Source organism: Methylobacterium sp. E-041 (assembly GCF_022829665.1).
In the GTDB taxonomy this organism is placed as follows: Bacteria; Pseudomonadota; Alphaproteobacteria; order Rhizobiales; family Beijerinckiaceae; genus Methylobacterium.
In genome coordinates, this window is sequence record NZ_JAKSYQ010000303.1 from 1 (window position 1) to 55,701 (window position 55,701).

Sequence of the window (55,701 nt, forward strand, 5' to 3'; positions counted from 1 at the left end):
GACTTCAAAGCCGCCCGTCAGGGGCGGCTTTTTTTGTTCCGCATCGGAACTACGTCCCTCCCCCCTGGAGCGGGGGAGGGTGGGCCTCGCGTCAGCGAGGGTCGGGAAAGGGGAGCCACGGTTCCGAACGGCGCGCTGACCCTCGCCCGACCCGCTTCGCGGGCCACCCTCCCCCGCTTCAGGGGGAGGGAAGAGAGGCATCCCGCTCAGTACAGCCCGCCGGCCTGCACCGCGCGGTCGGCATCCGCCGGGACGGTGGCCGGCGCCGCGGCTTGGCCGGCCGGCGCGACGTAGGAATCCGGCGGCGCGGTGCCGGGCTTGAACGCCTCGAGGATGGTGCCGGCGCCCTCGCCCGATCCGGCGCGCATGCCGGAGCCGAGCGCCACGCGGATCAGCTTGATGCCCGGCGGCACCCGGAACGGGGTCGGCGGCTTGTCCTTGAGGGCGACCTTGAGGAAGTCGAGCGCGATCGGCGCGGCGAGGCCACCGCCGGTGGCGCGGTCGCCGAGCGAGCGCGGCTTGTCGAAGCCGATGTAGATGCCGACCGCGAGGTCCGGCGAGAAGCCGACGAACCACGCGTCCTTGGCGTCGTTGGTCGTGCCGGTCTTGCCGGCGAGCGGCTTGCCGATCTGCTTGAGGATCGTCGCCGTGCCGCGCTGCACGACGCCCTCCATGATCGAGACCATCTGGTAGGCGGTCAGCGGGTCGAGCACCTGCTCGGAATCGTCGACCAGCTTCGGCTCGTCCTGCCCGGACCACTTCTCGGCATCGCAGCCGACGCACTTGCGGTTGTCGTGCCGGTAGATCGTCTCGCCGATGCGGTCCTGGATCCGGTCGATCAGGGTCGGGCGGATGCGGCGGCCGCCATTGGCCAGCATCGAGTAGGCGGTGACCATCCGCATGACGGTGGTCTCGCCAGCGCCGAGCGACATCGGCAGCACCGGCAGCATGTCGTCGTAGACGCCGAAGCGGCGGGCGTACTCGGCGATCAGCGGCATGCCGACGTCCTTGGCGAGCCGAACCGTCATCAGGTTCTTCGAGTGCTCGATGCCGTAGCGCAGGGTGTGCGGCCCGCCGGACTTGCCGTCGTAGTTCGAGGGCGTCCACGCCTCCTGGCCGGGGCCGGCCTCGATGGTGATCGGCGAGTCCTGCACGATCGAGGACGGGGTGTAGCCGTTGTCGAGGGCCGCCGAGTAGACGATCGGCTTGAACGACGAGCCGGGCTGGCGCATCGCCTGGGTCGCGCGGTTGAACTCGGATTCGTCGTAGGAGAAGCCGCCGACCATCGCGTGCACGCGGCCGGTGTTCGGGTCCATCGCGACGATGGCGCCGGACACCTCGGGCTTCTGGCGCAGGCGGTACTGCCCGCGGCCGCCATCCATCGCCTCGACGTAGATCATGTCGCCCGCGGCGAGGTTCGGGCGGCCGGCCCAGCGCATGCCGTCCGGCGGGATCGTGCCGGTGTCGCGGTCCTTGGCGACCTGGCCCGAGGCCTCGCGCTTGGGCTGCAGGCCGATCTGCACGCCGCCGCCGCCTTGCCCGAGCACCACGGCGAGCCGCCACGGCGCGACGTCGCCGAGCGCGTTCACCTCGGCCGCCGCCATGCCCCAGTCGCGCCCGGTCAGGTCGACCTTGGTGACGGGGCCGCGCCAGCCATGGGACTGGTCGTAGCGCACGAGGCCGTCGACCAGCGCCTTGCGCGCGAGGGCCTGCATCTTCGGGTCGAGGGTGGTGCGCACCGACAGGCCGCCCTCGTAGAGCTTCTTCTCGCCGTAGCGCTCGGAGATCTCGCGGCGGACCTCCTCGGTGAAGTAGTTGGCGTTGGCGGCGTTCGGGAAGGCGACGCGCGGGTTGACGCCGAGCGGCATCTTCTTGGCGGCGTCCGCCTCCTCCTTGGTGATGTAGTTGTTCTCCGCCATCAGGCGGATGATCTCGTTGCGGCGGTCGAGCGCCGCCTGGGTCTTGCGGTAGGGGTGGTAGTTGTTCGGCCCCTTCGGCAGCGCGGCGAGGTAGGCCGCCTCGTTGATCGTCAGCTCGTGCACCGACTTGCCGAAATAATCCAGCGCCGCGGCGGCGACGCCGTGCAGGTTGCGGCCCGGTACGATCGTGCCGAGGAAGATTTCGTTGAGGTAGAGTTCGAGGATCTTGTCCTTGGAGTAGGTCGCCTCGATCCGCAGCGCGATCAGCGCTTCCTTGATCTTGCGGTCGAAGGTCTGCTCGTTCGAGAGCAGGAAGTTCTTCGCGACCTGCTGGGTGATGGTCGAGGCGCCCTGCCGCTTGCCGCTCTTGGCGTTGGTCAGCGCCGCGCGCACGATGCCCTCGGGGTCGATGCCGCCGTGCTTGTAGAAGTTCTTGTCCTCGGCCGAGAGGAAGGCGGCGACGATGATCTTCGGCATCGCCTGGATCGGCAGGTAGAGCCGGCGCTCCTTGGCGTACTCGGCCAGCAGCGAGCCGTCGGCGGCGTGGACGCGGGTCATCACCGGCGGCTCGTAGTTGGCGAGCACGGCGTGGTCCGGCAGGTCCTGGCTGTATTTCCAGTAGAAGAACGCGCCGCCCGCGGCCGCGATCACGAACAGCACCGCGAAGGCGCTGAACAGGAAGCCGAAGAAGCGAAGGATGAGGCGCATCCGGTTTCCCGTCCGTCGGTTTCTTCGGCCGCGCGCGGAGCGCATTCGGCTAGGGGGGTCGGGGCTGCCCGCGAGGCGCACGCCGATCCGGCATGCCCGCAGCCTGGAAGATCCCCGCCGACGATGACCGAAGAATGGACGGCGCGACGGGGTCTCGAGTGCCCCGTATCGACACCGGATCTATGGTGAAACTGGGGCGATTGCCGCCGAGCGGCGGTTCGGCACCACCGGGCGGACCAGGCTGGCCCGGTTGCCGAAGAACTGGTCGATCGCCTTGGCCATCGAGCCGGTGACGGAGGCGCGCCACTCGGCCGATTGCAGCAGGTCGAGGTCGCGCTGGCTCGACAGGTAGCCGAGCTCGACCAGCACGCTCGGCACGTCGGGCGAGCGCAGCACCTTGAAGCCGGCCTCGCGGTGCGGCTTCGTGCTCATCTCCATCACCGGCCCGAGCTGGCCCATCAGGGTCTTGGCGAAGCCGGACGAGAAGCCGCGGGTCTCGCGCAGCGTCAGCTCCTGCAGGATGTCGGCGATCTCGGGCGGCCCGTCGCCGGATTCGGCGCCGGCGGCGGCGTCGGCCTTGTTCTCGCGCTCGGCAAGCTTGGCAGATTCGCTGTCGGTCGCCTTCTCCGAGCCGGTGTAGATCGTCGCGCCGCGCACCTGCGGCGCCGACGAGATCGAATCCGCGTGGATCGAGACGAACAGGTCGGCCTTGGCGTCGCGGGCGATGCGCACGCGCTCGGACAGCGGCACGTAGACGTCGCGGTCGCGGGTCATCGCCACCCGGTAGCGGCCGCCGGCCTCGAGCCGGGCGACCAGCGCCTGGGCGAAGCCGAAGACGATGTCCTTCTCGAACACGCCCCCCACCGCGATCGCGCCGGGATCGATGCCGCCGTGGCCGGCATCGACCACGATCAGCGGGCGCCGGTCGGCGGGCTCGGCCGGCGCCACGGCCTTGCCGGCCGCGGGGGCGAGGTCGCCGGCGGTGGCCGCCTTGCGGAAGCTCTCGCGGTCGGCGCGCTGGAACGGCACGGTGAGGATCACGGCGCCGTCGCGCGGGCGCGTCGCGGTCTCGATCCGCCCCACGGTGGCGGGGCCGGCGAGATCGACGACGATGCGCGAGCGCCCCGGCGCGAACAGCCCGTAGCGGAACGACTGCACCAGGCCCTCGCGGCGGCGGCCGGTCTCGGGCGCGAGCTGGAAGTTGACCTCGGCGAGGTCGATCACCACCCGGTCCGGGCGCTCCATCACGAAGGCGCGGGCATCGACCGGCTTCGACAGGGTGAGGGTGAGCTTGGTGCCCGCGGGCGAGGCGGCGAGGTCGGCCGCGATCGCCACCGCGGGCGGGGCCCGGTCGCCGTTCTGCGCGCAGGCGGGCATCGCGGCGAGCGCGACGGCGGCCGTCAGGATCGCGGAACGGATCAGGCGCGCGGATCGCAGCATCGGTCGGCCTCCCGAGCCTCCGATACGGCATAGGAGCGACATGGTTAACCGGAGGTTTCCGGCCAAGCTCCATTCCGGCAGCGGCTGTGACCGGGAGGCGACAGGGACGTTCCGCCGCCGGCGGTCTCGTGCACGGATGCCGCGCGCCAACCGAACCGGCTCCTTTCCGTCATCCCGGGGCTGCGCAACAGAACCCGGGATCCGGCCCCCCCGACGAGACCGATCGGGGCGCGACCGGCGGTCCTGGCTCCTGGGCTCGCCTTCGGCGCGACGACGCGTCGGATTTGCCGGGATCCGCGCGTTGGCGAGCGGACGGCGGCGCGGCAGCCTCAGCGGTGGCCGACGATCCGCGTCGCGCGGCGGGCGAGCTCGCTCCAGCAGGTGAGCGAGGCGTCGGCGACGCGCTGCATCTCGTTGACCTGCAGGCGGATCGCGTCGGCCGGCGAGCGCGCGTCCTTCAGCGCGCTGAGATGGGTCAGCACCGCCGAGCTCTCGTCGCGCATGAAGGCGAACAGGGTCTCGCCGAGGCCTTCGAGGTCCTGACGCAGGGCCGGGACGGGTCGGCGCCCGGCGCGCCAGGAGGCCGGCGACGGCAGCGCACCGTCCGACAGCTGCACCGGCGCCTCGCCGGGCTGGGGCGCCGCCCGGGGCTCGGGCGGCCGCGCCGGCGCGGCGGATTTCAGCGGGACCACGTTGGTGTAGGCGGGCGGAGCCTCCGGCTCCGGCGCGGCGGCCGCGACCGGCGCGGGCTCGTCGGCAGGCACGGGCTCATCGACAGGTGCGGGCGCCGTGTCCGCAGCCGGGCCGGCAACTTCCGGTTCGGAGACCGGCGGCGCTTCGGGATTCGGGATCTCGGCGAAGGCGGCTTCGGCCAGGTTGGCGTCGGCGGGGACCGGTATCTCGGCCGGGGGCGCGTCCGGCTCGGGCGCCGACGTCGGGGTGCCGGTCGCGGTGCCGAGGGCCTCGGGCGAGACCGTGTCCATCAGGTGCGCGTGAAGCGGCTCGGGGGGCGCCTCGGAGGGCACCGGCGGGAGCGACTCCTCCGGCGGGTGCAGCGCCGCCTCGAGCGCGGCGGCGCGAGCGCTTTTGGCCTCACCCGCCTTGGCCTCACCCGTCTTGGCCTCACCCGTCTTGCCCTGCAGGGTGCCGGGCGGGATCGAGGAGGAGCGGCGGCCGGTCGATCGTCCCTGCGGCGTCCGTTGCTTGCCCATCGTCGAGATCCCTTGAGGCCGTCCGCGTGTCGTTCCGTTCGAGCCCGAATCGCACAGGCCGAACGTAGTCCAGTTGCCGGCCGGCGCAATGCATCGGGGGTGCGGCGGCGATCGGCGCCCGCGGATCGGCACGCCGACGCGACGGCCGCGAGACCTGACGATCCAGCCGCGGTGCCGACCGGAGGCCGGGGCCGCCGCGCCGGTGCGCGGCGGAAGATCCTCGGCCCCGCACGGGGCCGAGCGGCGGCTCAGCGCGCGGCGTTCTGCGCGAGGGCGCCGAGGTCCTTGGCCTGCGCCTGCATCGCGGCGATCTGGCTGCGAACGAACTCGGACTGCAGCTCGAAGGCCTCGCGCAGGTCCTTGGTGCGCACGAGCTTCTGCGCGAAGTCGAAGGTGGCGTTGGCGTTGGTCTGGGCGTGGTCGAAGCCCTTGGCGACGGCGGCCTGCATCGAGGACTGGAGGTTGAGCCCCGAGCTCTGGACCTGCTCGGCGGCCTTGAGCGCGTTGCCCATCAGGGTGCCGACGGCGGTGCGGGCCTGGTCGACGCTCTTCTCGGCGAAATCGCGCATCTCGGTCGGGATCTCGAAATTCGGGGTCTGCATGAATCGGCTCCTCGGGTGGCGTCGTCACCGGCGGTCTCGAAGCGATCGCCCGTGCGAGGCGGATTTATGTTGCATTGCAATAATAAGTCAAGACGCCGCTTTTCGAGGCGAAAGCCGCGCTTATTAAGCAGAGACTCTTGCCTCGGCATCGATCCGGGCCCCCACCAAGCGCCACACCTGACAGATTGCCCCCGATGTTGCTGCAATCATCCGTCGGGCACAGGGTCGCGATGGCGACGACGGCGCGATCGTGACGTCGCGGGGGATCGCGAAACCGCACGGAAACTTGATCTGATCGGCCGATCGCTTCGCATCGTCCTCCGGGCGGGCGCGGGTCGGGCGCCGCGCCGGCCTATGCGTGCTGCATCGCGTCACGCCGCGTGCGCAGCAAGCCGGCATACAGCGCGGCCGAGGCTTCGGCGTGCCGGGCGATGGTCATCGGCGCGGCCCAGAAGCGGCCGTGGGCGGCCCGGCCCATCGCGGCGACGCGAGCGTCGTCGGCGAGGCGCGCGAAGGCCGCCGACAGGGCGGCGAGCTCGGGCGGCACGACGAAGCCGCTCGTGCCGTCCAGCATCTTCTCGGCGGCGCCGGAGCGGTCGGAGGCGACGACGGGGATGCCGGCGGCGAGCGCCTCGTAGACGGTGAGCGGCCCGGTCTCGAACCAGCGCGACGGCGCGGCGAGCGCACGGGCGCGGCGGCGCAACACCGCCTGCACGGCCTCCGGCGCCTGCCAGCCCAGCATCTCGACGTGGGGCATGGCCCGCAGCTCCGCCTCCAGCGGCCCGGTGCCGACGAGCAACGCCGTCAGGCCGGCCTTGCGGGCGGCCGCCGCGACGAGGTCGGCGCCCTTCTCGCGGGTCAGGCGCCCGACATAGGCGACGGCGTCGCCCCGCTCCGGCGCGGCCGGGGCGCCGGGGGCGACCCGCACCGGGTTGTCGATGCGGTGATGCGTGAGCCCGTAGCCGCCGAGCATCGCGCCCATCCGCGCGCGGCTCGCGTCGCAGACGTGGACGACGTGGAGCCCGCGTCCCGACACCGCCCGCCGCGCCGCCGCGGTGCGGGCGACGCGGACCAGCTTGTGCAGGCGGCTCCTGGCATCGCACGGCGCCAGGATGCAGGCGGCGGACATCGGCGCGAGGGCACAGGGCTCGGCCGTGTCGAAGCGGTAGTAGACCCCGTTCGGGCAGGCCAGGAAGTAGTCGTGCAGCGTCAGCGCCACCGGGGCGCCGGTGGCGAGCAGCACCGGGAAGATCCCGGGCGACAGGCTGCGGGTCCACTGGTGGACGTGGACGACGTCCGGCGCGCGCGCCATCCGCCCGAGCGCGTCGCTGAGCGCCCGCGCGGCGCGGGCGTGCCAGATGCCGGCGACCGCCGCGGCGACGGGGTTGCGCGCCCACACGTCGGGCAGGTCGAGGCAGATCCGGGTGAGGTTGCGATGGTCGAGCAGCGGGTCGACCGGGCCGGCGACGCCCTGGACGTAGGTGACCCGGAGCCCGGCCTCGGCCAGCCCGCGGGCCGATTCGACGGCGACCTTCTCGGCGCCGCCGCTCGGGCTCGCGAACTCGGCCAGGATCACGACGTGCATGGCGACACCGGCGCAGGAGTTCGAGAGATCAGGCGGTCGAGCGGGGACGATCCGAGCGGGAACAACCGCAGATCGGCGGCGTGCCCGAGGTTTACGCGGGATCAACTGCGGTCCGGTAAACGTGGGGACATCCAGGGAGCGGGAGCCGCCTCGTGCACGTCGTCCTCGTCGCCGACCACGCCTACGTCAACGGCGGCCAGGCCAAGGTCGCGCTCGACTCGGCCCTCGGGCTCGCCGCCCGCGGCACCCGCGTGACGCTGTTCGCCGCCTGCGGCCCGGCCGACCCGCGCCTGGCCGCCGCCGGCATCCGCGTGGTCTGCCTGAACCAGGACGACATCTCGACCACGACGAACAAGCTCGCCTTCCTGGCGCAGGCGATCTGGAACCGCGACGCGGCCCGCGCGCTCGCCGCGGAACTGGCGGCGTGCGACCCCGACGACACCGTGGTCCACGTCCACGCCTTCGCCAAGGCGCTGTCGCCGTCGATCGGCGTGGCGTTGCGGCGCGCGCGGCTGCCGCTGCTCTACACCATGCACGAGTTCTTCCTGGTCTGCCCGACCGGGGGGTTCTACGAATATCCGGCCGCCGCGATCTGCCACCGCACGCCGATGTCGGGCGCGTGCCTGACGACGAACTGCGATGCGCAGAGCTTCCCGCGCAAGCTCGCGCGGGTGGTCCGCCACCTCGGCATGACGCAGGTCGCGGAGCTGCCGACGCTCTTCCGCCACGTGATCACGATCAGCGACCTGCAGGAGCGGGTGGTCGGACCGCTGTTGCCGCGCGGGACCCGCTTCCACCGGGTCGACAACCCGATCGCGGTGGCGCACCGGCCGATGACCGAGCGGGCGCCGGGCGACTTTCTGTTCGTCGGGCGGATCTCGACCGAGAAGGGCGCGCCGATCTTCGCGGAGGCGGCGCGGCGGGCCGGCATCCGCGCGGTCTTCGTCGGCGACGGCGAGCAGCGGGCGGCGCTGGCCGCGCGCTACCCCGAGGCCGCGATGCTCGGCTGGCGCGATGCCACCGGCGTTCAGGCGCTGATGGGCGCCGCCCGCGCGCTGGTCTTTCCCAGCGTCTGGTACGAGGGCCAGCCGCTCACGGTCTACGAGGCGCTGGCGCTGGGCACGCCGGTGGTGGTGAGCGACGCCTGCGCCGGCCGCGAGGCGGTGGTCGACGGCGAGACCGGCTTCCTGTTCCGCTCCGGCGACCCGGACGCGCTCGCCGCCCACCTGCGCCGGCTCGCCGACGACGCGCTCGCCGCCCGGATGGGCCGGGCCGCGCATGCCCGCTACTGGGCCGCGCCGCTCACCCTCGACGCCCATCTCGACCGCCTCGCCGGCGTCTACGAGGCGGTGCTGCGCGAGGCGGTGCCGGGCCGGGCGACCTCGCGCGCCGCCCTCCCCCGGCCGACGCGGCGTGAAACACCCGGGGCCGCCTCGCGTTGATCCGGCACCGGCGCCGCCCTCGGCGCCTCGTGACGGCAGGAGCAGCCCCGATGACCGACGACACCAAGACGCCGCAGGGCGCGGACAAGCCGGGGTTCCAGCAGGGCAGCGCCAAGCCCGGCGACGAGAAGAACCCCGCCAACCAGCAGGACAAGATGGGCGAGCGCCTCGACGACGCCCTCGAGGAGACCTTCCCGTCGAGCGACCCGGTCTCGGTGAAGATCACCAAGTAGCGCGATCCGCAGGCGTTCGGGGCCGGTGCGCGCGAGGCGCGCCGGCCCTTTTCGTTGCGGTGCTTCCGCTGCGGGCGCGGACGACGCAAGCACGCGCGGACGGAGAAGGCACGGGGACGCCGAGCGGTCCCGTGCGGAGCGCCCTCCGCCCTCAGCGGCCGCGCAGGAAGAAGAACCAGATCAGGAGGATGACGGGGATCGGGATCCCGATGAGCCACAGCAGGCCGCCGGTCAGCATGTCTTTCTCCTATGTTGCACGAGAGCAACGGGACCATCCCGGAAACCGTTCCGCCGCGCGGACGCCCGCGATCCCCGCCCGCCGCCAGGCTTCCGCTGGACGCCGGCCGCACGATCCTGTCTCATCGGAACGAAGACGCGTCCGGGAGGCACGCCATGGCCGACGATCCGCAATCGCAGGGGCGCCTGACCCGCGCGTCGAGCTTCGTCTTCCTTCACACCGAGCACGCGATCTACGCGGCCCTGGGCCTGCTGCTGGCCTTCACCGCGCTGATCGCGCTGGTCGACGCCGTCGGGCTCACCTTCGAGGCGCTGCGCTCGCTCGGGGGCGCCGCGCAGACCCTGGAGGTGGTCGACCGGCTGCTGTTCCTGCTGATGCTGGTGGAGATCCTGCACACGGTGCGGGTCTCGATGCGCTCCGGCAAGCTCACCTGCGAGCCGTTCCTGATCGTCGGGCTGATCGCCTCGATCCGGCGGGTGCTGGTGATCACCCTGCAATCCTCCGAGATCATGCACGGCAAGGACTGGTCGCAGGAGAAGGCGGCCCTGTTCCAGGCCTCGATGATCGAGCTCGGCGTGCTCGCCGGCCTGATCCTCACCATGGTGGCCTCGATCTTCCTGCTCCACCGCGCCCGCGACGACGACAAGCCGGCCGGCGAGGAGACCGAGGGGTAAGCCCGGGTAACCGGCCCAGCCGGGCCGCGAAGGGCACGGCATCGCACCCGTCCGGAGACCTGCCATGCGTCGCACGATCTCGCTCGCGCTCCTCGCCGCCCTGCTCGGCGCCCCGTTCTCCCCTTCCGCCGTCTCCCCGGCGGACGCGGCCGGGCGGCCGGTAGTGGTCGAGCTGTTCACCTCGCAGAGCTGCTCGTCCTGCCCGCCGGCCGAGGCGCTGCTCGGGCAGATCGCGCGCGAGGGCGGCGCCGTGCTACCGCTCGCCTTCCACGTCACCTACTGGGACCACCTCGACTGGCGCGACACCTTCGCCCTGCCGGCGGCGACCCGTCGGCAGGCGGCCTACGCCGAAAGGCTCGGCGGCGGCTCGTACACCCCCGAGGCGGTGATCGACGGGCAGGTCGGGCTCGTCGGCTCCGACGCCGGCGCGGTCCGCGCCGCGATCGCCCGCGCGCAGGCCGCCGCCGCCGCCGAGGCGCCGGTGGCGCTGGCACGGCGCGGCGACGCCCTCGTCGTCACGCTCGGCGCCGGGCGCGGGGCCGGCACCGTGACGCTGGTCGGGTTCGATCCGAGCCACGCCACCCGGGTCGCCCGCGGCGAGAATGCCGGCCGCACCCTCGCCCAGGCCAACATCGTCCGCGCCGTGTCCGAGATCGGCCGCTGGGCCGGGCAGGCGGCGACGCTGGAGGTGCCGCTGCCGGCCGGCGCCGACGCCGCGGTGATCGTGCAGGGCGCCGACGGGCGGATCCTCGGCGCGGCGCGGCTCGGGCCGGCCGCCCGAGCGTAACCGTCGCGCGTTCCTCGGCGAAGACGAACGCGGGCGATGGGCGCCCGACGTCTCCCGCGAGGCTTGCCGATGTACCTGCCCGCCATCGGCCCGGTTCCACCGCTGCCGGCGCGTTCCCCCGGGGGCCGCGTTGCGCTAGGGTCCGGAACACGACGCGGCGACAGGGCGGCGATGGCGCTCGAGGACAGTCTGGCGACGGCGATGGCCGCGGCGCAGGGGGGCGATGCGGCGGCCTATCGCCGGCTGCTCAATGCCTGCCTGCCGGTGATCGCGGGCATCGCCCGCGCGCAAGGGGTGCGCGGCGAGGCGGTCGACGACGTGGTGCAGGACACGCTGCTGACGATCCACAAGGCGCGGGCGAGCTACGACCCGGCGCGGCCCTTCCTGCCGTGGCTGCGCGCCATCACCCAGCGCCGGGCGATCGACCGGCTGCGCCGGGCCGGGCGCCGCCCGCAGGAGGTGCACGATCCCCTCGCCTACGAGGCCCACGCCGATGCCGGCCCCGCCCCGGGCATGCGCATCGAGGCCGACCAGCGCAACGCCGCGCTGGCGCGGGCCGTCGCGGCGCTGCCGGACGGGCAGCGGCAGGCGGTGGAGCAGCTCGCCTATGCCGAGCGCTCGCTCGAGGAGGCGGCGGCGCTCACCGGCCGCAGCAAGGGCGCGCTGAAGGTGAACCTGCACCGCGCCCTGAAGGCGCTGCGGGGGACGCTGGCCCGGGACAAGGAGGGCGGCGATGTCTGAATCCGTGCACGAGTCCCTGGTCGACGACCTCGTCGGCGGCCTCGCGCCGGTGCGCCGGCTCAGCCCGCCGGCCTGGCGCGCGGCGGCCTGGCTCGCGGCGGTGCTGGCGCTGGCCGCGATCCTGATGCCGATGGCCGACATGGACGGCCTGCGCATCCGCCTCGCCACGCCGGACCTGCGCGTGGCCGCCCTCGGCGCCGGTCTCACCGCGGTCGCGGCCGCGCTCGCCGCCTTCATGACGAGCGTGCCCGGCCGCTCCCTGCGCTGGGCGCTGCTGCCGCTGGCGCCGGCCGCGTTCTGGATCGGCGCGAGCGGCCTCGGGTGCCTGCGCGGCTGGCTCGCCCCCGGCACCACGCCGGCCGACGGGCACGCGATGGGCGGCTGCTTCGCCTTCCTCGTCGGCGTCTCGCTGCCGCTCTCCGTGCTGCTGGTGGCGATGCTGCGCCGCGCCTGCCCGCTGCACCCGAACCTCACCGCAGCGCTCGGCGGCCTCGCGGCGGCGGCGGCCGCGGCGACCCTCCTCGTGCCGTTCCACCCGCACGACGCCACCGCGACCGACCTCCTGATCCACGCCGTCACCGTGCTCGGCGTGATCGGGCTGAACGGGATTTTTGGCGGCCGGCTGCTCGGCGGCGGCCCGGACGCATCCCGGCGCGACCGTGGCGGTTGACCTTGCCACGCCGGCAAGCTCCACGGTGCGGCGCATCCCCGTGAGGAGACTCGACCCCATGCGCAACACCGTCCGGCCCGCCCTGATCGCCGTCGCCGTCCTCCTCGCTGGCAGGGTGCTGGCACAGGGCATGGACCACGAGCACATGGACCACGCCGGCCGTCATCCCGCGCCGGCCGCGGGCGAGGCGCCCTCCACCCGGGCGTTCCGCGCCGTCGACGCGCGGATGCACGCCGACATGGCGATCCGCTACAGCGGCGACGTCGACGCCGACTTCGTGCGCGGCATGATCCCCCACCACGAGGGCGCCGTCGGCATGGCGCGGGTCGCGCTGCAATACTCGAAGGACCCGGAGGTGCGGGCGCTCGCCGAGGAGATCGTCAAGGCGCAGGAGCGCGAGATCGCCCAGATGCGGGCGATCCTGGCGCGGACGGGCGGGAAGTAGGAGCCGCAGCCTCGGATGCCCCCGCGCCCGGCGCTCGAAGCGACGTCCCTCCCTCCGTCATGGCACCCTTGCGCCCGCGATTCGGAGCCATCGCCTTCCGAGCCTCGATCCCGATCGGGGCTGCAGCGGCCTTGACGTCTGCGCATCTTTTTATCTTATAGGCAATCTGCGCACAGGAAGAGCTCCTTGTCGGCCTGCAAGGTTCGGATCGTCGTCGATCATGCCAACAGCGACGACCCGATCTTCACGGTCGAGGTGCGGCCCCCCTGGGGTTCGCTCGCTGTGATGGCCGAGGTGACGCTCTCGGGGCGATCCCTCGAGCTGAACGGCATGCACGTCGGCGGCGACCCGATGACGAAGTGGTGCGCGTCCGTGCTCCGCGACATCGCGCAGGGGGTCATGGAGGAATTGGATGTCGACGCGATCCACATTGTTGGCGGCGTTCGGACCACGGGTGCAAATCCGGGACGGGACCCTCGTCCCCGACGGCTCCGTAGAGCGCCTCAGCCTCAAGCGGCTGCCGGACGCGCACCTCGACACGGTGGCGGCGGCCCGCGCCCTGGTCCGTAGGCATCTTCCGGTGAAGGCGGCTCACGCGGTCATGACGGACGTGTTCGACACCGGCGAGGCCTATGTCGAGGTGCCGAAGGTCGAGAGCCTGAGCCGGCTGACGTCGGAACTGACGGCGCTGGGCATCGCCGTCCGCAAGCATGCACCCGACCCGATCTCCGTCCGAAGCGTGCGCGAGGCCCTGCATCTCTCGCAAGCCCAGTTCGCGCTCCGGTTCGGGCTGGAGGAAGCGACCGTCAAGAACTGGGAACAGGGCAAGTCCAGGCCGAACGCCACGGCCATGACGTTGATCTGGACGATCCATCGCCACCCCGAAGCGGTCGTCGATGCCCTCGCCACCTGCGGAGCCGCGACCGAAGCGGATGCGGCGTCCGCCCTTCGCGCCGGGGAAGGCCACGCCCCGGTGGACCCGCTTCGACGCCCTGTCCAGAAGCCCGAATCGTGCTAGGCTCACGCACGATGCGACAGGCCCGGCACCTTCTGCGACGGCTCGCTGCGATCCTTCGGGTCGCGGCGCTTCTCGTCATGGTCCCGGCCTTCGCCCAGGCGCATGCCGGGCACGCCCACCACCCCGGCGCCGGGCATGCGCGCGTCGGGCACGCCTCGAAGGCCGCCCCGGGCGTCGCCGCCGTGATCGCCGCGCCGGAGGCCGCCGCCGACCGGGCGGATTGCCTCGCCTGCCCGGGCTGCTGCTGCGCCCACGTCTTCGTCGCGGCCTCGGACGGGGACGGCGTCCGCGCCGACCGCCCGAGCGGCGACCGCGTCGCGATGGGGCCGGATTCCGTGCGCCCGAGCGCCGTATCCGAGGCCCTTCCCGAGCCCCCCAGACCCTTCGCCTGAGGCTGCGCGCGCCGCCCCGGCGCGCGCCACGCGGCTCGTCCCGACGAGTCGCGCCCGTCCCGATGCGAAGGTTGCTCTCCCATGACGATCCGGCTCCCGGCTGCCCTCGCGGCGGCCGCGCTCACCCTCGGCCTGTGGGCCGGCGCGGCGCGCGCCCACGAAGGCCACGACCATTCCGACGGGCCGAAGGCGGCGCCCGCCGTCGAGGCCCCGCGCGGCGCGTCGAGCACCGACGCGCTCGAGCTCGTCGCGGTGGCGCGCGACGGCAGGCTGACGCTGTTCCTCGACCGTGCCGACACCAACGAGCCCGTGGCCGACGCGACGATCGAGGCGGAGACGCCGGCGGGCAAGGCCGCCGCGGTCGCGGGCCCCGACGGGAGCTACCGCCTCGACGCCCCCTGGAGCGCGGTGCCCGGCGACTACGACGTGCTGTTCACGGTGACCGTCGGCGGCAAGACCGACCTGTTCCCGGTCGACCTCGACGTGCCGGTGCCGCCGGCCCCGACGCCCGAGCCCGCGCCGTGGCATGCCGGCCTCGCCGTCGCCCACGATTTCGGCTTGCACCTGCGCAGCGCCGACCCGATGCCGTTCCTCGTCGGCGGCGCCGGCTTCGTGCTCGGCATCCTCGCGACGGTGCTGATGCGCGGGCGCCGGAGCGGCGCGGCACTCGCCCTCGTCGTGCTCGCGGCCGGGCTCGTGCTGGCGCCGGCGGCCTTCGCGCACGGCGACGACGACCACGAGGCCCCGACCCCGATGGCCGCCACCGGCGCCCAGGACCTCGCCCGCCGCCTGCCCGACGGGTCGGTGTTCGTGCCGAAACCCACCCAGCGCGTGCTGACCCTGCGCACCCTCGTCACCGCGTCGGGCGTGCTGGCGCGGACGACCGAGCTGCCCGGCCGGATCATCGCCGACCCGAACGGCAGCGGCGTGGTGCAATCCTCGGTCGGCGGCCGGCTGTCGCCGCCGGAATCCGGCCTGTTCCCGCGCCTCGGCACCCGCGTGCGCAAGGGCGAGGTGCTGGCCTTCGTCACGCCGCCGGTCCAGGCGGTGGACGTGTCCGACATGCGCCAGCGCCAGGGCGAGCTCGACCAGCAGATCGCCATCGTCGCGCGCCGGGTCGAGCGCTACCGCAAGCTGAGCCCCGGCGGCGCGGTCTCGCAGGTGCAGATCGACGACGCGGATGCCGAGCTGAAGGGCCTCGTCGACCGCCGCACGGCGCTCGACGGCGTCCGCTCGCAGCCGGAGGCGCTGTCCGCGCCGGTCTCGGGGGTGATCGCCGAGGCCAACGCGGTCGCCGGCCAGATGGCGAGCCCGGGCGCGATGGTGTTCAAGATCGTCGACCCGTCCCGGCTCTGGGTCGAGGCGCTGAGCTTCGACGCGCTCGCCAGCACCGCCGACGCCACCGCGCGGCTCGCCGACGGCCGACGGCTCGAGCTCGCCTATCGCGGCGCCGGCCTCGCCGACCGGGCCCAGGCGGTGCCGATCCAGTTCGCCGTGCGCGACGCGCCGCCCGAGCTGCGCACCGGCCAGTTCGTGACGGTGCTCGCCGCCACCGACACGCAGCAGACCGGCCTCGCCCTGCCGCGGCTCGGCGTGGTCCGCGGCGGCAACGGCCAGACCCTGGTCTACGAGCACGTCGCCCCCGAGCGCTTCGCGCCGCGCGAGGTCCAGGTCGAGCCCCTCGACGCCGCCCGCGTCCGGGTGGTCTCCGGGCTCGAGCCCGGCCGGCGGATCGTGACGCAGGGCGCCGAGCTCCTCAACCAGATCCGCTGACGGGGAGCCCGCGCATGTTCACGCTCCTCGTCACCCAGGCCCTGCGGAACCGGCTGGCGGTTCTCGCCGTCGCCGCGATCCTCGTCGTCTACGGCGCCTTCACCGTCACGCGGCTGCCCGTCGACGTCTTCCCCGACCTCAACCGGCCCACCGTCACCATCATGTCGGAGGCCGAAGGGCTTGCGCCGCAGGAGGTCGAGCAGCTCGTTACCTTCCCGCTCGAGACGCAGATGAACGGGCTGCCCGGCGTCACCCGGGTGCGCTCGGTCTCCGGCGTCGGGCTGTCGGTGGTCACTGTCGAGTTCGACTGGGGCACCGACATCTACCGCAACCGCCAGCAGGTGGCCGAGCGCCTTGCGATGGCGCGGCCGCAGCTGCCGGCGGAGGTGAGCCCGACGATGGGGCCGATCTCCTCGATCATGGGGCAGATCGTCATGGTCGCGCTCACCGCCGACACGGTCGATCCGATGCGCCTGCGCGAGATCGCCGACTTCACGATCCGGCCGCGCCTGCTCTCGATTCCCGGCGTCGCGCAGGTGATCCCGATGGGCGGCGAGGTCCGCCAGTTCCGCGTCGCGCCGCAGCCCGCCGCGTTGCGGGCGCTCGGCGTCAAGCAGGCCCAGCTCGAGGCGGCCCTGGCGCAGTTCGGCACCAACACCGGCGGCGGCTTCACCGACCAGTACGCCCGCGAATACCTGATCCGGAACCTCGGCCGGACGATGGACCTCGACGACCTGCGCAACATGGTCGTCGCCACGGTCGACGGCCGGCCGGTCTTCCTGCGGCAGGTGGCGGAGGCGTCGTTCTCGGCGCGCGTGAAGCGGGGCGATGCCGGCTACATGGGCGCGCCGGCGGTGGTGATCTCGGTGGAGAAGCAGCCCGGCACCGACACCGTCGCGCTCACCGCGCGGATCGAGGCGGCGCTCGCCGAGATCACCGCCACCCTGCCGAAGGGCGTGCGCGCCGACCGGCTGATCTTCCGGCAGGCGAACTTCATCGAGACCTCGATCGGCAATGTCGAGCACGTGCTGGCGGAAGCGATCGCGGTGGTGGCGATCGTCCTGTTCGCGTTCCTGCTGAACCTGCGCACCACGGCGATCTCGCTCACCGCGATCCCGGTCTCGATCCTGGCGACGGCCATCGCCTTCCACCTCGCCGGCCTGTCGATCAACACGATGACCCTCGGGGGGCTCGCCATCGCCATCGGCGAGCTGGTCGACGACGCCGTGGTCGACGTCGAGAACATCTTCCGGCGCCTTCGCGAGAACCGCGCGGCGGGCGACCCGCGCTCGACCTTCGACGTGGTGGTCTCCGCCTCGCAGGAGGTGCGCTCGGGCATCGTCTACGCGACGATGGTGATCGTGCTGGTGTTCGTGCCGCTGTTCGCGCTCTCCGGCATCGAGGGCCGGCTGTTCGCGCCGCTGGGGCAGGCCTACATCGTCGCGATCCTGGCGAGCCTCGTGGTCTCGATCACCCTGACGCCGGTGATGGCCTACTACCTCCTGCCCGGCCTCAAGCGCCTCGACCAGCACGAGAGCGGGCTGATCCGCGGGCTCAAGCGCGCGCTCGCCGCGACCCTGCGCGTCGCCCTGCCCCGCGGGCGCCCGATCCTGCTCGCGGCCGGGCTCGCGGTCGCGGCCGCCGCCGTCGCGGCGACGTGGCTGCCGCGCGCCTTCCTGCCGCCGTTCAACGAGGGCTCGTTCACCGTCAACATGGCGTTCAACCCCGGCATCTCGCTGCCCGAGAGCAACCGGATGGGGCTGGTGGCCGAGCGCCTGCTCCTCGAGATCCCGGACGTGCGCTCGGTCGGCCGCCGCACCGGCCGGGCCGAGCTCGACGAGCATGCCGAGGGCGTCCACTCCTCCGACCTCGAGGTCGACCTGAAGCCCGGCGCCCGGCCCAAGGACGCCCTCGTCGCCGACATCCGCGCCCGCCTCGCCCTGCTGCCGGTCTCCGTCAACGTCGGCCAGCCGATCTCGCACCGGCTCGACCACATGCTCTCGGGGGTGCGCGCCGAGATCGCGCTGAAGATCTTCGGCGACGACCTCGATACGTTGCGGCGCCTCGCCGACGACCTGCGCCAGCGCCTGTCCGCGATCCCCGGCATCGCCGACCTGCAGGTCGAGAAGCAGGTGCTGATCCCGCAGCTCGAGGTCCGCGTCGACTACGCGCGGGCCGCCCTCTATGGGGTGCAGCCGGCGGCGCTCGTGGACCAGCTGAGCCGGCTCTCGAACGGCCAAGTGGTCTCGCGCGTGGTCGACGGCATCCGCCGCTTCGACGTGGTGATGCGGCTCTCCGACACCCAGCGCACCACCCAGGCGCTCGGCGACCTCCTGGTCGAGACGCCCTCCGGCTGGGTGCCGGCCCGCCAGATCGCCGACATCCGCGAGACCGACGGCCCGAACCAGATCCTTCGCGAGAACGCGCGCCGGCGCATCGTCGTCCAGGCCAACACCGCGCCCGGCGCCGACATGGGCCGGGTCGTCGCCGCCATCCGCCAGCAGGTCGGGGGGACGCAGCTGCCGGCCGGGTACGCGACCAGCCTCGAAGGCGCGTTCCAGGCGCAGGGCGAGGCGGCGCGCACCATCGGCCTGCTCTCGCTCGTGTCGCTGGCGCTGGTCTTCACCCTGCTCTACGGGCGCTACCGCTCGGCCGTGCTGACGCTGATCATCCTCGGCAGCATCCCGCTGGCGCTGATCGGCTCGGTGGTCGCCCTGTGGCTCGCCGGGCAGCCGCTCTCGGTCGCCTCGATGATCGGCTTCATCACCCTGACCGGCATCGCGACGCGCAACGGCATCCTCAAGATCAGCCATTGGCTGAACCTCGCGATCCACGAGGACCTGCCGTTCGGGCCGGACCTCGTGATCCGCGGCAGCCTGGAGCGGCTGACGCCGGTGCTGATGACCGCGCTCGCCGCCGGCATCGCGCTGGCGCCGCTGCTCGTCGGCGCCGACGCGCCCGGCAAGGAGATCCTGCACCCGGTCGCCGTGACGATCTTCGGCGGCCTGATCAGCGCGACGCTGCTCGACACGGTGCTGACGCCGATCCTGTTCCTCGGCTTCGGCCGCCGGCCGGTGGAGCGCCTGCGCGCCGCCGCCCGGGCGGAGGCGCCGACCGGGGTTGCGACGGCCGATGCGTTTTGACGGTGCGTCACTTCCCTCCCCCGCAAAGGGGGGAGGGAAGACGCACCTAGTCCTGCTGAACCAATGTCGCCACCCCGTAAAACCCAGGAGCCGTCCATGCGCCCCGTCCTCGCCATCGCCCTCCTCCTTGCCCTCGCCGCCCCGGCCCGCGCCGCCGGCCCGAACGGCGGCGTCGTGGTGGTGGCGGACGGGCATCCGATCGAGCTCGTCGCGTCGGAGACCGCGCTGACGTTCTTCGTCACCGACGACGACGGCGGCCCGGCCGCGACCGCGGGGCTGACGGGCAAGGCCTTCGTCCAGACCGGGGCCGGGACCGAGACGGTGCCGCTCGCCGGCGCCGCGCCGAACCGCATGGTCGGCGCGCTCAAGGGGCCGCTGCCCGCCGGCGCAAAGGTGGTGTTCTCGGCGCGGATGCACGGGCACAGCCTGCAGGCCCGCTTCGCGCGATAGCCCGGCGCCCTTCCGGTCGCGGGCCCGATGCCGTAAGGCCCGCGGGACCATCCCGAGGGTCCCTGACCGCATGATACGCCTCGAAAAGATCGGCAAGCAGAACGGCCGGCAGATCGTCTTCATCGAGGCGTCCGCCGCCCTGCAGAAGGGCGAGAAGATCGGCCTCGTCGGCCCCAACGGCGCCGGCAAGACCACCCTGTTCCGGATGATCACCGGCGAGGAGGAGCCCGACGAGGGCCAGGTCGCCACCGATCGCGGCGTCACCATCGGCTACTTCAGCCAGGACGTCGGCGAGATGTCGGGCTGCAGCGTCGTCTCGGCGGTGATGGACGGCGCCGGCCCGGTCAGCGCCGTCGGCCTGGAGATGAAGGCGCTGGAGGCGGCGTTCTCCGATCCCGACCGGGCCGACGAGATGGACGCGCTGATCGCCCGCTACGGCGAGGTCCAGGCGCGCTTCGAGGAGCTCGACGGCTACGCGCTCGAAGGCCGGGCCTACGAGGTGCTGGCCGGCCTGAGCTTCTCCCAGGAGATGATGGACGGGGACGTCGGCAAGCTGTCCGGCGGCTGGAAGATGCGCGTGGCGCTTGCCCGCATCCTGCTGATGAACCCGGACGTGATGCTCCTCGACGAGCCCTCCAACCACCTCGACATCGAGAGCCTGATCTGGCTCGAATCCTTCCTCAAGGGGTTCGAGGGCGCGCTGCTGATGACCTCGCACGACCGCGAGTTCATGAACCGCATCGTCGGCAAGGTGATCGAGATCGACGGCGGCACGCTGACCACCTTCTCGGGCGACTACGCCTTCTACGAGCAGCAGCGCGCACTCAACGAGAGCCAGCAGCAGGCGCAGTTCGAGCGCCAGCAGGCGATGCTCGCCAAGGAGATCAAGTTCATCGAGCGCTTCAAGGCGCGGGCGAGCCACGCCGCCCAGGTGCAGAGCCGGGTGAAGAAGCTCGACAAGATCGAGCGCGTCGAGCCGCCGAAGCGGCGCCAATCGGTGGCGTTCGAGTTCCAGCCGGCGCCGCGCTCGGGCGACGACGTCGTGATGCTGAAGGGCGTGCACAAGCGCTACGGCAGCCGCACGATCTACCAAAACCTCGATTTCGGCATCCGCCGGCGCGAGCGCTGGTGCGTGATGGGGGTCAACGGCGCCGGCAAGTCGACGCTGCTGAAGCTCGTGACGGGCTCGGCCCAGCCCGACGACGGCACGGTGGCGGTCGGCGGCAGCGTCAAGCTCGGCTACTTCGCCCAGCACGCCATGGACCTGCTCGACGGCGACCTCACCGTGTTCCAGGACCTGGAGAGCACCTTCCCGCAGGCCGGCCAGGGCTCCCTGCGCGCGCTCGCCGGCTGCTTCGGGTTCTCGGGCGACGACGTCGAGAAGCGCTGCCGGGTGCTCTCGGGCGGCGAGAAGGCGCGGCTGGTGATGGCCAAGATGCTGTTCGACCCGCCGAACTTCCTGGTGCTCGACGAGCCGACCAACCACCTCGACATCGGCACCAAGGCGATGCTGATCGACGCGCTCTCCGCTTACGAGGGCACGATGCTGTTCGTGAGCCACGACCGCCACTTCCTGGCCGCGCTCTCGAACCGGGTGCTCGAGCTCACGCCCGACGGCATCCACCAGTACGGCGGCGGCTACACCGAGTACGTCGCCCGCACGGGCCAGGAGGCGCCCGGCCTGCGCAGCTGAGCACGGGACCGGAGCGCGGCACGAGCTGCGGCGCCTCGACCGCATCCGCGACGTCCCGCGCCGCCCTGGCGACGGCTGCAGGGTGGCGGCCATCGCCCCCGATCGCCGCATGCGCGAGTGCCGAACCGCGCCCCCGCCGGCCGGTCGAGCCGGCACGATTCCCGAGCGGGATCGCGCCGCTTCGGCATGCGAGGTCTGCGTGGGCGGCCGGGCCGAGCCCATCGGCCCGCCGGGTCGGCGAGCGGGACGGGCGCCCCCCGTGGCTGTGGCGCCGGTGCCACCGTCCCCCGAACCAACGCGACGACCGGCCATCACGCTTTGACGCGCGGCCGGGATCGGTTTACAGCGTTTCACTAGGGCTTAAGCAAGAACCGTGCCTATAGCGTAATAACGCGGGGCGCGGCCTGTTCACCGAAGAGGACCGAGGCCACGCGATGAGTTTGCTGCAACGGCTGGAAATGCGCCAGGGCCAGTCCCTGGTGATGACACCGCAGCTTCTGCAAGCGATCAAGCTTCTCCAACTCTCCCAGCTCGATCTCGCGGCCTACGTCGATGCCGAGCTGGAGCGCAACCCGCTCCTGGAGCGCGCCGAGGCCGAGCCGTCCGAGGGGCCGGCCGAGGGCGCGGAACCCGCCGCCGAGACCTTCGAGGGCGCCGCCGAGTGGACCGCCGCCGAGGTCGACCCGGGCCGCGGCGAGATCGACGGCGATTTCGACGCCCGCCTCGACAACGTCTACCCCGACGACGCGCCGAGCCCGATCCGCGAGGCGGCCACCGGCGACATGCTCTCGCTGACGCCCGCGCCCTACGGCAGCACCGGCGGCAGCTTCGATTCGGAGGCGCCGGACTTCGAGGCGACGCTCACCGTCGAGACCTCCCTGCGCGAGCATCTCGGCCGCCAGCTCGACCTCGCCACCCGCGACGCCACCGACCGGCTGATCGGCGGCTTCCTGATCGATGCGGTGGACGAGGCCGGATACCTGCGCGAATCGATCGACGCGGTGGCCGAGCGCCTCGGCGCCTCCCTCGACCGGGTGGCGGGCGTGCTCAAGCTCGTCCAGAGCTTCGATCCGGCCGGCATCGCCGCGCGCGACCTCGCCGAGTGCCTGGCTATCCAGCTGCGCGAGCAGAACCGGTTCGACCCGGCGATGCAGGCGCTGGTCTCCCGCCTCGACCTCGTGGCCAAGCGCGATTTCTCGGCGCTGCGGCGCCTGTGCGGTGTCGACGACGAGGACCTCGTCGAGATGCTGGCCGAGATCCGCCGGCTCGACCCCAAGCCCGGGCGGGCCTTCGGCTCCAGCGGCGTCGAGGTGCTGATCCCCGACGTGTTCGTGCGCGCGGCCCCCGACGGCTCCTGGCTGGTGGAGCTGAACGGCGAGGCGCTGCCGCGGGTGCTGGTCAACCAGAGCTACTACGCCCGCGTGGTCCGGGGTGCGAAGGCCGAGGGGGACAAGGCCTTCCTCTCCGAGGCCCTGCAGACCGCGAACTGGCTCACCCGGAGCCTGGAGCAGCGCGCGCGCACGATCCTCAAGGTCGCCACCGAGATCGTGCGCCAGCAGGACGGGTTCTTCGTCCACGGCGTCGCGCACCTGCGGCCGCTGAACCTGAAGACGGTCGCCGAGGCGATCGGGATGCACGAATCCACCGTCTCGCGCGTCACCTCCAACAAGGCGATCGGCACCAGCCGCGGCACCCTGGAGATGAAGTACTTCTTCACCGCCGCGATCCCGGGCGCGGCGGGCACCGCCGCGCATTCCTCGGAAGCCGTGCGCCACCGCATCAAGCAGCTCGTCGACGGCGAGACCTCGGACGACGTGCTCTCCGACGACGCCCTGGTGCAGAAGCTGCGCGGCGAGGGCGTCGACATCGCCCGCCGCACGGTGGCGAAGTACCGGGAATCGCTGCGGATCCCGTCCTCGATCGAGCGCCGGCGCGAGCGCTATGCGCAGGGCGGGATGCAGCCCGGGGCGATGATGGCGCGCTGAGAGCCCGCGAACCGGTCGCGTGCGCCGTCCGCGGCGGCCTATAGCCTGGATCCGAGGCTCGAACCGGGAACGGATCCGGACATGATTGGTTGTGCGCAAGCAAGTTCAGGAGACGTTGCATGCTCGCGAGCCCGGTTCACTACAATCCTGACGTCGAGACCGTGACCGTCGAGGAAGGGCGGACGATCGACAAGCTCAACGAGACCTTCGACACCATCCTCAAGACGGTGGCCGAGGATTCCGGGCACGCGGTGCGCTCCGTCCACGCCAAGGCGCACGGCATCCTCGAGGGCGTGCTCAGGATCGACGCGGACCTGCCGCCCGAGCTGGCGCAGGGTCTGTTCGCCACGCCCGGCGAGCACAAGGTCTACCTGCGGCTCTCGACGAACGCGGGCGACATCCTGCCCGACGCCGTCTCGCTGCCGCGCGGCCTCGCCCTGAAGGTGCTCGACGTCGCGGGCGAGCGGCTGCCCGACGCCGAGGGCACCACGCAGAACTTCATCTTCGTCAACGGCACGGTGTTCCAGGCGCCGAACGCCGACAAGTTCCTGGGCAGCCTGAAGCTGCTCGCCGGCACCACCGACCGGGCCGAGGGCCTGAAGGTCGCCGCCTCCACCGTGCTGCGCGGGGTCAACAAGGCGCTGCACGCGGTCGGCATCGACAGCCCGACCATCGGCGCGCTCGGCGGCGCACCGAACGTCGATCCGCTCGGCGAGACCTACTACAGCGTCACCCCGTTCCGGTACGGCGACCACATCGCGAAGTTCTCGGTCGCCCCCGTCGCCCCGGCGCTGACCGCGCTCACCGGCACCGAGATCGACGCCTCGGGGCGACCGAACGCGATCCGCGAGACGGTCCAGTCCGAGATGTGGGGCATCGAGGGCGTGTGGGAGTTCCGGGTCCAGCTCTGCCGCGACCTCGAACGCCAGCCGGTGGAGGATCCGACGGTGGAGTGGGACGAGGCGGAGGCGCCGTTCCAGCGGGTCGGCCTGATCACCGTCCGGCCGCAGGACAGCTGGGAGCCGGGCCGGGTGCAGGCGGTCGACGAGGGCATGCGCTTCAGCGTCTGGACCGGGCTCGCCGCGCACCGGCCGCTCGGCAACATCAACCGGGCGCGCAACGCGCCCTACAAGCACTCGGCCGCGTTCCGCGAGCGCTTCAACGGCTGCCCGATCCACGAGCCGGCCGGCGGCGACCGAGCGGGCGGGTGACGCGCCGGCAGTCGAGGCCGGTGCGCGCTCGGGCGCCGCGGCTTCGGGTTCGCCCCGGGGTCGCGGCCGTCGCCGGAGGGGCCGGTCCTCTCCGTTGACTTCCCCTGCGCCGGCTCCTTAACTCCGTCCCCCGCCGCGACGGCGGGTCGGCGTTCCGCCGAAGCCCGCGGGCCTCGATCCGCGGGCAAGAGACCAGGGTCAACCAAACCGGAGGATACATGGGGTCATTGCGCGTCACGGGCCACGGCCTGGACCTCGGCGAAGCCCTCAGGGGCCGGGTCGACGAGCGGATGGCGGCGACCCTGTCCAAGTATCTCGACGGGCACATGAACGACTCGAGCACCGGCCACGTCACGCTCCGGCGCGACGGCACCGCCTACCGCACCGACTGCGTGCTGCACCTCGTCTCCGGGCTCACCATCGAGGCGTCGTCCACCGCGCACGACGCCCGCGCCAGCTTCGAGCAGACCGCCGACCGGCTGGAGAAGCGCCTGCGCCGCTACAAGCACCGGCTCAAGGAGCACGCCCAAGGGCCGAACGGGGGCCCGAACGGCGCCGCGGTCGAGGCGGCCTATGCGGTCTTCGCCGCGCCGGAGGAGGACGAGGACGAGCCCGACGACGGCTCGAACCATCCGCCGATCGTGGCCGAGAGCACCAAGACCCTCAAGCGCCACTCGGTGAGCGAGGCGGTCACCGCGCTGGACCTCACCGGCGCCCCGGTGATCGTCTTCGTCCATGCTGGCACCGGCCGCATCAACGTCGTATACCGGCGCAGCGACGGCGCGATCGGCTGGGTCGACCCGCCGAGCGCCGCGGCCTGAGCCGAGGGAGCCGGAACCGGCCCGTCGGCGCGGGGATTGATGTTTTCGGGGCTGGGCCGCGCGGACAACGCGGCGCGCCCCCTCTTCATGGGGGCGGGGCCCCCATGGCTTTCGATCGGACGGGCGGTCCTTCAATGCCGATGCTGGAATTCCTCGATCCGGATTCCGTGGTGCCCTCGCTCCGCGCCCGGGCCAAGAAGCAGGTGCTGCAGGACCTCGCCGCCCAGGCCGTCCGCCGCCTGCCGGCGCTCGACGCCCGCGACGTCTACGAGACCCTGCTCCAGCGCGAGCGCCTCGGCTCCACCGGCATCGGCGACGGCGTCGCGATCCCGCACGGCAAGCTGCCGGGGCTCGACCGGCTGTTCGGGCTCGTCGCCCGCCTCGACCGCCCGGTCGACTTCGAGTCCCTTGACGGCCGCCCGGTCGACTTCGCCTTCCTGCTGCTCGCCCCCGAGGGCGCGGGCGCCGACCACCTGAAGGCGCTCGCCCAGGTCGCGCGCATCCTGCGCGAGCCGGGAATCCTCGACCGGATCCGCGCGGCCCGCGACGGGCACGCCCTCTACGCGCTGCTCACCCACACCTCGGCCTCGCAGGCCGCATGAGCGGGCCTCGCATCCTGCGCCGGGCCGCGCTCGCGGCGTTCCTCGCCATGCCCGCGGCGGCCGCGGCGCAGCAGGGCGCGGCCGACGGCACCTGCGCCCGCGACGTGCTCGTCGCCCAATCGATGCAGCGGCAGGCGCTCGACCAGCTCGAGCAGGCCGACGGCGACGACGCCAAGGCCTGCCGGATCTGGCGCCGCCACGTGGACACCATGCGCCGCGTCGCCGGCGTCTACGGTCGCTGCCTCTCGGGCTTCGAGCGCGGCGCCCGGCTGACCCAGGTCCAGGACTCCGAGAAGGAATTCTCCGCCGCGATCAAGGCCCGCTGCCGCGGGTGATCGTGAAGGGGGGTGGAGGCCGGTTCCTATCGGCCCGGCCCCGTGCCGTCGTTTCGCTCCCGGCTCTCATCCCTGCAACCGAAGCGGCGACGCCTCTTCCCTCCCCCGTCCCCAAGTCGGGCCTGCCCGACTTGGGCACACAGGGTGCGGATCTCGGGCAAGCCCGAGATCCGTCGGGGGGAGGGAAGAGCGCGATGTTTCGCGCGCGTCCTGGTCATCGCGCACGCTGTGGCAACTGCTGCGAAAGATTTCCCAAGCAAGCCGTGCGTGATCGCAAAGCTCGTCGCCGTCGTTAGCCGCCGACACGATGTTCTCGCAAAATATAAAGTGGAACGCTTCGCGCCACGAAGGAATTGAAGGGGACCAACAGTAGAGGAAACCGCCTTGCAACGCTATCTGACCGCCATCGCGCTCGTCACCCTTCTCGGTACGGGCACCGTGTCCGCACAGACCACGACGACGGGCAACCCCGCTCCGGACGCCAAGTCCAGCGAGAAGTCCGGTGGCCAGGAAGCCGTCACGCGTCCGAACACCGACCGGCCCGACGCCGGCAAGCCCGCCACCGCCAACGCGGCCGCGCATGCCAAGCTGGAGGAAGGCGCCAACAGCTTCACGGAAGCCCAGACGCACAAGCGTCTCGAGGATGCCGGCTACAAGGACGTCCGCGGCCTGATGAAGGACGACAAGGGCATCTGGCGCGGCGACGCGATGCTGAACGGCAAGCCGGTCAAGGTCGGCGTCGACTTCAAGGGCAACGTCGCCGCGCAGTGATCGCCGTCCCCGGACGGCTGAGGCGCAGGCACGCAATTCCCACGACATCCAGGATTTGACCATGGCTCAGCAAACCATCACGGCGCTCTACGACGATTACGACGCGGCCAGCACCGCGGTGTCCCGCCTCGAGGCGGCCGGCATCTCGCACGGCGACATCAGCGTCGTCAGCAACAACGAGGGCGACCGGCATGCCGGCCGGCTCGGCACGGGCGACCATGCCGAGACCGCCCACAAGGCCGAGACGGGAGCTGGGACCGGCGCCTCGCTCGGCACGGTGGTCGGCGGCGCGACCGGCCTCCTCACCGGCCTCGGCCTGCTCGCCATCCCCGGCGTCGGGCCGGTCGTGGCGGCCGGCTGGCTGGTCGCGACCCTGACGGGCGCCGGCATCGGCGCGGCCGCGGGCGGCCTCGTCGGCGCGCTCACCGGCGCCGGGATCAGCGAGAACGACGCCCACACCTACAACGAGGGCATCCGCCGCGGCGGCACCCTGGTGACGGTGCGTACGGACGACGCCCACGCCACGACGGCGATGGACATCCTCGAGCAGCACGGCTCGGTCAACGTCGACGAGCGGTCGCAGAGCTGGCGGTCCGAGGGCTGGAGCGGCCCGGCGCTGACCGCGACCGACCCGTCCGGCGCGACGGCGAGCCAGGGCGTTCCTTCGGGCGCGGCCGCCCGCCCCGGCGTGCGCACCTACCCCGCCAAGCCGCTCTGAGCGACGCTCAGCCTTCGATCGGCCCGTCGCCTCGGCGACGGTGCCCCCGATCAGCCCTGCGATGCCCCGGCACGCAGGGCTTTTTCATGAGGTGGGGCCGGCGAGCGGCGCGGGCGGCCTACTGCAGATCGCGCAGCAGCGGCTCGGCGACCATCCGCACCGGCGCCTTCACCGGCTTGCCGCGGCCGATCAGGATCGCGACGCGCGAGCTTTCCGGGTCGGTCTCGAAGCGGGTGCGGACCCAGGCGACCAGGAACTTCAGGTATTCGGACGCCAGCAGCTTGGTCGCCGAGGGGCTGTGCCACCAATCGGCGGCGTCGAAGCCTTCGGCGATCACCGGATGGGGCACGATCCGGTCGGCGCCCTGGAGCGCGTGGTCGAGCTCGATCAGGGTCCGCGGCATGTGGTAGTTCGAGGTCACCACCGCGACGGTGCTGAAGCGGTTGTGGCGCATCCAGCGCCGGGTCTCGATGGCGTTGCCGATGGTGTTGCGCGCGCGGTAGTCGAGGTCGACGCAGCAATCGATCCAGTGGCGCTGCGTCGGGTTGAGCCGGGCGATCTCGTCGCGGCTGGTGCGTTCGTTGACGCCGGTGATCAGCAGGCGCCGGCCGTAGCCGCCGGCCAGCAGGTCGATCGCGTCGCCGATGCGCTGGGCGCCGCCGGTCAGCGCGACGATCCCGTCGGCACGGCCCTGCGGCACCCGCTCGCTGCGGTCGAGCGCGGCGACGAAGGCGAGGAAGCCGGAGAGCAGCGCGACCGCGCCGAGGCCGGCGAGGCCGAGGATCGTCAGCGCCACCGGGCCGACGGGCCGCGCGGCGGGCGCGGCCGCCGGCATCGCCCTCGGGCGGGCGTCCCAGGCCCAGCCCGTGAGCTCGGCGCCGGGGCCGGCCTGTCTCGGATCGAAGGCGCGCGCCATACGCGTGGTCATGCTCCGGGAGAATAGCGCCGATTGCGGCGGGGCGGAGGCGGCATTTGCGGACGCAAAGCCTTTCCGGAGGGTTAACGCACGGCCAAGCACTTCCGATCACGGGGATTTTCGGAACCGTTCGTCCCCGATGCCCGACGGGGCGCGGTGCCGGACCGGCCGGACGCGCGACTCAGGCCAGGAACCGCCGCACGGTCAGCCGGGAGATCACGGCGGTGACGAGCGAGGCGATGACGCCGATCGCCATCACGCTGGCATAGCCGCGCCAGCCGATGTGGAAGGCGCCGAACAAAGCCTCGACCTCGTCGCCCGCCGGCCCCGAGCGCCAGGTGCGGGCGAGCAGCCCGGCCAGCGCGAAGGCGGCGAGCGCCGCGGCCGAGCCGATGATCCCGCCGCGCAGCCCCAGCCCGAAGAAGCGGCGCTGGAAGGCGCGGGCGATGAAGTCGTCGTCGGCGCCGACGAAGTGGAGCACCTCCACCACCTCGCGGTTTCCGGCCATGGCGCCGCGGGTGGCGAACGCCACCGCGAGGCCCGTGGCGACCAGCACCAGCGCGACGATGCCGACGCCGATGCCGACGAAGGTGTTGGCCGCGGTCGAGAGCCGCTGCAGCCAGAGCGCGTGGTCGTCGAGGCTGGCGACCCCCGGCATCGCCTCGGCGAGGCCGGCGCGCAGGTGCTTGAGGTCGGGGGACTGGTCGCCGAGCTTCAGGGTGATCAGGCGCGGCACCGGCAGGTCGGAGAGGTCGAGGCCGCTGCCGAGCCAGGGCTCGAGCAGGCGCTCGGCCTCCGCCTTGGAGAACACCCGCGTCGCGGCGATGCCGGGCTCGGCCTTGGCGATGGCGTCGGCCCGGGCGATGTCGGCGTCGAGGTCGCGGCCGGGGGCCGGGCGTACCTGGATCGTCACCTCCTGCGCCACGGTGCCCTGCCACTGGCCGGCGCTCGACGCGACGATCTCGGCCGCGCCCGCGCACAGGCCCGCGAGGAAGGTGAGGATGGCGATGACGGCGGCGAGCGAGCGGCTCGCGGCCGAATCGGTCGGGACCAGGGGCGCGTTGCGCCGCAGGGTCGGGGGCAGCGCCGGATCGACCGCGGCCCTGTCCGGGGCCGTCCTGGCGGCCTGGCTGCGTTCGCGGGTCGTGTCCATCAGCCTTCGATCCGCAGGCGGCCGTCGCCGATCACCATCCGGCGGGCATCGACCGAGTCCATGATCCCGAAATCGTGGGTGGCGATGATCACCGAGGTGCCGAGCTTGTTCAGCTCGAGGAAGAGCCGCAGCAGGCGGCGCCCGAGGCTCGGGTCGACGTTGCCGGTCGGCTCGTCGGCGAGCAGCAGGTCGGGCCGGGCGATGAGCGCCCGGGCGATGGCCGCGCGCTGCTTCTCGCCGCCCGAGAGCAGCGGCGGCAGCACGTGCATGCGCTCGCCGAGGCCGACCCAGCGCAGCAGCTCAACGACCTCGGCCCGGTAGCTGGTCTCGGCCCGGCCCTGGACGCGCAGCGGCAGCGCCACGTTCTCGTAGGTCGTGAGGTGGTCGAGCAGGCGGAAATCCTGGAACACCACGCCCATGCGGCGGCGCAGGCCGGTGAGCGACGCGCTGGAGATGCCGCTGACCTCGTTGCCGAACACCGAGACCAGCCCGCGGGTCGGACGCACCGAGAGCAGGATCAGCCGCAGCAGCGTCGTCTTGCCGGCCCCCGACGGCCCGGTGAGGAACTGGAACGAGTGCGGCTGGATGCGGAAGCTCACGTCGGACAGCACCTCCGGCCCGAGGCCGTAGCGCATGCCGACGTTCTCGAACTGGACCACAGGCCCTTCCGCCCCGGAGAGCAGGCTTTTCGTCGTCGCCGTTTCGCGCAAGGGCCCGTTCGCTCCCGTTCCGTCCCGGTCCATGCCGTCCGCACCGGGATGACCGCCGCGCATGGCCATTTCAAGCCGGCTCCGGGCGGTTTCACCGGAGCTTAACCCTAACCGAAGACGATCGCCCAAGGGTTTTCGCCGCAGGTCCCGCCCGGCTGCCCCCGCCAACGAGCGTGCCGCGTATGCTGATCGTCTGCCCGACCTGCGCCAGCGAATATCGCATCGAGACCGCCCGCGTCGGCACCGAGGGGCGTTCGGTGCGCTGCGCCGCCTGCCGCGAGACCTGGTTCGTGTCGCCGGCCGAGGTGATCGCCGCCCACGAGGCCGAGCTGCAGGCCGCCAGCCCCGGCGCCGACGAGACGGTCTCCGAGGATGCCTGGGCCGAGGCCTCCGCCGCGGTGCGCAGCGCCGCGACGGCCGACACCATCGACAACGTCCCCGCACCGCCGCGCGGCACGCGGGCGAAGAAGGCCAAGCTCGGCTACAAGCCGCTCGGCCGGAACCAGGGCAAGGGCGGGATCGCCGGGCTGTCGCCGGCCCTGGCCGCCTGCCTCGTGGTTTTGGCCGCGATCCCGCTCGCCTGCCTCGCCCGCGTGCCGGTGGTGCAGGCGCTGCCGCAGGCGGCCGGGCTGTTCGCCCGCATCGGCCTGCCGGTGAACCTGCGCGGCCTCGAGATCCGGGACGTCGCCGCGGTCCGCACCCCGGCCGACGGCGAGAAGCCGGCCGAGCTCGCGGTCGAGGGCGACCTCGTCGGCATCGCCCGCGGCGGGGTGCTGGTGCCGCCGATCAGCGTCGTGATGCGCGACGCCGCCGCGGGCGTCGTGAGGACCTACACCATCGCCCCGCCGCGCAGCCGGCTGGCGCAGGGCGAGACCGCGCGATTCGCCGGCCGGTTTTCCGATCCGCCCGAGCAGGGCCGCGGCATCGAGGTCCGGTTCTCGGATGCGGGCAAGCCGGAGTCGGGCAGGCCGGAGACGGCCAGACCCGAGACGGCGAAAGCGGAGTAGGTCGCGGGCGACCGCGCCGCCGTCGATTTTCCGCCGGCGGGCCGTGGCCGGACGGCGCCGGAATAGGGTATGGAGGCGCATGACCACGCCCTCCCGACGCGTCCGCGTCCTCTTCGACGAAGCCACCATCGCCACGCGCAACGAGGCGTTGGCCCGCGAGATCAAGGCGGCCGCCCCGCAGAACCTGCTCGTGGTGGCGGTGCTGAAGGGCAGCTTCATGTTCGCCGCCGACCTGCTGCGGGCCCTGCACCGGGTCGGGCTGTCGCCGCAGGTCGAGTTCGTGCACCTGTCGAGCTACCGCACCGGCACGATCTCCTCCGGCCAGGTCGAGATCCTGCGCGACGTCCAGAGCGAGGTGCGCGGCCGCGACGTGCTGCTCGTCGACGACATCCTCGAATCCGGCCGCACGGTGGTCTTCGCCAAGGACCTGCTGATGGCCCGCGGCGCCTCGCGCGTCCTCACCGCGGTGCTGCTCGAGAAGCCGGGCAAGCGCGCGGTGCAGATCGACGCCGACTTCGTCGGCTTCACCTGCCCCGACGCCTTCGTCGTCGGCTACGGCATGGATGCGGCCCACGCCTTCCGCCAGCTCCCCTTCGTCGGCGTCGTCGACTACGACAGCCAAGATCCGGACCTGTTCGGCGGGGCCTGAACCGCGTTTCGGGACGCGGCATTTTCGCAACCCTCCGGCACTTCCAGGCTTTTCGTCCTCAAATGTCTTGACAGGACGGCCGATGTTTAGACGATCTCTAGACGTGTCCGGGCCGGACGGCCTTCCCTCGGTGGATCGAATACAGGCGACATGGCGCGCATCCTTCTGGTGGATGACGAAGAGACGGTCCGCGGCTTCCTCAAGCGAGGCCTCGAGATCGACGGCCATGCCGTGGTCACGGCGATCGACGGCAGCGACGGCCTCGACCGGCTGAACGAATCCGACGGCGCCTTCGACCTGATGCTCACCGACATCCGCATGCCGCTGATGGACGGCATCGCGCTGGCGCTCGCGGCCAAGCGCGACTTCCCCGACCTGACCATCCTGCTGATGACCGGCTTCGCCGACCAGCGCGAGCGCGCGCGCGGCCTCGACGCCATCGTCACCGACGTGCTGACGAAGCCGTTCTCGCTGGCGGACCTGCGCGCCACGGTGAGCCGGGCGCTCGCGGCCTGAGACGACGTTCGGTCGATCCACGAGCGATCGCACGCCTCTTCCCTCCCCCTTAAGCGGGGGAGGGTGGGCCTCGCGTCAGCGAGGGTCGGGAGAGGGGAGCGCCGTATCCGGAAATGCCGCTCCCCTCTCCCGACCCGCTGCGCGGGCCACCCTCCCCCGCTTAAGGGGGGAGGGGGCAGCCCCTCCTCACACCACCAGGTTCACGATCCGCCCGGGCACGACGATGACCTTGCGGGGCGTCCGGCCTTCGAGGGCGCGCCGGACCGCCTCGTCGGCGAGCACCAGGGCCTCGACGGCCGCCGCGTCGGCGTCGCGCGGGACGGTGACGTCGGCGCGCTTCTTGCCGTTGACCTGCACCGGGAGCGCGACCGTATCCTCGACCAGCAAAGCGGGGTCGAAGCCGGGCCACGGCGCCTGCGCGACCAGCCCGTCGCGGCCGAGCACCGCCCAGCAGCTCTCGGCCAGGTGCGGCATCATCGGCGCGATCAGCTGGACCAGGATGCCGGCGGCCTCGCGGCCGGCCGCCGCCGAGGCGCCGCCGCGGAACGCGTCCTCAAGGGCGTTGGCGAGGGTGTAGACGTGGGCGACGCAGCGGTTGAAGCGCAGGCGCTCGACATCCTCGCCGAAGGCGGCGAGCGCCTTGTGCGCGGCCTTGCGCAAGGCCGCGTCGCCGCCGCCCGATCCGGTGGCCGAGACGGCGGCGTTCACCAGCCGCCACACCCGCTGCACGAAGCGGGCGGCGCCCTGCACGCCCTCCTCCGTCCAGATCACGTCGCGCTCCGGCGGCGAATCCGAGAGCATGAACCAGCGCGCGGTGTCGGCGCCGAAGGAGGCGATGATGTCGTCGGGGTCGACGACGTTCTTCTTCGACTTCGACATCTTCTCGATCGGGCCGATCGCGATGGGCGCCGAGGTTTTCACGTGGAACCCGCGGCGCTCGCCGTCTTCGGTCGAGAACCGCACCTCCGCCGGCGGCACCCAGGCGCCGGCCGCGTCCTTGTAGGTCTCGTGGACGACCATGCCCTGGGTGAACAGGCCGGCGAACGGCTCCGAGACGCCGGACCAGCCGGTCGCCTGCATCGCCCGCATGAAGAAGCGCGCGTAGAGCAGGTGCAGGATCGCGTGCTCGATGCCGCCGATATACTGGTCGACGGCGAGCCAGCGATTCACCGCCGCCGGGTCGGTCGGCCGGTCCGCGAGCCACGGCGCGGTGAACCGGGCGTAGTACCAGGACGAGTCGACGAAGGTGTCCATCGTGTCGGTCTCGCGCCGCGCCGCCGCGCCGCAGGACGGGCACGGCACGGTGCGCCAGGCGTGGTCGCGCTCCAGCGGGTTGCCGGGCTGGTCGAACGAGACCTCCTCGGGCAGCCTCACCGGCAGGTCGGCGACCGGCACCGGCACGGGGCCGCAGGCCTCGCAGTGGATGATCGGGATCGGGCAGCCCCAGTAGCGCTGGCGCGACACGCCCCAGTCGCGCAGGCGGAACTGTACCTTGCGGGCCGCGACCGGCCGGCCGGAGAGGACCTCCGCCTCCAGGCGGTTCGCCACCGCCTCGAAGGCCTCGCCCGTCGTCATGCCGTCGAGATAGCGCGAGTTGATCATCCGCCCGTCGCCGTCGAAGGCGGTGTCGGTGATGACGAAGCTGTCCTGATCCTGGTCCTCGGGGCAGACCACGGGAGTGTTGCCGAGGCCGTACTTGTTGGCGAAGTCGAGATCGCGCTGGTCGTGCGCCGGGCAGCCGAAGACGGCGCCGGTGCCGTACTCCATCAGCACGAAGTTCGCGACGTAGACCGGCAGCGTCCAGGACGGGTCGAGCGGATGGCGCACGGTGAGCCCGGTGTCGAAGCCGAGCTTCTCCGCCGTGTCGATCGCCGCCTGCGCCGTGCCCATGCGCCGGCATTCGTCGACGAAGGCCTGCAGCGCCGGGTTCGCGCCGGACAGGGCCGCCGCCACGGGATGGTCGGCGGCGATCGCCAGGAAGCGCGCGCCGAACAGGGTGTCGGGCCGGGTGGTGTAGACCTCGATCGCCTCGCCGACCCCCTCGACCGCCGTCGCGAGGGCGAACCGGACCTGCAGCCCCTGCGAGCGCCCGATCCAGTTCCGCTGCATCAGCCGGACCTTCTCCGGCCAGCGCTCGAGACCGTCGAGCGCGTCGTAGAGATCCTGCGCGAAGTCGGTGATCTTGAAGAACCACTGCGTCAGCTCGCGCTGCTCGACCGGCGCGCCCGAGCGCCAGCCGCGCCCGTCGATCACCTGCTCGTTGGCGAGCACGGTGTGGTCGACCGGGTCCCAGTTCACCTTGGCGGTGCGGCGCGTGACCAGCCCCTTGCCGAGGAAGTCGAGGAACATGCGCTGCTGGTGCTTGTAGTAGTCCGGATCGCAGGTCGCGATCTCGCGGCTCCAATCGAGCGACAGGCCCATGGATTGCAGCTGCCCGCGCATCGTCGCGATGTTGGCGTAGGTCCAGTCCCGCGGGTTGGTCTTCCGCTCGATCGCGGCGTTCTCGGCCGGCAGCCCGAAGGCGTCCCAGCCCATCGGGTGCAGCACCGCGAACCCCTTTGCCCGCTTGTAGCGCGCCACCACGTCGCCCATCGCGTAGTTCCGCACGTGGCCCATGTGGATGCGCCCCGACGGATAGGGGAACATCTCCAGCACGTAGTATTTCGGGCGGGCGTCGGCGTTGTCGGTCTCGAACAGCCGCGCCTGCGCCCAGGCCTCCTGCCAGCGCGGCTCGGAATCCTTGGCGTTGTAGCGCTCGAGGGTCTGGTGGCTGGGAGGATGGGTCATGGCGTCGTCGAAAACCGGGATCGGGCGGGGCGGACCGGGGAAGCGGCGGCGTTAGCACATTCGCGGCGGGCTCGGCCAACGGATCTGCCGGCGTGGCAATCGAGGCCGATCCATCGGCGCGTGATCCCTGTGGCGGATGCAAGCACAGATGGCTTTGCGCCGGGCGCGCGATCCCGGCATTGAGGTGCAGAATCGCCCTCACCCGCGCGGCGGCGTTGGACAGCGCCGCGGGCCCGCCCACCTTTCCCCGGCGATGGCCGGACGACCCGCCCAAAGGACTTCAATGACCGACACGCCGATCGATACGCCCCCGACCTCGGAGCCGCCGATCTCCGGCAAGCCGCCCGTCGGCGAGGCCGACGTCGCCGCGGGCCTCGCCGAGGTGCTGGCCGGGATCGCCCGGGCGAGCGAGGATTGCGCGCGGGATCCCGCCGGCATCCGCCTCATCGCCGTCTCGAAGACCGTGCCGGCCGAGGGCATCCTGCCGGCCCTCGAAGCCGGCCAGCGCCTGTTCGGCGAGAACTACGTGCAGGAATCGCGCGCCAAGTGGCCCGCGCTCAAGGACCGCTACCCGGACGTGGAGCTCCACCTCGTCGGGCCGCTGCAATCGAACAAGGCGCGCGAGGCGGTCGAGCTGTTCGACGTGATCCATTCGCTGGACCGGCTGTCCCTGGCCGCGGCGCTGGCCAAGGAGATCGCCCGCACGGGGCGCACGCCGAAGCTGCTGATCCAGGTCAACACCGGGGACGAGCCGCAGAAGGGCGGCGTCTCGCCCGACGCCCTCGACGTCCTGCTCGCCGAATGCGTCGGCACCCACGGGCTGGCGATCCAGGGGCTGATGTGCGTGCCGCCGGTGGAGGACCCGCCCTCGGCCCACTTCGCCCTGCTCGCCGCGCTCGCCCGGCGGCACAACTTGCCGATCCTCTCGATGGGCATGAGCGCCGATTACCCGGCCGCGATCCAGATGGGCGCGACCCATGTCCGGGTCGGCACGTCGATCTTCGGGGCGCGGACGCGGAAGGCCTGATCCGCGCCGGGCCGTGTCGTGGCCGGTAACGACGACGGAAGGTTGCCCGGGCGAGCCGGCGGACCCTGCGGTCGCAGGGCGAAATCCGCCGCCGTCACGGACCGCCCGGAGGCTCGCCCGGCGCGGCAAGGCCCGTGCGAAGCAGGACGATGCCGGTGATGATCGCAAGGAAGGACGTGGTGGGGGAAGTAGGACTCGAACCTACGAAGCTTACGCAGCGGATTTACAGTCCGCCCCCTTTGCCGCTCGGGACATTCCCCCAAAGGACAGCCCATCGGGCCGCGCGGGCCCTTATGGTGAGGGGGGGGCGGCGTGTCAACCGTGCCGCGCGGCCGGCGGCTCAGTGCCCGGCGGTGCTCGAGAAGCCGTTGATCACCACCACGCCGGCGACGATCAGGCCGAGGCCGATCAGGGCCGGGGCGTCGAGGCCCTGGCGGAACACCAGCCAGCCGACGAGCGAGATCAGGACGATGCCGACGCCCGACCAGACCGCGTAGGCGACCCCCATTGGGATCGTCCGCAGGGTGAGCGCGAGGAAGAAGAACGCGACGCCGTAGCCCGCGACCGTGATCAGCAGCGGCACCGGCCGCGAGAACCCGGCGGAGGCCTTCAGCGCGCTGGTGCCGATCACCTCGGCGACGATCGCGATCGCCAGATAGATCCAGTTCACGGCCGCTGCACTCCCGGTTCGTCGGATCGGCGGCCCATTCAGGCGTCGTCGGCCCCGAGGACGAGGCGGAGCGACCGGGCGAGCTCGTCGCGGCGATAGGGCTTGTTGAGCACCGGGAGCTCGCCGCGGCCGATGACCTGGCCCTCGTCGAGGTCGGCGACGTAGCCCGAGGTGAGCAGGACCTTGAGGCCGGGCCGCAGGCGCTGCGCCTCGGCGGCGAGCTGCGAGCCGTTCATGCCGCCGGGCATCATCACGTCCGAGAACAGGATGTCGATGCGCTGGACGTCCTTGAGATGGGCCAGCGCCTCGGCCGCGTTGCGCGCGACGACGACCTTGTAGCGCAGCTCCTCCAGGCTCTCGACGGCCATGGTGAGGACCTGCTCGTCGTCCTCGACGAGCAGCACGGTCTCGCCCTCGCCGGCGCGGCGCAGCGGCAGCACGCCGCGCTCGCCCATGCCCGTCTCCTCGCCGGCGGGGTCGGCCGAGCGCGGGAAGCGCAGGCGGAAGGTGGTGCCGCGCCCGACCTCGGACTCGATCGCGACGAAGCCCTTGGCGCTGCGGGTGAAGCCGTAGACCTGGCTCAGGCCGAGGCCGGTGCCCTTGCCGACCTCCTTGGTGGTGAAGAACGGCTCGAACACCCGCGCCATCAGGTCCGGCGCGATGCCGCTGCCGGTGTCGGACACCGCGATCTCGACATAGGCGCCCGGCGGCACCCCCTTGTCGGCGACGGCCGCGGTGTCGAGCCGGACGTTGCGGCTGCGGACCTCGATCCGGGCGCTGCCGGTTCCCGCCTCCATCGCGTCGCGGGCGTTGACGACGAGGTTGAGGATCGCCGCCTCGAACTGGGCGGGGTCGACGCGGATCGGGTCGAGGGCGGGGTCGAGGTCGAAGGCGAGCTCGATCGCGGCGCCGGCGGCGCGCTCGGCCAGCGGCCGGAAGTCGATGAGCAGGCGGTTCGGGTTCAGCGTCTGCGGCCGCAGCATCTGCCGGCGCGAGAAGGCGAGGAGCTGCTGCGTCAGCTGCTCGCCGCGCCGGGCCGCCGTCATCGCGGCGTCGGCGAGGCGCTTGACCCGCTCGACGTTGTCGGGCTTGCGCAGGACCATGTCGAGGCCGCCGACGATGACCGTCAAGAGGTTGTTGAAGTCGTGCGCGACGCCGCCGGTGAGCTGGCCAATCGCCTCCATCTTCTGCGCCTGGCGCAGCGCCTCCTCGGTGTTGCGCTGGTCGGAGCGGTCGAGGACGATGCCGGCCATGCGGACCGGCGTGCCGTCGGCGCGGTATTCCGCCCGGCCCTTGGCCGCGATCCAGCGCACGGCCCCGTCGGGGCGCACGATCCGGTATTCGATGTCGAGCGTCCCCGCCCGCGCCGCCTGCGCGAAGGCCGCCGTCACCGCCTCCCGATCCTCCGGGTGGACGTGGGCGAGGAAGGTCTGCCGGCCCCAATGCGGGAGCGGCGCGTCGTAGCCGAAGATCGCGTCGTGGCGGGCCGACCGGCGGGCGGTATCGGTGAGGAGGTCGAGGTCCCAGGTTCCCATGCCGGCGGAATCGAGGGCGAAGGCCAGGGTCTCGCGGGCGGCCTCGACCTCGCGGGTGCGCTCGGCGACCCGCCGCTCCAGGGTCTCGTTGGCGACGCGCAAGCGCTCCTGGTCCTGTTCCCGCTCGCGGATGTGCCCGCGCGCCTGATACTGGCGCCGCCGCACCCGCAGCGCCGAGGCGACGGCGCTGATCAGGGTCTCGGCGTTGATCGGGCGCTCCAGCAGCACGACGTTGCCGAGGCGCTCCACCATGGCCGCGCCCCGCGCCGGGCGGCGCCCCGCCTGGCGCGTCGCCAGCATGATGAACGGGAAGTCCGACCAGGGCGGCTGGCGCTCGATCCAGGCCGCGAGGGCGTCCGGGTCGACCTCGGCCAGCGCCTCCTCGGTGACGATCGCCGAGCCGGCCGAGGCCTCGAGGCCGGCGAGCCACGCGGCCCCGTCGGCGCAGACCGTGGCGGCGGTGCCGGACTTGGCCAGCAGCTGCTCCATCACCACCGCGTCGCGTCCGCGCGGCGCCAGGATGAGGACGCGGGTCTCGTCGGGGCCGGGCCGGCTCATTCCGCCGTGTCGCTGCGCAGCATCGCGACCTTGCCGCCGTAGGCGGGCAGGCCCGAGAGCACGCCCTCGAAGTCGGTCAGCGTCTCCCCGACCTGGATCCCGTTGCGGGAGAGCCTCAGCTCGCGGATCGTGCGCTCGTGCGCGTTGACCCGGCTCTTGACCGCCGAGAGCGCGGTGCGGACCTCGCCCTTGGCCTCGAAGTAGCGGAACAGGAGGATGCCGTCGCTGAGATAGCTCAGGTCGATGTCGGAGCGGACCTCGCCGATGACGCCGTGCTGCCCGAGAACCAGCAGGGTCGTGACGCCCTTCTGGTTCAGGTAGGTCAGCAGCTCGTGCATCTGCAGGATCAGGAACTGCTCGCCCGGCATCGCGTGGATGTAGGCGTTGAGGCTATCGACGACGACGCAGGACGCGCCGTCACGCTCCACCGCCTCGCGGACGCGGCAGGCGAACTCGCCCGGCGCCAGCTCGGCCGGATCGATCTGCGCGATGCTGAGGTCGCCGTCGGCGATGTGCGGCTGCAGGTCCATCCCGAGGATGGCCGCGCGCGCCAGCAGGGTCGCCCGGCCCTCGTCGAACAGGAAGTAGGTGGCCTTCTCGCCCCGCTCCAGGGCCGCCAGCATGCAGCGCACCGCGGTCGTGGTCTTGCCGGCCCCGGACGGCCCGAGCAGCAGCGTGTTGGTGCCGCGCACCAGCCCGCCGCCGAGCAGGAGGTCGAGGCCCGGCGCGCCGGTCGTGACCGTCACCGGCGCGAAGTCGGCGTGGTGCTCGGCGGCGATCAGGCTCGGGAACACCTCGATCCCGCCGGTCTCGAGGACGAAGTCGTGGTACCCGCCCCGCGCCTTCACGCCGCGCATCTTCAGGACGCGGAGGCGGCGCCGTCCCGCGCCGAACTCGCGCGGGGTGTGCTCCAGGAGCAGGACGCCGTGCGCGATGCTGTGGAGCTGCACGTCGGTGGTGCCGTCGTCGAGCAGGAACACCGTGCAGCCCCGCGCCGCGAAGAGCTGCTTCAGCGCCAGGATCTGGCGGCGGTAGCGCAGCGGATTCTGGGCGAGCAGCCGCAATTCGGACAGGCTGTCGAACACCACGCGGTTCGGCTGCAGCGCGTCCACCCGCTCGATGACCTCGCGGACGGTCTCGCCGAGCTCCACCTCGGAGGGGTGCAGGATCGACTGCTCGCTCTCGGGGTCGAGGCCGAGCTCGTTGACGAGCTCGTAGAGCTCGACGCCGTCGAGCGACCAGCCATGCGACGCCGCCGAGGCCCGCAGCTCCTCGGCACTCTCCGACAGGGTGACGTAGAGGCTCTTCTCGCCGTGCGCGACGCCGTCGAGCAGGAACTGTAGGGCGAGCGTGGTCTTGCCGGCGCCGGGCGTGCCCTCGAGCAGGTAGAGCCGCCCCTTCGTCAGGCCGCCGGACAGGACGTCGTCGAGCCCGGCGATCCCGGTCGACAGGGTGTCCCGGACGTAGGGTGCGACGCGCGGTGTCTGATCAGTCGTCATCGTCATCACGCAGGGTGGATCGGGCGCTCGGCCGGCGGCCCCTGAGGGAGTGCTTTGCCTCAGGAACGGCCCTGCCTCAACGCGGTAGCCGTCGATAGGTCCCGAGACCCTCGGATGGCGGGCACCGCGGCGATCGTCCGGACCGGCGCCGGATCACGCCCGGCGTCGCGGCTGCACCTATGCCGCAGCACCATCGGGCGGCGCCGGACGTTGCCCGTGACCGGATCCCGACGATCTCCCGCAAGGCCCCCATGCTTCGACTGCTCATCGCGGACGGCAACACGCGCGACGACCGCGCCCAGCACGTCGCGGTCACCGGCCGCACCTCGGCCGAATCCTACGCCGACGTCGTCCACGCCTATCGCCCGGAGGCGCAATGCCGGCTGCTCAGCCCGGCCGACGCCGACGCCGCCCTGCCCGACGGCGCGGCGCTTACCGCCTACGACGGCGTGATCTTCACCGGCTCGCCCCTGAAGGTCGGCGAGCGCAGCCCGGCGGTGACGCGCCAGTGCGACCTGATGCGCGCGGCTCTGGAGGCCGGGCTGCCGGTGTTCGGCTCGTGCTGGGGGACGCAACTGGCCGCGGTCGTCGCCGGCGGCGACGTCGGCCCCAATCCGCGCGGGCCGGAATACGGCTTCGCCCGCCGCATCACGGCGACGGCGGAAGGCCGCGGCCACCCGCTGCTGTCGGGCCGGGGCGCGGCCTGGGACGCGCCGGCGATCCATTCGGACGCGGTGATCGCGCCGCCGCCGGGCGCGCGAGTGCTGGCCGGGAACGCGCTGCTCGAGGTGCAGGCGATCGAGATCCCGCACGGCGGCGGCCTGTTCTGGGGCACGCAGTACCACCCCGAGCTCGACTTCGACGAGCTCGCGGCGATGCTGCGGGTCAGCGCCGCGGACGTGGTCGAGGCCGGCCTCGCGCCCGATGCCGCCGCGGTCTCGGCCTATGCCGCGGAGATCGCCGCGCTCCACGCGGGCGGCGCGGCGGCCGGCCCGCTCGCCTGGCGGCACGGGCTCGGCGCCGACGTCCTGGAGCCGGACCAGAGACGCCGCGAGATCGGCAATTTCCTCGACCGGCTGGTCGAGACGGGTGCCGGCGCGCCTTAGGCCGCCTCGGCCATGGCGCCCGCGTCCGGCGACACCTCGTCGGTGTGCACGTCGAACTGCATCAGGTAGGCGGTGCCGAAGCTGGTGGTGAGCGCGCAGTCCGTCGCATCGCGCCCGCGCGCCATGACGATGCGGGCGATGCGCGGCGTGTTGTGGCGAGCGTCGAACGTGTACCAGCGATCGCCGAGATAGACCTCGAACCAGGCCGAGAAATCCATCGGCGCCGGGTCCTTCGGCACGCCGATGTCGCCGAGATAGCCGGTGGCGTAGCGGGCCGGGATGTTCATGCAGCGGCACAGCGCGATCGCCAGGTGGGCGAAGTCGCGGCAGACGCCGACGCGCTGGACGTAGCCGTCATGGGCGGTGCGGGTGTTGTCGGCCAGCTGGTAGTCGAACCGCAGGTGGTTGTGGACGAAGTCGACGATCGCCTGCACGCGGGCCCAGCCCTCCGGCGTCGCGCCGAACAGCGACCAGGCGGTGGCAGAGAGCTTGTCGGTGTCGCAGTAGCGCGAGCCGAGGAGGAACGGCAGCACGTCGTCGGGCAGGTCCTGCACCGGGTGCTGGCGGGCCTGCGGCGCGAACGCGTCGGGCTCGCCGGAATCGCCGATGGTGAAGTCGGCCGACATGGTGATCCGGCCGCCCGGCGCGACGATGCGGGTGCAGACGTTGCCGAAGGCGTCGACGTGCTGCGTCGCCGGCACCGGCGGATCGAAGGCGATGACCTCGGGCGTGACGAGGTCGGCCCGGCGCTCCGGCCGCACGTTCAGCAGCAGGTTCATCGGGGTCGGGCCGAAGGTGTTGAAGGCGATGGTGAAACCGGTCTGGACGAGCATCGTAGATCCGTGGAAGCCGCGCGTGGTGTCGCAGGTAGGGTCGCAGGTAGCCGTTGAACACCGAGCCGATACGCGAGGTTCCGCAGATCAGGCGTGCTTCCGGCGCAGGTTCTGCCCAGATTAAAGGCAGTCTTCATCGCTCGAGCCGCCGACGTTGCTGCCGGTCGACAGACCTCGTCATCCGCAGACGAAGGTGTCGGCCCGGGCTCGAGCCTCGGCACGGGTCCGATCCGGCCGGCCCGCGCGCCGAAGCTCCGGACGCCCGGGACGCGCAGTCGGCCCGATTTCCGTGCCGGCCCGCCGACTGGCTCTGATGATGCATCCGGGGCGGGGCATCGACCCATCGGCCCCTCGGGATGTCATGACCGTTCCTCCGCATTCCCCCAGGCCCGTCGGGGCGATCCTTCGCGGCGCCGGGGCCGACGCCCGCCCCGCGCCGGGCCGCAGGTCCCGCGCATGAGCGAGGCGATCGCCTGGGCGGAGCGCCGCCGCATCGCCGAGCAGGCGCGCGGCGAGCGGGCATGGTCGCTGTGGGGGCCGTATCTCAGCGAGCGGCAATGGGGCACCGTGCGCGAGGATTACAGCCGCGACGGCAACGCGTGGCGCTCGCTCACCCACGAGGAGGCCCGCTCGCGCGCCTACCGCTGGGGCGAGGACGGGCTCGCGGGGATCTGCGACGAGCGCGGGCAGCTCTGCCTTGGGCTCGCCCTGTGGAACGGGCGCGACCGCATCCTGAAGGAACGCCTGTTCGGCCTGACCAACGAGGAGGGCAACCACGGCGAGGACGTCAAGGAGATCTACCACTACCTCGACGCGGTCCCGAGCCACGCCTACCTGAAGTTCCTCTACCGCTATCCGCAGGGGGCCTACCCCTACGAGGACCTCGTGCGCGAGGGGCTGCAGCGCAGCCGCGAGGTGCCGGAATACGAGATCGAGGAGACCGGCCTGTTCGAGGGGTCGCGCTTCTTCGACGTGACGGTGGAATACGCCAAGTCGGACGTCGACGACGTCCACGCCACGATCACCGCGACGAACCGCGGCGCGGACGCCGCCGACCTCCACCTCGTGCCGCAGCTCTGGTTCCGCAACACCTGGTCGTGGCGGAACGACGGTGCGCTGCCGCGGCCCCGGATCGCGCGCCATCCGGAGGGCGGCATCGCCTGCGAGCACCCGCGGCTCGGGCGCTACCGGCTGGCCTTCGAGGGCGAGCCCGAGGTGCTGTTCTGCGAGAACGACACCAACTTACGCCGGCACGCCGGCCAGCCGGAGGCCGAGGGCCCGTTCAAGGACGGGCTCCACGCCGCGATCGTCGAGGGCGACGCCGCGGCGGTCCGCCGCGACGCCGGGACCAAGCTCGGCCTGCACTACGCGCTTCGCCTCGCGCCCGGCGAGACCCGGCGGGTGCGCCTGCGGCTCTCCGCCGGGACGCGGACGCGCCCGATCGACGCCGACGACGCCGTGCGCGACCGCCGCATCGCCGAGGCGGACGCGTTCTACGACGACCTGCAGGACGGGATCGCGGATGCGGACGCGCGCGCGATCTTCCGGCAGGCCTCCGCCGGGTTGATCTGGTCGAAGCAGCTCTACGCCTACGACGTGCGGCGCTGGCTGCAGGGCGACCCGCTCCAGCCGGTGCCGCCGCGGGAGCGCGACGGCGGCCGCAACACGCAGTGGCGCCACTTCGCCGCCTCCGACGTGCTCTCGATGCCCGACAAGTGGGAATATCCGTGGTTCGCCGCCTGGGACCTCGCCTTCCACTGCCTGCCGCTGGCGCTGCTCGACCCGGACTTCGCCAAGAAGCAGCTCCTGCTGCTGACCCGCGAATGGTACATGCACCCCAACGGCCAGCTCCCGGCCTACGAGTGGGAGTTCTCCGACACCAACCCGCCGGTCCACGCCTGGGCGACCTACCGGGTGTTCGAGATCGACCGCGACCGGCGCGGCGGCCGCGGCGACCTCGCCTTCCTCGAAGGCGTCTTCCACAAGCTGCTGATCAACTTCACCTGGTGGGTGAACCGCAAGGATGCCGGCGGCCGCAACGTCTTCCAGGGCGGCTTCCTCGGGCTCGACAACGTCGGCGTGTTCGACCGCTCGCGCCCGCCGCCGGGCTTCGGCATGGTGCACCAGGCCGACGGCACCGCCTGGATGGCGATGTACGCGCTCAACATGATGCGCATCGCCCTCGAGCTCGCGCTCCACAACGACGTCTACGAGAGCACCGCCTCGAAGTTCTTCGAGCACTTCCTCCTCATCGCCGAGGCGATGACCGACATGGGCGGCGAGGGCTTCGGCCTGTGGGACGAGGAGGACGCGTTCTACTACGACGAGGTCGACATGCCCGGCGGCGGGATGCTGCCGCTGCGCGTGCGCTCGATGGTCGGGCTCGTGCCGCTGTTCGCGGTGGAGGTGATCGAGCCCTTCGTGCTCCAGCGCCTGCCGGACTTCGCCCGGCGCCTCAACTGGCTCCTGGAGAACCGCCCGCACCTCGCCTGCCTGGTCTCGCGCTGGGACGAGGGCGGCGTCGGCGACCGAAAGCTGCTGTCGCTGCTGCGCGGCCACCGGATGAAGGCGCTGCTGCGGCGCATGCTCGACGAGGCCGAGTTCCTCTCGCCCTTCGGCGTGCGCTCGCTCTCCAAGGCGCACCGCGACCAGCCCTACGTGCTCAACGAGTTCGGCGCCTCCTTCACGGTGCGCTACGACCCGGCCGATTCGACCTCGAACATGTTCGGCGGCAACTCGAACTGGCGCGGGCCGGTGTGGATGCCGACGAACTACCTGATCATCGAGGCGCTGCGCCGCTTCCACTCCTATTACGGCACCGACTTCCTGGTGGAGTTCCCGACCGGCTCGGGCGCGATGTGCACGCTGGCCGCCATCGCCGACGCCCTGCAGGAGCGCCTGATCGGCCTGTTCGCCAAGGACGCGGAGGGCCGCCGCCCGGTCCACGGCGCGCGCGCGCCGATCCCGTCGGCCGAGGGCGCCGAGGAGGCGCTGCTGTTTCACGAATTCTTCGACGGCGACACCGGCCGCGGGCTCGGCGCCTCGCACCAGACCGGCTGGACCGCGCTGATCGTCAACCTGCTGCACCACCGGGCGCAGCGCGGGGGTGCCTAGGGCATCGTCCAGCGGGGCGGGTCCCGGCGGGGCTTTCGCACGATGCGCTCCGCCCGGGATCCCTGCGTGGACGCCCGCGATTGGCGGACGCGGTCGCGGGATGTCATCATGGGCGACGCGATCGGGACAGGTTCGCAGGCACGGGCTTCACGTTGACGGGATGACGGGTCAGGCTTCGAACCACCGCGCCGCGTGGCTTCCGCAGAACGGATTCGCCGCCCGCATCGCTTCCGCGCGCCAGCTTCAGAGCTTCAGCGACCTGAGCAGCTTCGCGATCAACTTCGACGTGCTCCGCTCGGTCAAGCCCGACATCCAGATGATCGGCAGCAAGGGCAGCACCCTGTGCTTGTGGGAAACCCGCTCGTCCAGCGGCTTCATCAGCAAGCCCAGGGTCGATTCCGACATGATGACGGTCCGGTTCATCGCGAACGGGCACATCACCTACCGCAATCGTGCGGGCAGGACGCGCGGCACGCCGAAACATGCGACCCTCGTCGGCTTCGAGGAGGTCGGCGAGATCCAGGCCTCGCAGGCCTTCAACGCGATCAACGGCACGATCACGTTCGAAGCGCTCGCGGCCGCCAACGCCGCGCTGACGGGCGGACAGCACGGCGTGCCGTCCTTCGAGCCGATCGCCGATGTCTCGACGCCGGGCATGATCGCCCTGTTCCACATGATGCGGCAGGTGCAGCGCCGCGGGCAGGCGTCGGATCGCGGCGGCGACATCGCGTTTCCGCTGATCCAGGAGATCCTTAGCTATCAGCTGCTGTCCGTCTGGCCGAAGCGCGCGCGCATGGCACCGGCCCCGGCGACGGACGCCTCCGCGTCGCGCTTCGGCATCGCTCTCGAGTTCATCGAGGCGAACCTCTCGCGGCCCATGACCCTGTCGCTCATCGCGACGGCGGCCGGGCTCAGCGTCCGCTCCCTCCAGAGCCAGTTCCGTCAACGGATGGGGCAGACGGCGATCGCGTTCATCACCGAGCGGCGGCTCGCGCGCACCCACGAGGACCTGACCTCCGCCTTCGATCCCGAGATCACGATCGCGGAGATCGCCCGGCGGTGGGGCTTCGTGCACATGAGCGACTTCGGGCAACGCTACAGGCGTGCCTATGGGCGCACGCCCTCCGAGGCACGGCGCGATGCCGGCCCGTGGGACTGACCCCGCGCCCGCCTCACGGCGCCCACTGCCAGAACACCGAGCTTTTGAACGAGAATACGGTCTCGCCGCGCTGGTTGACGCCGACGTTGTCGGCGAAGGCGAGGCCCCAGCCGGGGCGGGAGGCGGAGGCGCGCTTGTCGGTGAGCGTCGTGGCGTAGCGCACGGTGTCGCCGGCATAGACGGGCTTCAGCCAGCGCATGTCGCGAAAACCCGGCGACGGGCCGGTGGTCGGCGCCTGCCCGTGGGCGGCGGTGTGGGCGTGGTCGCGGGCGCGGGTCGCGAGCAGCCGCTTCATGTAGGCCGCGGCCGTGTGCCAGCCCGAGGCGCACAGGCCGCCGAAATGCGTCGCCTTGGCGGCCTCGGGATCGGTGTGGAACACCTGCGGGTCGTAGGCGCGGCCGAAGGCCAGGATCGCCTCGGCCGGGAAGGCGTAGGCGCCGAGATCGCGGGTCGCGCCGATCGCCGCGTCCTTCAGGAACGGCAGGATCTCGGCGTCGTCCGGCTCGACCACCGCGGGCGGGACGCCGGTCTCGACGATCCGCGGCGGCGCCGGCTCGGCCCCGCGCCGGGCGAGCATCACGGTGAAGGCCTGGGTCATCACCGCCTCGCCGCGGCCGTTCTCCAGGGTGAGCAGGCAGGCGGCGAAGCCCCGGTCGGGCTTCGAGGCCGAGGCGCGGGTCTCGTCGACGCGCAGGGTGGCGGAGAGCGTATCGCCCGGCAGCACCGGCTTCAGCCAGCGCAGCTCGGCGATGCCGGGCGATCCGAGCGAGGAGTGCCCGCCCATCGGCCCGGCCTGCAGCAGCCGCATGCCGAGGGAGGCCGTGTGCCAGCCCGACGCGATCAGCCGCCCGGCGAAGGTCGTCTCCGCGAGCCGCTCGTCGAGATGGAACGGCTGCGCATCGAACGCGCGGGCGAAGGCGACGATGTCGTCGCGGCTCACCGTCAGCGGCACGCCGGTGCGGACCTGGCCGGCGGCGAAATCCTCGAAGTGGAGGCCGGACGTGTCGGGGCCGGGCATGGGCGCGCGCCTCAGTTGGCGAAGCGGAAATGCAGCACGTCGCCGTCCTGCACGAGGTACTCCTTGCCCTCGAGGCGGAGCTTGCCGGCGTCCCGCGCGCCGGACTCGCCCTTCAGCGCGGTGTAGTCGGAGAACGCGATGGTCTCGGCGCGGATGAAGCCCTTCTCGAAGTCGGTGTGGATCACGCCGGCCGCCGCGGGCGCGCGGGTGCCCTTGGTGATCGTCCAGGCGCGGGCCTCCTTCGGGCCGACGGTGAAGTAGGTGATCAGCCCGAGCAGGTCGTAGCCGGCGCGGATCACCCGGTTCAGGCCGGGCTCGGCCAGCCCCACCGCCTCGAGGTAGTCGCCCTGGTCGGCGGCCGGCATCACCGCGATCTCGCTCTCGATCTTGGCCGAGACCACCACCGCCTGGGCGCCCTCCGCCGCCGCGCGCTCCTGCACCGCCTTCGAGTAGGCGTTGCCCTTGTCGGCGTCGCCCTCGTCGACGTTGCAGACGTAGAGCACGGGCTTGGCCGTCATCAGGCCGAGCTGCTGGAACAGGCGCTCCTCCTCGGGCTTGCGCGCGACCATGCGGGCGGGCTTGCCCTCGCGCAGGTACGGCAGGGCGCGGTTGACGAGGTCCAGGAATTCCTTGGCCTCCTTGTCGGCGCCGCGGGCCCGCTTCTCCAGGGCGAAGACGCGCTTCTCCAGGCTGTCGAGGTCGGCCAGCATCAGCTCGGTCTCGATCGTCTCGATGTCGGCGCCCGGGTCGACCTTGCCCTCGACATGGGTGACGTCGCCGTCGTCGAAGCAGCGCACCACGTGGGCGATCGCGTCGCATTCGCGGATGTTGGCGAGGAACTGGTTGCCGAGCCCTTCGCCCTTCGAGGCGCCGCGCACGAGGCCGGCGATGTCGACGAAGGTCAGCCGCGTCGGGATGATCTCCTTCGAGGCGGCGATCTTCGCCAGGTCGTCGAGCCGCGGGTCGGGCACCGCCACGTCGCCGACGTTGGGCTCGATGGTGCAGAACGGATAGTTGGCGGCCTGCGCCGCCGCCGTCTGCGTCAGCGCGTTGAAGAGGGTCGACTTGCCGACGTTCGGCAGGCCGACGATGCCGCATTTGAAGCCCATGATATTCCTCAAGAGTCCATCAGGATCGTCTCGGGTGAAACCCGGAACGGATTGATGATCGTCGTTCCCTCGACCTCGCGGCCGTGTTGATAATCCTCGGAGAGCAGGAACCGGCAACCCGATCGGATCGCCGCCCCGAGGATCACGCAGTCCCACCATTGAAAACCGGTCCGCTCGCGCAACGACCATGCATCGGCGATCAGATCGAGATCCGTCGCACCGGAGGACCAGCCTTCCAGCGCGAGCGTCGTACGGCGCGCCTCCTCCGGCGCGATTCGAAGCTTTCCCCGCAGGAGGACGGCGTGAATCTCACCGAGAACCTGCGGACCGACGACGATCGAACCTCGTTTCGCCAACGCCGCGAGCCAGCGCAAGGCTTCGGCCTGCTTCTCCGGAAATCGGTCGTCCCGGGCATACAGGAACACGTTCGTGTCGACGAACACGCGCGGGTCGACGATCGCGGATCCGGCAGAGAAGGCCGGATCACTCGTCACGATAGCGCTCGTTCCTCGGCGGCGCCTTCCCGTTCTCGTCCAGAACGTGGAGCGGCGGCCCGGCGAGGAACCGCTCCAAAGCCTCCGTCTGGGTCGTCGGATGCCCGATCCGACGTTCGACGGTCTCGCTGATGAACTTCGACAGGCTCTTGCCCTCCGTCGCGGCGGCGATTCGCGCGCGACGGAGCACCGCCTCGTCCATCGTCACGGTCACGTTCTTCATCGGACGGCCTCCAACGGCCTTCGATATCGTGTCCTCGTGTTTTCGTGTCAATTCTTGGCGGCCTTCTCGCCCGGCCGCTTCACGTCGGCCCAGCCGCGGCCGACCATGGCGAGATGGACCTTGTTCTGGAAGCTTTCGTTCTCGTTGGCCGCCAGCAGGGCCACCTCGTCGGCGATCGCCCGGCACAGGTCCTCGACCCACGGCTCCTCGGACTTCGCGAAGTCGTTGAGCACGTAGGCGTGCACCAGGGCCTTGTCGCCGGGATGGCCGATGCCGAGGCGCACCCGGCGATAGTCGTTGCCGCACTGGGCGGTGATCGAGCGCAGGCCGTTGTGCCCGGCATTCCCGCCGCCGAGCTTCACCCGGATCTTGGCCGCGGCGAGATCGAGCTCGTCGTGCAGGACGATCACGTCCGACAGCGCGATCTTGTAGAAGCGCTGCGCCTCCGAGACCGAGCGGCCGGACTCGTTCATGAAGGTCTGCGGCTTCAGCAGGATCGCGCGCTCGGCCCCGAACGACACCTCGGCCGCCTCCCCCTGGAAGCGGCGCCGGAACGGGCTCGCCCGGTGGACCCGGGCGATCTCGTCCACCGCGAGGAACCCGATGTTGTGACGGTTGCGGGCGTAGGCTTTGCCCGGATTGCCCAGGCCCACGATGAGCCGCATGACGACTGTCTCCGACCTTCCCGAAACGACGATGCCCCGGCCTCGCGGCCGGGGCATCGTCTCGAAGCCGCGCCGCCGCGGGGCGGCGGCGCGGGAGGATCGCGCCCGCGAAGGGCTCAGTCCTCCTTCTTTTCCTCGGTGGCCTCGGCCTCTTCGGCCTCGGCTTCGACCTTCTCGGCCTCGGCTTCCGCCGACTGCGCCTCGGCGATCGCGGCCTCCTCGGCCTCGACCTCGGCGCCGAGCACGGTCGGCGGCACGACGTTGGCGATCGGGTCGGCGGCCTCGCCGGTGTAGGTGACGCCGGCCGGCAGGGTGACGTCGGAGACGTGGATCACGTCGCCGATCTGGCGGCCGGTGAGGTCGATCTCGATCCCGTCGGGGATCTGGTCGGGGGCGACCTCGACGGCCAGGGTGTGCAGCGAGATGTTGAGCGTGCCGCCCTGCTGCTTGATGCCGGGGGCCGCGTCCTCGTTGTGGAAGTGGACCGGCACCTCGACGGTGACGGTCTGGCCGGCGACGACGCGCAGGAAGTCGACGTGCATCGGCACGCCGCTGACCGGGTCGAGCTGGAAGTCGCGCGGGATCGCGCGGGTCTTCTTGCCGCCGGCGTTGATCTCGAACAGCGTGGTCTTGAAGCCGCCGGCGTAGATCAGGGTGCGGGTGCGGATGAGGTCGATGGCGATCGACTGCGGCGGCTGGCCGCCACCGTACACGACGGCGGGAACCTGGCCCTGGCGACGAACGGCCCGGGCGGCCCCCTTGCCGACCCGGTCGCGTGCCACGGCCTCAAGCGTCTTGACTGCGCTCATGGCGTGATCCTTCGATTGATGAATGGTCGGGGAAACGACGAAGGCCGCCCGAGACGGACGGCCGAACCGAAACCCCACGCGCCCGTGCCTCCAAGGGTGTCTGGCGGGCGTGGAGCGCCTATAGCGGGGTTGCGGCCCGATGGCAACGCGGAGGGCGGATCGTCCGGCGGCTCACGGCCCGATCCGGAGCCCGGACAGCACCCGCGCCCGCACGCCGTCCGGATCGGCGAAGGCCAGGCGCACCGGCAGCACCCGCACCCGCGCGGCGAAGGCTTCGGGCAGGCGGACGTGGTCCTTCTCGGTGGTGGCCAATTCCGCGCCGAGGCGGCCGGCCTCCGCTGCGAGCCGCGCGAGGTCGGCGTCGCGGTAGGGATGGTGGTCGGGGAAGCTGCGGGTCGCGGCGATCTCGGCGCCGGCCTCGCGCAGCGACGCGAAGACCTTCTCGGGACGGCCGATGCCGGCGAAGGCCAGCACGCGGCGGCCGGCGACCGCGGCGCCCTCGGGGACCAAGCGGGCGCGAAGGACCGGCAGGCCGCGCGCCAGGGCCTGCGCCGCCACCGCCTCGCCGGCCGCGCCTTCGCCGGCCCTGCCCTCGCCGATCAGCACGAGGCCGCCGACATGCGGCCATTGCCGCGCCAGCGGCGCGCGCAGCGGCCCGGCGGGGAAGGCCAGCCCGTTGCCGGTGCCGACGCCGGCACCGACGACGGCGAGCGCGAGGTCCTTCGCCAGGGTCGGGTTCTGCAGGCCATCGTCCATGACGACGACGTCGGCGCCCGCCGCCACGCAGAGGCGCGCGCCGGCGACGCGGTCGCGGGCGACGACGACCGGCGCGTGGCGGGCGAGCAGCAGCGGCTCGTCGCCGACGTCGCGCCAGCCGTGGCGGGCGGGATCGACGAGGACCGGCCCGGGCAGGCGCCCGCCGTAGCCGCGGCTGAGGAAGGCGGGCGTCCGTCCGAGGTCGCGCAGCAGCGCGGCCAGGGCGATCGCGCTCGGGGTCTTGCCGGCGCCGCCGAGGGTGAAGTTGCCGAGGCACAGGACCGGGCACTCCGCCCGCGCGCCGGGCCGGTCCATGCGGGCGGCGGTGTGGCGGCCGTAGGCGCGCCCGAGCGGCGCCAGCAGACGTGCGGCCGGATGGTCCGGGCCGTCCTGCCAGAAGCGCGGCGGGCGCATCAGCCGTGGTGGAAGGCGGCGAGCTTCATCTGGGCGATGAAGGGGTCGAGCACCGCCAGCGTCCGCTCCACCGCGCCCTCGAACGGCACCAGGGCGCGCTGCCCGGCCCGGGTCATCGCGTCGATGCGGTCGGGGGCGGCCATCAGGTCGGCCAGCGTCGCGGCGAGCTCGGCGGCGTCGGCGACCGCGGCGGCGCCCCCTCCGGCATCGAGGGCGCGGTAGACCTCGGTGAAGTTCTCCGTGTGCGGCCCGTGCAGCACGGCGCTGCTCAGGCGCACCGGCTCGATCGGGTTCTGGCCGCCATGCGGCACCAGCGAGCCGCCGAGGAACACCAGCGGGCTCAGGCGGTAGAACAGCCCGAGCTCGCCGATCGTGTCGGCGACGTAGAGGTCGATCGACGGGTGCGGGCGCCCGCCCGCCGAGCGGCGCGCGCTGCGCAGGCCTTGCGCCGTGGCGCAGGCCGCCACCTCGCCGCCGCGATGGGGGTGGCGCGGGGCGACGATGGTCAGGAGCCGCGGGAACCGGCCCTTGAGCGCGGCATGGGCCTCGGCCGCCGCCGCGTCCTCGCCCGGATGGGTGCTCGCCGCGACCCAGACCGGGCGGTCGCCGATCATGTCGCCGAGATAGGCCACCTGCTGCGGATCGGCCGGCTGAACGGCGGCGTCGTACTTGAGGTTCCCCGCCACGCTCACCCGCGGCGCGCCGAGGCGCACGAAGCGCTCGGCGTCGTCCCGCGTCTGCGTCAGGCAGATCGCGATCCGCGCGAGCAGCGCCCGCGCCGTGCGCGGCGCGCGCGCCCAGCCCGCGTACGAGCGTTCCGACATCCGCCCGTTGACGAGCAGCAGCGGGATGGCGCGGGCATGCAGCGCCACCACCGTGTTCGGCCAGATCTCGGATTCGGCCACCAGGGCGAGGTCGGGCTGCCAATGGTCGAGGAAGCGCTCGACCCAGCGCGGCGCGTCGAGCGGCATGTACTGGTGCACGGCGCCGGCCGGCAGGCGCGCGCCGATCAGCTCGGCGGCGCTGCGGGTGCCGGTGGTGACCAGCACCGAGAAGCCGCGGGCGATCATGCCCTCGACCAGGCCGACCAGCGAGAGCGATTCGCCGACCGAGGCCCCGTGCATCCAGACCAGCGACCCGACCGGCCGCGCCCGCCCGGGCAGGCCGCGGCGCTCGGGCAGCCGCGTCGGGTCCTCCTTGCCCTGCCGCGCCCGCCACGCCAGCAGGCCGGCGACCGCCGGCTCGCCGAGCCACAGGCCGCCGCGATAGGCCTTGAGGGCCAAGGTGAGGGGCGGCGCCCTCATGCCCGGATCCTCATGCCGGGCTCCTCATGCCGCCTCGGCGCGCGGCGCGGCGGCCCCGAGCCAGTTGTCCCCGACCCGGTCGAGGCGGCCGACGAGGGTGTAGGCGCGGTCGTGGACCCGGTTCATCTCGGCCTCGAGGCGGGCGCGCAGGGCCTCGAACGTCTCCGGGTCGGGATCGCGCGGCACGAAGACCGCCTCGCCGAACACCACCGCGCCGCGGCCGAACGGCAGCCCGAGGCAGGCGCGGTCCCAGCTGCCGAAGCGGATGTGGCGGCTCGTCACCACCGCCACCGGCACGATCGGCCGGCCGGAGAAGCGCGCCAGGGTGAGGATGCCGGCATCGGCCCGGCGCGAGACCTTCGGAACGTCGGCCGAGAAGGCGACGATCTCGCCGTTCTTCAGGGCCCGGATCATCGCGCGCAGGCCCTCGGCGCCGCCCTTGGCCTTGGCGTCCTTGACCACGCGGCCGCGGGCGCCGGAGGCGCGGATCACCCGCACGCCCATCCGCTCCAGGGCGATGGTGTTGATGTTGCCGTCGGGATTCTTCGAGATGATCGTCGCGACCCGGTCCACCGGCCGCCCGGCGAACGACACCATGATGTGCTGGCCGTGCCACATCCCGGCGATGAACGGCGACATCCCGTCGAGCCAGGGATCGGCGCCGGCGGGCTCGACGGTGAAGCGGTTGGTGCGGCGCACGAGCGTGAGGTAGCCGGCCGCGAGCCGTCCCAGGGCGCCCTGCACGGCCGGATGGCGGATGACGCGCTTGCCCAGGCTCATCGTGCCGAAGCCCGGCGCACCCGGCCCCGTGCGGACGGGCCGCGATCGCCGGGCGAGGCCGCGCAATGCTGCGGCACGCGAACGGCGGGAACGGTCGGCGTGGGATTCATGTCTCGCTTTCCGAGGCTCGGCCGGGCTTGCGCGGGGGCGCGACGGCCGGAGGGCGGCAAGGCGCCGACCGCGCCTGGCGACGGGTCGGGCAGTTCGGACGCGACAGCGGGACGGCACCGTCCTGCGCCGCCCGGTGGCTGTCTAGACCCGTCGCCTCGGCCCGCGCAACCGAGACCGGGCGTCCCGGGGCGGCCGATCGCTGCGCGGCGTGCCCGAAAACACCTCGAAACCGCGCGAAACGGGTTGTTTGGATCAATTCCAATGTGTAGATTGGAATCGATCTAAATAGGATATCGATCATGGACGCGACCCTCGTCGTCGACCCCCATACCCCGCAACCCCACGACGACGCCCACCGCGCCTTCGTGCTCGCCTACGTCCAGCCGGGGCTCGCCGGGCTGATCGACGGATCGGTCTCGACGCTGGCCCCGATCTTCGCCGCCGCCTTCGCCACGCACAGCAACGGCGCGACCTTCCTCGTCGGGCTCGCGGCCTCGCTCGGGGCCGGGATCAGCATGGGCTTCACCGAGGCGCTCTCGGACGACGGCCGCGTCACCGGGCGCGGGAGCCCGTGGATGCGCGGCCTGGTCTGCGGCGCGATGACGGCGCTCGGCGGGCTCGGCCACACCCTGCCCTACGCGATCCCGAGCCACTGGCCGAACGCCTTCGCGCTCGCGACCGGCCTCGCGGTGCTGGTGGTGGCGATCGAGCTGCTCGCCATCGCCGCGATCCGCACCCGCTACATGGCGACCCCGTTCGGCCGCGCGGTGCTGCAGATCGTGCTCGGCGGCGCGCTGGTGCTGGCGGTGGGGGTGCTGATCGGCAGCGCCTGAGCGCGTGGCCCGATCCGACGGGGCGCCGGCCGCCACCATTTCGTCGCAGGCGATCCGAATCGGGAAACTGGGCGGTTCGGCCGCGCGATACCGAGTCATGTGGTATCTCTACGGACTGACCGTCCTCGCCGGCCTCGCGAACGCGATCCAGCCCGGCCAGAACGCGACCCTCTCGAAGAGCTTCGGCCTGCCGGTCACGGCGGCCGTGGTGATCCTCTTCGTCAGCACGGCCTTCATGCTGCTGGGCGGCCTGGCATTCGGCAAGCTCGCCGTGCCGAGCTGGGAGCAGGTCGCCGCGGTGCCCTGGTGGGGCTGGCTCGGCGGCTGCCTCAGCGTCCT

General features: G+C 72.4%; 50 protein-coding genes, 1 tRNA gene and 1 pseudogene (1 of these 52 only partly in view). 29 read left to right on the forward strand and 23 right to left on the reverse strand.

Annotated features, from left to right (window positions below):
* Positions 1-206: 206 nt before the first annotated feature.
* From MKK70_RS29860 to MKK70_RS29880, 5 genes are all read right to left on the reverse strand, one after another.
* The gene (locus tag MKK70_RS29860) at positions 207-2,627 is read right to left on the reverse strand and encodes a penicillin-binding protein 1A (RefSeq protein ID WP_147843715.1); all 2,421 of its coding nucleotides are present in this window, start codon (positions 2,625-2,627) and stop codon (positions 207-209) included.
* 180 nt (positions 2,628-2,807) lie between these two features.
* The gene (locus MKK70_RS29865) at positions 2,808-4,067 is read right to left on the reverse strand and encodes an N-acetylmuramoyl-L-alanine amidase (protein WP_243951634.1); all 1,260 of its coding nucleotides are present in this window, start codon (positions 4,065-4,067) and stop codon (positions 2,808-2,810) included.
* 329 nt (positions 4,068-4,396) lie between these two features.
* The gene (locus MKK70_RS29870; RefSeq protein ID WP_243936958.1) at positions 4,397-5,278 is read right to left on the reverse strand and encodes a hypothetical protein; all 882 of its coding nucleotides are present in this window, start codon (positions 5,276-5,278) and stop codon (positions 4,397-4,399) included.
* A gap of 248 nt (positions 5,279-5,526) precedes the next feature.
* Positions 5,527-5,880 carry a phasin gene (locus MKK70_RS29875; protein WP_147729981.1) on the reverse strand — a complete coding sequence of 118 codons (354 nt, stop codon included), beginning with the start codon at positions 5,878-5,880 and terminating at the stop codon, positions 5,527-5,529.
* A gap of 352 nt (positions 5,881-6,232) precedes the next feature.
* The gene (locus MKK70_RS29880; protein WP_243951635.1) at positions 6,233-7,465 is read right to left on the reverse strand and encodes a glycosyltransferase family 4 protein; all 1,233 of its coding nucleotides are present in this window, start codon (positions 7,463-7,465) and stop codon (positions 6,233-6,235) included.
* A gap of 152 nt (positions 7,466-7,617) precedes the next feature.
* Here MKK70_RS29880 and MKK70_RS29885 point away from each other — a divergent pair, with 152 nt between their 5' ends.
* The 20 genes from MKK70_RS29885 to MKK70_RS29980 all read left to right on the forward strand — a co-directional run bounded on the left by MKK70_RS29885 (position 7,618) and on the right by MKK70_RS29980 (position 27,607).
* Positions 7,618-8,907: a glycosyltransferase family 4 protein gene (locus MKK70_RS29885; protein WP_243951636.1), complete on the forward strand. Its 1,290-nt coding sequence runs from the start codon at positions 7,618-7,620 to the stop codon at positions 8,905-8,907.
* A gap of 50 nt (positions 8,908-8,957) precedes the next feature.
* Positions 8,958-9,140, forward strand: coding sequence for a hypothetical protein (locus MKK70_RS29890; protein WP_147844753.1), 183 nt, complete (start codon positions 8,958-8,960; stop codon positions 9,138-9,140).
* A gap of 393 nt (positions 9,141-9,533) precedes the next feature.
* Complete coding sequence (locus MKK70_RS29895) at positions 9,534-10,052, forward strand: phosphate-starvation-inducible PsiE family protein (protein ID WP_147729856.1); 519 nt, start codon at positions 9,534-9,536, stop codon at positions 10,050-10,052.
* A gap of 64 nt (positions 10,053-10,116) precedes the next feature.
* On the forward strand, positions 10,117-10,839 hold the full coding sequence (locus MKK70_RS29900; RefSeq protein ID WP_243934507.1) for a DUF1223 domain-containing protein: 723 nt from the start codon (positions 10,117-10,119) through the stop codon (positions 10,837-10,839).
* A gap of 171 nt (positions 10,840-11,010) precedes the next feature.
* A complete protein-coding gene (locus MKK70_RS29905) occupies positions 11,011-11,580 on the forward strand; it encodes an RNA polymerase sigma factor (protein ID WP_147844732.1) in 570 nt (189 codons plus the stop codon).
* The gene (locus tag MKK70_RS29910) at positions 11,573-12,250 is read left to right on the forward strand and encodes an NrsF family protein (protein WP_147859993.1); all 678 of its coding nucleotides are present in this window, start codon (positions 11,573-11,575) and stop codon (positions 12,248-12,250) included. Before MKK70_RS29905 ends, MKK70_RS29910 begins: the two co-directional genes overlap by 8 nt.
* A 58-nt stretch (positions 12,251-12,308) precedes the next feature.
* The gene (locus tag MKK70_RS29915) at positions 12,309-12,695 is read left to right on the forward strand and encodes a DUF305 domain-containing protein (RefSeq protein WP_147844540.1); all 387 of its coding nucleotides are present in this window, start codon (positions 12,309-12,311) and stop codon (positions 12,693-12,695) included.
* Between the two features lie 454 nt (positions 12,696-13,149).
* Positions 13,150-13,713, forward strand: a complete 564-nt coding sequence (locus tag MKK70_RS29920) for a helix-turn-helix domain-containing protein (protein ID WP_187274912.1) — start codon at positions 13,150-13,152, stop codon at positions 13,711-13,713.
* An 11-nt stretch (positions 13,714-13,724) separates the two neighbouring features.
* The gene (locus MKK70_RS29925) at positions 13,725-14,105 is read left to right on the forward strand and encodes a hypothetical protein (protein WP_243934503.1); all 381 of its coding nucleotides are present in this window, start codon (positions 13,725-13,727) and stop codon (positions 14,103-14,105) included.
* 81 nt (positions 14,106-14,186) lie between these two features.
* On the forward strand, positions 14,187-15,878 hold the full coding sequence (locus MKK70_RS29930; protein WP_243951637.1) for an efflux RND transporter periplasmic adaptor subunit: 1,692 nt from the start codon (positions 14,187-14,189) through the stop codon (positions 15,876-15,878).
* A 14-nt stretch (positions 15,879-15,892) separates the two neighbouring features.
* Positions 15,893-19,021 (forward strand): efflux RND transporter permease subunit, encoded by a 3,129-nt coding sequence (locus tag MKK70_RS29935; protein ID WP_243951638.1) that lies wholly within the window; start codon positions 15,893-15,895, stop codon positions 19,019-19,021.
* Positions 19,022-19,117: 96 nt separating this feature from the next.
* Positions 19,118-19,471 carry a hypothetical protein gene (locus MKK70_RS29940; RefSeq protein WP_187274913.1) on the forward strand — a complete coding sequence of 118 codons (354 nt, stop codon included), beginning with the start codon at positions 19,118-19,120 and terminating at the stop codon, positions 19,469-19,471.
* A gap of 70 nt (positions 19,472-19,541) precedes the next feature.
* A complete protein-coding gene (locus MKK70_RS29945; protein WP_147843958.1) occupies positions 19,542-21,164 on the forward strand; it encodes an ABC-F family ATP-binding cassette domain-containing protein in 1,623 nt (540 codons plus the stop codon).
* A gap of 434 nt (positions 21,165-21,598) precedes the next feature.
* Positions 21,599-23,149: an RNA polymerase factor sigma-54 gene (gene rpoN, locus MKK70_RS29950; protein WP_147859997.1), complete on the forward strand. Its 1,551-nt coding sequence runs from the start codon at positions 21,599-21,601 to the stop codon at positions 23,147-23,149.
* A gap of 119 nt (positions 23,150-23,268) precedes the next feature.
* Positions 23,269-24,360 carry a catalase family protein gene (locus MKK70_RS29955; RefSeq protein ID WP_243951639.1) on the forward strand — a complete coding sequence of 364 codons (1,092 nt, stop codon included), beginning with the start codon at positions 23,269-23,271 and terminating at the stop codon, positions 24,358-24,360.
* Positions 24,361-24,578: 218 nt separating this feature from the next.
* The gene (hpf, locus tag MKK70_RS29960; RefSeq protein WP_147729861.1) at positions 24,579-25,181 is read left to right on the forward strand and encodes a ribosome hibernation-promoting factor, HPF/YfiA family; all 603 of its coding nucleotides are present in this window, start codon (positions 24,579-24,581) and stop codon (positions 25,179-25,181) included.
* Positions 25,182-25,315: 134 nt separating this feature from the next.
* Positions 25,316-25,783, forward strand: a complete 468-nt coding sequence (locus MKK70_RS29965; protein ID WP_147729862.1) for a PTS sugar transporter subunit IIA — start codon at positions 25,316-25,318, stop codon at positions 25,781-25,783.
* Positions 25,780-26,118, forward strand: coding sequence for a hypothetical protein (locus MKK70_RS29970; RefSeq protein ID WP_405041858.1), 339 nt, complete (start codon positions 25,780-25,782; stop codon positions 26,116-26,118). Before MKK70_RS29965 ends, MKK70_RS29970 begins: the two co-directional genes overlap by 4 nt.
* 384 nt (positions 26,119-26,502) lie before the next feature.
* Positions 26,503-26,889 carry a hypothetical protein gene (locus tag MKK70_RS29975; protein ID WP_147729483.1) on the forward strand — a complete coding sequence of 129 codons (387 nt, stop codon included), beginning with the start codon at positions 26,503-26,505 and terminating at the stop codon, positions 26,887-26,889.
* A gap of 61 nt (positions 26,890-26,950) precedes the next feature.
* Positions 26,951-27,607, forward strand: a complete 657-nt coding sequence (locus tag MKK70_RS29980; protein ID WP_243951640.1) for a hypothetical protein — start codon at positions 26,951-26,953, stop codon at positions 27,605-27,607.
* A gap of 118 nt (positions 27,608-27,725) precedes the next feature.
* Here MKK70_RS29980 and MKK70_RS29985 read toward each other — a convergent pair whose 3' ends face one another.
* The 3 genes from MKK70_RS29985 to ftsE form a co-directional block, all read right to left on the reverse strand.
* On the reverse strand, positions 27,726-28,523 hold the full coding sequence (locus tag MKK70_RS29985) for a YdcF family protein (RefSeq protein ID WP_147842706.1): 798 nt from the start codon (positions 28,521-28,523) through the stop codon (positions 27,726-27,728).
* A 181-nt stretch (positions 28,524-28,704) separates the two neighbouring features.
* Positions 28,705-29,676 (reverse strand): cell division protein FtsX, encoded by a 972-nt coding sequence (locus MKK70_RS29990; RefSeq protein WP_147842704.1) that lies wholly within the window; start codon positions 29,674-29,676, stop codon positions 28,705-28,707.
* Positions 29,676-30,419, reverse strand: coding sequence for a cell division ATP-binding protein FtsE (ftsE, locus tag MKK70_RS29995; protein WP_147729645.1), 744 nt, complete (start codon positions 30,417-30,419; stop codon positions 29,676-29,678). The genes MKK70_RS29990 and ftsE overlap by 1 nt, the downstream gene beginning before the upstream one ends.
* A 149-nt stretch (positions 30,420-30,568) precedes the next feature.
* On the opposite strand from ftsE, the gene MKK70_RS30000 reads away from it, so the two are divergent.
* The 3 genes from MKK70_RS30000 to MKK70_RS30010 all read left to right on the forward strand — a co-directional run bounded on the left by MKK70_RS30000 (position 30,569) and on the right by MKK70_RS30010 (position 32,558).
* Entirely contained in the window at positions 30,569-31,393 is an 825-nt protein-coding gene (locus tag MKK70_RS30000) for a zinc-ribbon domain-containing protein (protein WP_243951641.1), read from the forward strand.
* A 79-nt stretch (positions 31,394-31,472) separates the two neighbouring features.
* A complete protein-coding gene (gene hpt / locus MKK70_RS30005) occupies positions 31,473-32,042 on the forward strand; it encodes a hypoxanthine phosphoribosyltransferase (RefSeq protein WP_147727220.1) in 570 nt (189 codons plus the stop codon).
* A 150-nt stretch (positions 32,043-32,192) separates the two neighbouring features.
* Positions 32,193-32,558 carry a response regulator gene (locus MKK70_RS30010; protein WP_147727221.1) on the forward strand — a complete coding sequence of 122 codons (366 nt, stop codon included), beginning with the start codon at positions 32,193-32,195 and terminating at the stop codon, positions 32,556-32,558.
* A gap of 186 nt (positions 32,559-32,744) precedes the next feature.
* Here MKK70_RS30010 and leuS read toward each other — a convergent pair whose 3' ends face one another.
* A complete protein-coding gene (gene leuS, locus MKK70_RS30015) occupies positions 32,745-35,345 on the reverse strand; it encodes a leucine--tRNA ligase (RefSeq protein WP_147842702.1) in 2,601 nt (866 codons plus the stop codon).
* A 283-nt stretch (positions 35,346-35,628) separates the two neighbouring features.
* Between leuS and MKK70_RS30020 the strand changes: the two genes are divergently transcribed.
* The gene (locus MKK70_RS30020; RefSeq protein WP_243951642.1) at positions 35,629-36,372 is read left to right on the forward strand and encodes a YggS family pyridoxal phosphate-dependent enzyme; all 744 of its coding nucleotides are present in this window, start codon (positions 35,629-35,631) and stop codon (positions 36,370-36,372) included.
* Between the two features lie 177 nt (positions 36,373-36,549).
* On the opposite strand, the gene MKK70_RS30025 is transcribed toward MKK70_RS30020, so the two are convergent.
* The 4 genes from MKK70_RS30025 to MKK70_RS30040 form a co-directional block, all read right to left on the reverse strand.
* A tRNA-Tyr gene (locus MKK70_RS30025) sits at positions 36,550-36,633 on the reverse strand.
* Between the two features lie 79 nt (positions 36,634-36,712).
* The gene (locus MKK70_RS30030; RefSeq protein ID WP_147842700.1) at positions 36,713-37,042 is read right to left on the reverse strand and encodes a DMT family transporter; all 330 of its coding nucleotides are present in this window, start codon (positions 37,040-37,042) and stop codon (positions 36,713-36,715) included.
* 38 nt (positions 37,043-37,080) lie between these two features.
* Positions 37,081-39,135: an ATP-binding protein gene (locus MKK70_RS30035; RefSeq protein WP_243937001.1), complete on the reverse strand. Its 2,055-nt coding sequence runs from the start codon at positions 39,133-39,135 to the stop codon at positions 37,081-37,083.
* Entirely contained in the window at positions 39,132-40,634 is a 1,503-nt protein-coding gene (locus MKK70_RS30040) for an ATPase domain-containing protein (RefSeq protein WP_147727226.1), read from the reverse strand. The genes MKK70_RS30035 and MKK70_RS30040 overlap by 4 nt, the downstream gene beginning before the upstream one ends.
* Positions 40,635-40,885: 251 nt before the next feature.
* Here MKK70_RS30040 and MKK70_RS30045 point away from each other — a divergent pair, with 251 nt between their 5' ends.
* A complete protein-coding gene (locus MKK70_RS30045; protein WP_147859817.1) occupies positions 40,886-41,740 on the forward strand; it encodes a type 1 glutamine amidotransferase in 855 nt (284 codons plus the stop codon).
* Here MKK70_RS30045 and MKK70_RS30050 read toward each other — a convergent pair.
* Complete coding sequence (locus MKK70_RS30050; RefSeq protein ID WP_243951643.1) at positions 41,737-42,573, reverse strand: transglutaminase-like domain-containing protein; 837 nt, start codon at positions 42,571-42,573, stop codon at positions 41,737-41,739. The genes MKK70_RS30045 and MKK70_RS30050 overlap by 4 nt on opposite strands.
* A gap of 456 nt (positions 42,574-43,029) precedes the next feature.
* Here MKK70_RS30050 and MKK70_RS30055 point away from each other — a divergent pair, with 456 nt between their 5' ends.
* Positions 43,030-45,687, forward strand: a complete 2,658-nt coding sequence (locus MKK70_RS30055; protein WP_147727240.1) for an MGH1-like glycoside hydrolase domain-containing protein — start codon at positions 43,030-43,032, stop codon at positions 45,685-45,687.
* Positions 45,688-45,847: 160 nt separating this feature from the next.
* A complete protein-coding gene (locus MKK70_RS30060) occupies positions 45,848-46,846 on the forward strand; it encodes an AraC family transcriptional regulator (protein WP_243951644.1) in 999 nt (332 codons plus the stop codon).
* 13 nt (positions 46,847-46,859) lie between these two features.
* Here MKK70_RS30060 and MKK70_RS30065 read toward each other — a convergent pair whose 3' ends face one another.
* From MKK70_RS30065 to MKK70_RS30105, 9 genes are all read right to left on the reverse strand, one after another.
* Complete coding sequence (locus MKK70_RS30065) at positions 46,860-47,864, reverse strand: MaoC family dehydratase (RefSeq protein WP_243951645.1); 1,005 nt, start codon at positions 47,862-47,864, stop codon at positions 46,860-46,862.
* 11 nt (positions 47,865-47,875) lie between these two features.
* Positions 47,876-48,973 (reverse strand): redox-regulated ATPase YchF, encoded by a 1,098-nt coding sequence (gene ychF, locus MKK70_RS30070; protein WP_147727243.1) that lies wholly within the window; start codon positions 48,971-48,973, stop codon positions 47,876-47,878.
* 8 nt (positions 48,974-48,981) lie between these two features.
* Positions 48,982-49,467: a PIN domain-containing protein gene (locus MKK70_RS30075; protein ID WP_243938344.1), complete on the reverse strand. Its 486-nt coding sequence runs from the start codon at positions 49,465-49,467 to the stop codon at positions 48,982-48,984.
* Positions 49,457-49,690: a hypothetical protein gene (locus tag MKK70_RS30080; protein WP_147727245.1), complete on the reverse strand. Its 234-nt coding sequence runs from the start codon at positions 49,688-49,690 to the stop codon at positions 49,457-49,459. The genes MKK70_RS30075 and MKK70_RS30080 overlap by 11 nt, the downstream gene beginning before the upstream one ends.
* Positions 49,691-49,737: 47 nt before the next feature.
* Positions 49,738-50,355 carry an aminoacyl-tRNA hydrolase gene (gene pth / locus MKK70_RS30085; RefSeq protein WP_147843436.1) on the reverse strand — a complete coding sequence of 206 codons (618 nt, stop codon included), beginning with the start codon at positions 50,353-50,355 and terminating at the stop codon, positions 49,738-49,740.
* 116 nt (positions 50,356-50,471) lie between these two features.
* Complete coding sequence (locus MKK70_RS30090) at positions 50,472-51,164, reverse strand: 50S ribosomal protein L25/general stress protein Ctc (RefSeq protein WP_147727247.1); 693 nt, start codon at positions 51,162-51,164, stop codon at positions 50,472-50,474.
* Positions 51,165-51,335: 171 nt separating this feature from the next.
* On the reverse strand, positions 51,336-52,334 hold the full coding sequence (gene lpxK, locus MKK70_RS30095; RefSeq protein WP_243951646.1) for a tetraacyldisaccharide 4'-kinase: 999 nt from the start codon (positions 52,332-52,334) through the stop codon (positions 51,336-51,338).
* Positions 52,334-53,638 carry a 3-deoxy-D-manno-octulosonic acid transferase gene (locus MKK70_RS30100; RefSeq protein ID WP_147860394.1) on the reverse strand — a complete coding sequence of 435 codons (1,305 nt, stop codon included), beginning with the start codon at positions 53,636-53,638 and terminating at the stop codon, positions 52,334-52,336. Before MKK70_RS30100 ends, lpxK begins: the two co-directional genes overlap by 1 nt.
* 24 nt (positions 53,639-53,662) lie before the next feature.
* Entirely contained in the window at positions 53,663-54,418 is a 756-nt protein-coding gene (locus MKK70_RS30105) for a lysophospholipid acyltransferase family protein (RefSeq protein ID WP_147844497.1), read from the reverse strand.
* A gap of 464 nt (positions 54,419-54,882) precedes the next feature.
* Here MKK70_RS30105 and MKK70_RS30110 point away from each other — a divergent pair.
* Positions 54,883-55,362, forward strand: a pseudogene (locus tag MKK70_RS30110) (VIT family protein); the annotation flags it as partial.
* Between the two features lie 97 nt (positions 55,363-55,459).
* Positions 55,460-55,701: the 5' portion of a DMT family transporter gene (locus tag MKK70_RS30115; RefSeq protein ID WP_243951647.1), read on the forward strand. It continues 202 nt past the right edge of the window; only the first 242 of its 444 coding nucleotides appear in the window; its start codon is at positions 55,460-55,462; its stop codon lies off the right edge, out of view.

Excerpts from the sequence above, each read along its gene's own strand:
- MKK70_RS29875 (WP_147729981.1), bottom strand. The coding sequence starts at position 5,880 with ATGCAGACCCCGAATTTCGAGATCCCGACCGAGATGCGCGATTTCGCC.
- MKK70_RS29860 (WP_147843715.1), bottom strand. The coding sequence starts at position 2,627 with ATGCGCCTCATCCTTCGCTTCTTCGGCTTCCTGTTCAGCGCCTTCGCG.
- MKK70_RS29895 (WP_147729856.1), top strand. The coding sequence starts at position 9,534 with ATGGCCGACGATCCGCAATCGCAGGGGCGCCTGACCCGCGCGTCGAGC.
- hpt (WP_147727220.1), top strand. The coding sequence starts at position 31,473 with ATGACCACGCCCTCCCGACGCGTCCGCGTCCTCTTCGACGAAGCCACC.
- MKK70_RS29870 (WP_243936958.1), bottom strand. The coding sequence starts at position 5,278 with ATGGGCAAGCAACGGACGCCGCAGGGACGATCGACCGGCCGCCGCTCC.
- MKK70_RS29955 (WP_243951639.1), top strand. The coding sequence starts at position 23,269 with ATGCTCGCGAGCCCGGTTCACTACAATCCTGACGTCGAGACCGTGACC.
- MKK70_RS29900 (WP_243934507.1), top strand. The coding sequence starts at position 10,117 with ATGCGTCGCACGATCTCGCTCGCGCTCCTCGCCGCCCTGCTCGGCGCC.
- MKK70_RS30040 (WP_147727226.1), bottom strand. The coding sequence starts at position 40,634 with ATGACGACTGATCAGACACCGCGCGTCGCACCCTACGTCCGGGACACC.
- MKK70_RS29970 (WP_405041858.1), top strand. The coding sequence starts at position 25,780 with ATGAGCGGGCCTCGCATCCTGCGCCGGGCCGCGCTCGCGGCGTTCCTC.
- MKK70_RS29990 (WP_147842704.1), bottom strand. The coding sequence starts at position 29,676 with ATGGACACGACCCGCGAACGCAGCCAGGCCGCCAGGACGGCCCCGGAC.
- MKK70_RS29880 (WP_243951635.1), bottom strand. The coding sequence starts at position 7,465 with ATGCACGTCGTGATCCTGGCCGAGTTCGCGAGCCCGAGCGGCGGCGCC.
- MKK70_RS29865 (WP_243951634.1), bottom strand. The coding sequence starts at position 4,067 with ATGCTGCGATCCGCGCGCCTGATCCGTTCCGCGATCCTGACGGCCGCC.
- MKK70_RS30035 (WP_243937001.1), bottom strand. The coding sequence starts at position 39,135 with ATGAGCCGGCCCGGCCCCGACGAGACCCGCGTCCTCATCCTGGCGCCG.
- MKK70_RS29930 (WP_243951637.1), top strand. The coding sequence starts at position 14,187 with ATGACGATCCGGCTCCCGGCTGCCCTCGCGGCGGCCGCGCTCACCCTC.
- MKK70_RS29980 (WP_243951640.1), top strand. The coding sequence starts at position 26,951 with ATGGCTCAGCAAACCATCACGGCGCTCTACGACGATTACGACGCGGCC.
- MKK70_RS29910 (WP_147859993.1), top strand. The coding sequence starts at position 11,573 with ATGTCTGAATCCGTGCACGAGTCCCTGGTCGACGACCTCGTCGGCGGC.
- MKK70_RS29940 (WP_187274913.1), top strand. The coding sequence starts at position 19,118 with ATGCGCCCCGTCCTCGCCATCGCCCTCCTCCTTGCCCTCGCCGCCCCG.
- MKK70_RS29915 (WP_147844540.1), top strand. The coding sequence starts at position 12,309 with ATGCGCAACACCGTCCGGCCCGCCCTGATCGCCGTCGCCGTCCTCCTC.
- MKK70_RS30065 (WP_243951645.1), bottom strand. The coding sequence starts at position 47,864 with ATGCCCGGCCCCGACACGTCCGGCCTCCACTTCGAGGATTTCGCCGCC.
- MKK70_RS29965 (WP_147729862.1), top strand. The coding sequence starts at position 25,316 with ATGCCGATGCTGGAATTCCTCGATCCGGATTCCGTGGTGCCCTCGCTC.
- MKK70_RS30090 (WP_147727247.1), bottom strand. The coding sequence starts at position 51,164 with ATGAGCGCAGTCAAGACGCTTGAGGCCGTGGCACGCGACCGGGTCGGC.
- MKK70_RS29985 (WP_147842706.1), bottom strand. The coding sequence starts at position 28,523 with ATGGCGCGCGCCTTCGATCCGAGACAGGCCGGCCCCGGCGCCGAGCTC.
- leuS (WP_147842702.1), bottom strand. The coding sequence starts at position 35,345 with ATGACCCATCCTCCCAGCCACCAGACCCTCGAGCGCTACAACGCCAAG.
- MKK70_RS30105 (WP_147844497.1), bottom strand. The coding sequence starts at position 54,418 with ATGAGCCTGGGCAAGCGCGTCATCCGCCATCCGGCCGTGCAGGGCGCC.
- MKK70_RS30045 (WP_147859817.1), top strand. The coding sequence starts at position 40,886 with ATGCTTCGACTGCTCATCGCGGACGGCAACACGCGCGACGACCGCGCC.
- MKK70_RS29890 (WP_147844753.1), top strand. The coding sequence starts at position 8,958 with ATGACCGACGACACCAAGACGCCGCAGGGCGCGGACAAGCCGGGGTTC.
- MKK70_RS30020 (WP_243951642.1), top strand. The coding sequence starts at position 35,629 with ATGACCGACACGCCGATCGATACGCCCCCGACCTCGGAGCCGCCGATC.
- MKK70_RS30010 (WP_147727221.1), top strand. The coding sequence starts at position 32,193 with ATGGCGCGCATCCTTCTGGTGGATGACGAAGAGACGGTCCGCGGCTTC.
- MKK70_RS29925 (WP_243934503.1), top strand. The coding sequence starts at position 13,725 with ATGCGACAGGCCCGGCACCTTCTGCGACGGCTCGCTGCGATCCTTCGG.
- MKK70_RS30055 (WP_147727240.1), top strand. The coding sequence starts at position 43,030 with ATGAGCGAGGCGATCGCCTGGGCGGAGCGCCGCCGCATCGCCGAGCAG.
- MKK70_RS30080 (WP_147727245.1), bottom strand. The coding sequence starts at position 49,690 with ATGAAGAACGTGACCGTGACGATGGACGAGGCGGTGCTCCGTCGCGCG.
- MKK70_RS29935 (WP_243951638.1), top strand. The coding sequence starts at position 15,893 with ATGTTCACGCTCCTCGTCACCCAGGCCCTGCGGAACCGGCTGGCGGTT.
- ftsE (WP_147729645.1), bottom strand. The coding sequence starts at position 30,419 with ATGGACCGGGACGGAACGGGAGCGAACGGGCCCTTGCGCGAAACGGCG.
- MKK70_RS30000 (WP_243951641.1), top strand. The coding sequence starts at position 30,569 with ATGCTGATCGTCTGCCCGACCTGCGCCAGCGAATATCGCATCGAGACC.
- MKK70_RS30060 (WP_243951644.1), top strand. The coding sequence starts at position 45,848 with ATGACGGGTCAGGCTTCGAACCACCGCGCCGCGTGGCTTCCGCAGAAC.
- hpf (WP_147729861.1), top strand. The coding sequence starts at position 24,579 with ATGGGGTCATTGCGCGTCACGGGCCACGGCCTGGACCTCGGCGAAGCC.
- rpoN (WP_147859997.1), top strand. The coding sequence starts at position 21,599 with ATGAGTTTGCTGCAACGGCTGGAAATGCGCCAGGGCCAGTCCCTGGTG.
- MKK70_RS30100 (WP_147860394.1), bottom strand. The coding sequence starts at position 53,638 with ATGAGGGCGCCGCCCCTCACCTTGGCCCTCAAGGCCTATCGCGGCGGC.
- pth (WP_147843436.1), bottom strand. The coding sequence starts at position 50,355 with ATGCGGCTCATCGTGGGCCTGGGCAATCCGGGCAAAGCCTACGCCCGC.
- lpxK (WP_243951646.1), bottom strand. The coding sequence starts at position 52,334 with ATGCGCCCGCCGCGCTTCTGGCAGGACGGCCCGGACCATCCGGCCGCA.
- ychF (WP_147727243.1), bottom strand. The coding sequence starts at position 48,973 with ATGGGCTTCAAATGCGGCATCGTCGGCCTGCCGAACGTCGGCAAGTCG.
- MKK70_RS29945 (WP_147843958.1), top strand. The coding sequence starts at position 19,542 with ATGATACGCCTCGAAAAGATCGGCAAGCAGAACGGCCGGCAGATCGTC.
- MKK70_RS29905 (WP_147844732.1), top strand. The coding sequence starts at position 11,011 with ATGGCGCTCGAGGACAGTCTGGCGACGGCGATGGCCGCGGCGCAGGGG.
- MKK70_RS30050 (WP_243951643.1), bottom strand. The coding sequence starts at position 42,573 with ATGCTCGTCCAGACCGGTTTCACCATCGCCTTCAACACCTTCGGCCCG.